The sequence below is a fragment of the Bacillus sp. SORGH_AS_0510 genome (assembly GCF_030818775.1).
GTDB lineage: Bacteria > Bacillota > Bacilli > Bacillales > Cytobacillaceae > Neobacillus.
In genome coordinates this window covers 1,983,861-2,041,376 of sequence record NZ_JAUTAU010000001.1, presented here as the reverse complement: position 1 = coordinate 2,041,376, position 57,516 = coordinate 1,983,861, and the positions used below count along the sequence as shown (strand labels likewise).

The window sequence follows — 57,516 nt, the reverse complement described above, 5'->3', positions numbered from 1 at the left end:
TTCAAATTTGAACATGCCTTCTATCTAAGACTATTTAGTTCCGAAAACAAAGGCAACTACCACAATAGCTACGATAATTCCAAATACATCGGCAATGAGGCCAACTTTTAACGCGTCCCCCATTTTTTTTATTCCAACGGCACCAAAGTATACAGTTAACACGTAGAAAGTCGTATCTGTACTTCCTTGCAAAATAGAGGCTAGTCTGCCTATAAACGAATCTGGCCCATAAACTGCAATTAAGTCACTGGTCATCCCAAGTGCCGCTGTTCCTGATATTGGTCTAATAATAAGCAACGGAACAATTTCAGCTGGTATCCCCATCATTTTCATGAATGGTCGAATCCAATCCATTAATGCATCCAATGCACCCGAAGCTCTAAAAATAGAAATTGCCACAAGCATCCCAACTAAAAAGGGAATGATGGAGAAGGCAATTTTTATCCCTTCTTTTCCCCCTTCAACAAAACTCTCATAAGTTGGAACACGTTTCATTGTGCCATATATAAGGATAAACCCGATAAGTAAAGGAATAAATGTTAACGAAATAACAGAGATTAGCTGCATACTTTTCATCCTTTTCGGCTTCTACGGTAATAAAAGTAACGATCAATCAGGATTGCACCAATAGCCGATATAATAGTTGCAATGATAGTTGGAACTACAATTTCTGTAGGGGACACAGAATGATAGTTAATGCGAATGGCGATAACGGTTGTCGGTATTATAGTGATGCTAGCTGTGTTAATCGCTAAAAAGGTAACCATCGACCTACTCGCTGAATTTTTACCGCCATTTAGTTTCTTTAATTCTTCCATTGCCTTAATCCCTAGAGGAGTAGCTGCATTACCTAATCCAAACATATTAGAGATCATATTTGATAATATATATCCCATTGCCGGGTGATTTGTAGGTACTTCTGGAAATAGAATTTTTACAATCGGACGAAAGAATTTTGAGAGGCGTTCTAGTAGTCCAGACTCTTCTGCAATTCGCATCATACCCAGCCAGAATACAAGGACACTGATAAGACCAATACACAAAGTTACAGCCTCTTTTGCTCCATCAAAGACAGCCTTATTGACTGCCTCCATAGTGCCATTAAATAACGCAAATACTATCCCAATAACAGTCATAAACACCCAAATATAATTAACCATAAGCCTTCACACCAATGATCGTCAGAAAGATTTCCTTGATAAAATCAAATAAACCTTTCTTCTTTTTAATAGAATTTTGATAATATATTGGTGTTTCTTGCACCACTTTCCCGTCTAAATAGACTGCAGCCTTTCCAACTATTACTTCCTTGTTCTTTGTTTTTATTCCACTCCCGGTCTTATTTAACTTATATTTTACAGAAAATAATTTCATTTCTTCGCTCGTTGCCGGATAGACTATGGACTTCTTAACGTACAGTTTTCCTTTATATGATTTAGATTTTTCTATGTCTATTTTTCCTTTTGAAATGACTTCGGCCATATCAAATCCCTTAAAACCATTCTCATACATCGAAATGTGATCATTCCAATCATCCGGTCCATTTAAGGTGACAGCAATGAGGTTCATATCCCCTTTGGTCGCAGTGGTTACAAGTGTTCTTTTTGCTCTTTTTGTATATCCTGTTTTTCCCCCGGTACAATATTCATATTTTGAAAGAAGGCGGTTTTTATTCTTCCATACTCTGTCCCACTTTTCAGTTGGATTCGGGGCACGATGTACCTTCGTACCTGAGATTTTTTTAAACGTTTTGTTCTGCATGGCGTATCGCATCAAAATGGCCATATCATAGGCAGAGGAATAATGCTCTTCATGGTCATCGAGACCATGTGGGTTTGAGAAATGAGTATCATACATCCCTATTTCCCTTGCCTTTTGATTCATCAAATAAGCAAAACCATCTACACTGCCCCCAACGTACTCCGCAATTGCTACGGCTGTGTCGTTCCCTGATCGAAGCATCAATCCATATACTAAGTCACTTAGTTTTATTTTCTCCCCAGGTTTTAAATATACGGATGAGCCCTCCGCCCGAGTTGCTTTTTCACTCACTTTGACGTATTGATTCATCTTACCAGATTCAATCGCGAGAATAGCGGTCATAATTTTGGTGATACTTGCAATTCTTCTTTTTGTGTGTGCATCTTTCTGGAATAGGATTCGACCCGTATTCTGTTCAATTAGCACAGCACTTGCGGCACTTACGGAAACGGAAGCATCCACCTTCTGAGGAATGTTTGTAATGAACAGTGTGACCAAGAGGGTAAAAATTACTAGCTTTAATATCATTCTCATTAGATCAACCTCGTCTCCTTCTTAACTTCTACATGTCGGCTTTGTACAAGTTTATGCAGGACAAGGACTGATATGACAATTATTAGTAAAGGAAAAGCATCCATTCGGATGCTTTTTATTCCCCATTAGAATGCAGGCCATTTAATATCAGCTGCTTTTTCAAATCGAATCTCTACGTCATGCCAATTCACAATATTCCACCAGTGTTCTACGTAATCGGCTCTGTTATTTTTATACTGGAGATAATACGAATGTTCCCATACGTCTAATACCAATAGTGGAATGGTATCCCATTGGGTTAACAGCATATGTCTTTCTGATTGTAGTATTTCCAAATGTCTTGCTCGTGGTGCCCAAACTAATAAGGCCCAGCCCACTCCCTCTACTTGTTTTGCAGCTTCAGTGAACTGTTTTTTAAAAGCAGCAAAACTACCAAAATAGCTTACAATTTCCTCCATTAGTATTCCTTGGGGACTACCTCCACCATTCGGACTCATATTCTTCCAAAAAATCGTGTGAAGGTAGTGGCCAGAACCATGAAAGGCCAACTCTCTTGACCAATGCTTTATTAATGAAAAATCATTCGTTTCTCTGGCTTTTTTTAGATTAAGTTCCGCTCGATTTAAACCATCGACATATGAACGATGGTGCTTATCATGGTGAAGTTTCATTATCTCCTCTGAAATATAGGGTTCTAAAGCATCGTAAGCATATGGTAGGTCAGGGAGCGAATGACCACCAGGTGCAAGTTTCTTTTCAACTATCCAAATGTTACCAACTTCCTGTTTTCTCTTAAAATAAGCTTCCATCTCATTATGAATGTGTTCTGCTTTCGTTTGGAGACCTAACAGCTCCTCATTTGACAACTCTCGATTAGTACTCTCAATCAATTCAGAAAATGTATCAAGTTGTTCCCATAATTCAGAGTCTTGCTCTACCTTTTCGGATTGAAGAAATTGTTTCATCTGTTCGTTCCACTTAAACAATTCGCTGACATATTGACTAAAACGATTCACTTTACCCCTCTTTTCTATCAGCCATTACATATATAAGCTGTCGGCTAGCAGTTGTAGTCTACCTTAAGGGTATGAGTAACCATTCTTATAAAGAACTATAAAAGGCTGCCCTTTATAAAAGGACAGCCTTCATTAATTTTTTTATTTTGATTGAATCATCTTTGTACGGTAATCTGTTTCATAGTATTCAAGTTCTTCTCTTACGCGCTGGAAGTCACCTTCTAAACTTTTGACAAGCTGTACGACCGTATCAGACACTGTACGGTAAAATTTTATTGAATTTCTGCCCGTATAGGCTGATCTGCTATCTTCATACCACGCATCATTCTTCGGCGAGAAAAACTCCTCGATGCATTGATGATAGATTTTATAAAGTGTTTTTTCTGCTGCCGCTTTTTGAAAAGGGTCGTTTTGTAGAATGATAGAACATGTTTCTAAGCTTTCTTCACTATAAACAAGTAACTTTCTCAAATTAGAAAAAATTAATTTATTATACTTTCGCTCTTCTTCATTATTTAAATTCATTTGTGAGATGGTAGTTTCATTTAAAAAATCTTCTAATATTGAAATGGAATTACTTAAAAATTCTTTCACATCATTAAGTTGCGATTTTACCAACGAGTTCCCCATAGTTACCTCCCTAGTTTTACTTCAATATTCTTTATTTTGGTTGCAAAATGAATTCAAGTGGTGATTGAAGATCGAAGCTCTTTTTTTGTTTTAGAGCATGAATAACTTCAGGTAACTTATCAAAATTAATATCCTGAAAATAGGAAGCAAACTCATTTTTCGAATTAATATATAGGCGTTTTCTGTTTCGCAACCCTGGATTTTTTATAAGACAGCAGAGAGCGACGATATCCCTAAAAAAGATTTCATTTTCATTCTGAACCATTATCGGGTCCTGTTTGTATGGAGTCAACTCTTGGAGAAACTCATCAAAATACCTAACATATAGAACATGCAGGGTTCTTTCTTCTCCGTTGTCAATAAAAGTTACTTCACTTCTGTTAAAAAAGTCCTCTGAAGTATTTGATTTTTCTTTTTCCAATTCAAAACCTTTACATTCTTTAATCTGCAAGATGATCCCGCCCCTTATTGAAATCCTCAGTTGCTATTAATCATGAACAGACAACTGATAAATCATTTTGAAAACGTATATTTATTTTAGCATAAATTGGTCATGAAGATATCACTTTTAAGAGTTAATCGTTTCTTGAAATTTCTCAAAAAATAAATCCGCTTCTTCTTGGATATATTCATCCTCCACTTTTTCTGGGAGCTGTGGCAGTTCATCTAGACTTTTAAGACCAAAGTAATCAAGGAATTCCTTTGTGGTACCATATAAATACGCTCTTCCAGCACCTTCTGCCCTGCCTACCTCTTTAATCAAGACCTTTGACATCAATGTATGCAATGGTCTTTCCGTTTTAACCCCACGAATTTCTTCAATTTCCGCACGAGTAATTGGCTGTTTATAAGCAACAATGGCTAAGGTTTCTAATGCTGCCTGTGATAAAGTAGAGGTGTGTGGAGAATCAACCAGCTTTTTTAAGTAAGTAGCGTTCTCTTTTTTTGTAGCCAGCTGGTATGTGCCCGCCAACTGTACAATCATAATGCCTCTATTTCCGTTTTGTTCATACTCTTTTCTTAGATCCTCAATAACCTCATTTGCTTTCAATTCATCCACATCTAATACTTCTGCCAGTTGTTTTAATGATAGTCCTTCATCACCTGCAGCAAATAAAAGACTTTCCAATATGCTTGTCCAATTTATAATATCCACTTTGATTGGCCCCTTCCTACACGGCTTCAACAAAGATTTCACCAAAGTTTTCTTGTTGTTCCACGTCAATCTCTTTTCTTTTTATAAGCTCTAAAACGGCTAAAAAGGTTACTACGATATGTTCTTTGGCTGGATATGGGAATAAATCATTAAAATTCTTTCTCCCTCTAAGTTGTTTTAATTCATCCATAATCTCTATCATTCGTGTCTCAATAGAAATTTCTTGCCGCGTAATTTTAGTTGCCAATGGTCTTTGCAGCTTCTTTCTCCGTAACAACTTTTGCAATGCAGCTAACATATCATATAAAGAAACATTTATTTCCGTCTTTTCTGGTTTTTCCTTTGCAAAATCAGAAAGATCACTTGGCGGCTTTGTATACATAAGCCCCCGTTCTTCCTCCATCGATTTAAGGTCCTGTGCTGCTTCTTTATATTTTCGATACTCAATTAAACGTTCTACAAGTTCGTCTCGGGGGTCCTCCTCATAAGACATGTCCGTGTCCTCATCGACTAGGACTTCCTCATGTTTTGGAAGTAGCATCTTACTCTTAATCGCAAGTAAGGTAGCAGCCATGACTAAAAACTCACTGGCAACATCCAATTTGAGCTCATTCATTGTTTGAATATACAAAAGGTATTGCTCAGTAATTTGAGCCACTGGAATATCATATATATCGATTTCGAGCCGGTTAATTAGATGGAGAAGTAAATCTAACGGCCCTTCAAATGCATCAATTTTCACCTGGTATGGCATTTATATTTCACCAAAATTCTATAAAGTAAAATTATTTATATGTCAATACGACTACTAATAGTATAGAGGATTCATTTGTGTTATCCAATAGAAAAATCCTTACTTATGTGCTTTATTACAAAATAGATGATTGCCCATAACAATGGACAAATATCCTACATATGATGACAAGGTAAAGTACAAAACTTTTTAGGAGGTATTTGAATATGTCTGATGGATGCTTTGGTAATGGTTTTGCATTAATCGTCGTTCTATTCATTTTGTTAATCATTGTTGGTGCTTCCTGGGTTTATTAAAAAATAAGCAGAGGTGCAGACCCGTCATTTTTGACGGGTTTTTTCTTTTTATACTAAAGGAACAGCATTGTATGATAAACTAATCGTAAAATTAGATGGAGGGAAATTTCTTGTATCCTGATGAATACATTCAATTTTTAGCCCACTTTCATGGTGATAGAGATTATTTCGAATGTCACGAAGTACTAGAAGAATATTGGAAAAAAACCGCCCCTAGAAAAAAAGATTCAATCTGGGTCGGTCTGATTCTAATGGCTGTTTCCACCTATCATCACCGTTTAAATAACTTTAATGGCGCAAAACGGACATTAGAAAAGGCAATAACCATATTTGAGAATCAAAACGAAACCTTAAAACAATTGGGCTTGGATCCACAGCCACTTCTTCAAATTTTATCTGAGCGGTTAGCCCTAATTACATCAGAACAAACTTACAAAAGTTTTCAATTACCAATTAGTGATCCCTTATTATTGGAACAGTGTATTGCAATCTGCAACCAATTAAATATACGATGGGGACAAGATAGTGATTTCGCCAATGTCACTATCATTCAACGGCACAAACTAAGAGATCGAACTGATGTGATCCAAGAACGAATTCAATCACTGAACATAAGAAGAAGAAGCAACGAATAATTTTATTCGTTGCTTCTTTGTTTAACATACATCACATTTTTCGATAAATGGAGCAGTATTTTCATTTGGGACAATGACTTTATCTGCATACATCTCTCTTAATGATTTGACCATCCTTTTACCGACACCTTGATACCGGTGGGATGGGTTTACAGAAATATGCTGAATCTCAATAGTATTTTCTTCGTTATGATATAGAACCCCGAGCAGCCCAATAATATCTTCTTCTTTCCATAAGAAAAGTTGCCAGTTCTCTTCTGTCTCATATTCCTTCATGGTTAACTGAAGCTTTTTTAAGTCCTTTTCATTAGGCATAAAAGACAGTAATCCCATTGCAATTTTTTCGAATGTTTTCTTATACCGAATTAACATTTTGATCCCTCATTATATTAAATAAACCATTGGTAACTTTGGTTTAACAATAGTATATTTTTACCAAACTAATTATTAATAAACCTTTATTTATTATATGTATTTTCATTTATAGTGTTTCACTAATGACCATCATACATAATTAATGGGCAATCAGCAATGACAAAAATTACATTTACTTTTGACTGGGCCCAATAAACAGCCAGTAAATTATTCCCCGAATGACAGAAATTCCAATAAGTATACTAAATAATACCCAGTTTCTTTTCATCATACTTCCTCCGAACGAGTTCATTCTTGACACTCATTCTACACCAAAAAACCGAAATAATCTATTTACTATTACAAGTTTTCCAAATGTAAAAAGCTAAAGTTTATAAACTATGAAACTTCTTTATCCTTTTATTCGTTTATATTAAAGGATTCGGTTATATTATAAAAGAGCAGGGTAATAATAAATTAGCTTTAAAACGTCAAGGAGGAAAATAATGAAAAAGTTTTTTATTTTATTACTGATAACGTTGATTTTCATTCAACCGATTAGAAGCTTTGCTGACATGGTTGAAGGCGATATGATTGTCACATTAGGTGAAAATCTCACAGAAGACCAGAAAAATAAACTTTTAGAGGAAATGAATGCCCCTAAGGATGTACAAATAGTCACTGTTTCCAATCAAGAGGAACATCAATATTTAGGAAAGTATGTAGCCAAGTCGCTTATTGGAACAAAAGCTATTTCATCCTCTGCTATCACCATTGCTCCAAAAGGTTCTGGTATTACAGTAAAGACGAATAATATCAATTGGGTAACTGATGAGATGTATGTTAATGCTCTAATTACCGCTGGTGTTAAGGATGCAAACATCTATATCACAGCACCTATTTCAGTTTCAGGAACTGCTGCCTTAACAGGAATTATAAAGGCTTATGAAATCTCAGCCGATAAAGCCATTCCAGAGGATGTAAAACAGGCAGCAAATCAGGAAATGGTTGAAACAGCAAAACTTGGAGATTCAATTGGCGAAAAAAATGCTGCTGCATTAATAGCAAAAGTAAAAGAGGAAATTGCCAAAAATAAACCACAAAATGACGAAGAATTACGTAAAATCATTGAACAGGCTGCCAAAGATTTAAACGTTAGTCTTACCGATGAGGAAATGCAGAGGTTAATGGACTTATTTAATAAGTTAAAAGATTTAAACATCGACTGGAACCAAGTGAGTGACCAGTTAAATAAGGCAAAAGATAGAATTTCTAAGTTTCTTTCTTCTGAAGAAGGACAAGGCTTTTTAGAAAAGATTAAGCAATTTTTCATTTGGCTGATTGATGCGATCAAATCCATCTTCTCGTAATTGAAAAAGCTGCCTCTTGTGGGCAGCTTTTTCGATTATTTTAATGGTAGGTCATGTTTAACAAGATCTTCATATGTTTCTCTTTTAACAACTAGTGTAGCTTTCCCATTTTCAACAAATACAACAGCTGGCCTAGGGATCCTGTTGTAGTTATTTGACATGGAATAGCCATATGCACCTGTACAAAATACAGCGAGGATATCTTCTTCTTCAGTTTCAGGAAGCGGTAAATCCCAAATTAACATATCACCAGACTCGCAACATTTTCCTGCAATGGAGACTGTCTCATTTGTTTTTGCTAAAGGTCTATTTGCAAGAACCGCCTCATATTTAGCACTATAAAGAGCTGGCCTGATGTTATCACTCATACCACCATCCACCGCCAAATATTTCCTTACACCTGGAACCTCCTTAGACGAACCTACTTTATAAAGTGTAATGCCCGCATCACCTACTAGTGAACGGCCAGGCTCAATCCAAATTTCAGGCATTTTTAATGTATAATGCTTCGTTAACTTCTTTACTTCTTTAATAATCTCACTTACATATTGTGCTGGAGGTATGGGCTCATCCTCTTTCGTATAGCGGATTCCAAAACCGCCTCCTAAATTTAACACTTTTGCTTCAAATAAATAGGTCTTCTTCCACTCTGCCATCTTTTCTACAATTTTCTTAGCCGCAAGTAAAAACCCTGTAGTTTCAAAAATCTGAGAACCGATGTGGCAGTGCAAACCAAGGACATCAAAATAATGGAAATCAAGTACCGTTTCTAACGCTTTTGCTGCCTGTCCGTTTTGAAGGTCAAATCCAAATTTCGAATCCTCCTGACCAGTTAAAATATAATCATGGGTATGTGCTTCAATTCCTGGTGTGATACGCAAAAGAATGCTTACCTTCGCATTTTTTTCCTGACAAATAGCTTTTAAAAGCTCAATTTCATGAAAATTGTCAACAACAATACAACCAATTTGATGATCCAAAGCCATTTCCAATTCTTCACGGCTTTTATTGTTTCCATGAAAGTGGATTCGTTCAACAGGGAATCCAGCAACAATTGCTGTATATAGTTCCCCTCCCGATACAACATCAAGTGATAGCCCTTCCTCTTCGGCTAACTGAATCATCGCTACGGTCGAAAACGCTTTACTTGCATACGCCACTTGTGCATTAATATTTTGGTCTTCAAAGGTCTTCTTGAAGCCTCTAGCTCTTTCTCTCATTAATGCCACATCATATACATAAAGAGGAGTACCAAATGTCTGCGCTAATTCAATAGCATCGACTCCTCCTATCTCTAAATTTCCACTTTTATTTATCCCTGTTGACCCGTAAAAATACATTTCCTTCCCCACTCTCCATACCATTCACTATAGTTTATGTAGACAGTGCTAAAAAATATAATAATAAATAGACAGAATCTACGTAAGATACTGCCTATTCACAATACTTTAACACTGTATTTAATTAAAATTACTTTAGCACACCTGAAATAAAACCGCAATTATTTCTCGTTTGCTTTTGGTGGCTGTCTGAAACGATTCCTTGGATGAACAATGCTTGGTCTAAGTAATGAACCAGGAATGGCTCTGCGAAAGACAATCTGCATAAATCCTTTTGGCTCAAAAGGGAGAAATGGCCACAAATATGGTGTATTAAGTGCGCGCATTTTAGCTAGATAAATAAACATTAAGGTGGTACCTATGATAAAACCCGGTGCGTGGAACAAAGCAACCAAAATAGTCAATGTTATCCGTAACATTTTATTAGCTACACCTAATTCATAGCTTGGAGTGGTAAAGGAACCAATACCTGCAACAGCTACATATAAAATGACCTCTGGCACAAACAAACCTACATCAATTGCAATTTGACCAATCAAGACCGCTGCAATTAAACCCATCGCTGTTGATAATGGGGTTGGTGTATGTATGGCGGCCATACGTAAAAACTCTATACCAAAATCCGCCAGAATTAATTGGACAACAACAGGAATATTAGTTTGTTCATTGGGTCCAATAAACGAAATTTTTTCAGGTAACATAGAAGGCTCTAGAACAAATAATAGCCACAAAGGTAGTAATAGAATAGATGTGAGTACACCTAAAAAACGGGTCCAACGGACAAATGTTCCTGCTGCAGGTGATTCACGGAATTCTTCAGCATGCTGTACATGATGAAAATAGGTTGTTGGTGAGATGATTACACTAGGAGAAGTATCACAATATATGATTACATGTCCCTCTAAAAGATGTGCAGCAGCTACATCTGCTCTCTCCGTATATCTTACCATTGGGAAGGGATTCCATCCTTGTTTTAAGATAAATTCTTCCAGTGTTTTATCAGCCAAAGGTATGCCGTCAACTTGAATGGCTTGGATTTCTTTTCTAAGAATATTGATTAAATCTCCATCGGCAACATCCTCTATGTAACCTAGTGCCACATCTGTTTTTGACCGTTCTCCTACCTTTAACATCTCAAAACGAAGGCGTTCATCACGAATTCTTCTTCTTGTTAAAGCGGTGTTCAATATAATATTTTCTACGAATCCATCACGGGAACCACGAACCACTTTTTCAGTATCAGGTTCTTGAGGGGAACGCCCGGGATAACTCCTAACATCTACCGCAAGAGCAATATCGACCCCATCGATTACTACTACTATTAATCCAGATAATACAAAGTCTACCAGTTCATTAAGTGTTTTTATCGGCTGAACAGATTGATTAAGAAGACGATTATAAATAAGTTTATATATGTCTGTTGATTGTTTTTCATGGTCGTTGAGTTGTACCAACTCTTCAATTAATTCAATAACGAAACGAGTATCACACAAACCATTACAGAAATAAATTTGTACATCTGTCTTGAGAACGTTTAATTTTCTAACTCCTAGATCAAAACTAATTCCCAGTCCTACTCGTTGTTTCATATAATTCTCTGTTTCATGGACCGATTCAGGGATTGGCCATTTTTGCTCGTTACTTCTTGCCATGGAAGCCGCTCCTTTCTAGTATTAGCTCTACTGCTTTCTTTGTAATAGGGGAACCCTGCTTATAGGAGTCATGCCTCGCCATTTTCCCCACATCACCTACACCTACAATAATTGGTACATCCAAATCATCAAGACAGTAAACTGTATCTCCGTTTATTCTTCCGACTTCAAGTTCAGCTATACCAAATTTATCAACACCATAGGGAGTTAACTCCCCATCACGGTCAATGCTCACATCTACCCTGGCCCATTCCTCATGTCTTGATTTTGCTGCAACTGCAATGATGCCCAACACTTCAATGTCTTTATGTTTAGCAACATATTTTAATGCTTTCTCGCCAGCACCTTCCCCAACGATGCCGCTATCATCAAACATAACTAATACAGGATCAAATGGCGCTTCTTTTATTAACCGGACGATCTCAGGCCCGGTTAATCTAGACGGATTTCCTTGTGAACGGGAAATACAGCGACCGCCAATTTCACGAGCAACATGCTCGATAGCTCTTTTTGCATATTCATCACCGTCAGTTACTAGAATGACTCGTCTCCGATTACTCATTCTTTGATGTCCTTTCATTAGAAAAGCGTATGCACCAGCTAATGAGTGAATCTGCTGTGCTTTGCTAGACAGTTATTTATTTAATGATCCACAAAATATAGCCATTGAAAAAGTGATCCAACAATTTTCCCGAGCACAATCGCCATAATTAATATGATAATTTCCCCATCCAATCGAATTCTTTTTACAAGTATAGGTAAAACATTTAGTACTTCTGTAAGTGCGGCAGCTAACATCCCAACGAAGATCCCACCTGTCACTCCTAAGAGAATTAAAGTGTACGGCCAAATATGTAATACTGGATCTCTAAGGCTTGCAACTACCCCTGTTAATGCCCCAATAACTACTGCCCATTCATACTGTTGGATCATCTTCATTGTCTTTGTAAGTTGAGTTAATCTTGGAATCACTCCCAGGACAGTAAGAAAAGCAACAAAGCCAGATCCTACTGCTAACCCACTTGCAATTCCCAGAAAGCTTACAGCGATAATTTTAATTGTTGTCATGGAGTTGCTTCATACTTTCTTTATTTTCATGAATGATTACGTAATTATCTAAATCCATTTGATAATTAAACATCTCAACTTCAAGAGGACTAGGCTCATCATTAATTCGTTTCTTAAAAACATGATTAAAAAACAGGATCATTCCAAGTCCTAAACCTATCGAGTAAGGAATTTGAAATAATAATGGTTTTGCTTCTTTACGACCTGTAATCATGGTATACAGCTTTTCTTGGACACTTCTCATACTGACATCATCATGAAAATTCATGATTGCCATGGCAGAACCAAAAAATAATAGAAACCAAATCAATAGAAAAAAGGGGATAGACACTCCCTTTTTCTTTACTATGACTTCAATAATTGTTTGAGCAGGACCAATCGTTTGTACCTCCAAATCTTCAAACTTATTTGTTATTAGTTGAATTACTTTCATTACATCAATAACAACAATATTACGGTCCTTTTCTGTAAGTTGATGAATCATCATAGATTTTAAATTGGGAAGAACCATTTCTGGGGCAATTATTTGAGCAACATCTTTTAAGCAAATCTTTCCATCAGGTTGGGCCTGAACACGATTCCGCATGCGGATGTAGATTGTTTTATCCAAAACACTCACTTCCCACACAATAATATCCTCGTATAAATAGTATGGTTTGGAACTAATCATTTCATGTATAAATGGATAAAAAGCACATTTTTTTCCAATAAAAAAACCGTTGGATCATAGATCCATACGGTCTTTCATTTGCTGTAATATCTTTTTCTCAAGCCTTGAAACTTGAACTTGTGAAATTCCAAGCCTCATAGCAACTTCTGATTGTGTTTGATCTTTGTAATAGCGTAAATAAACAATAAGTCTTTCTCGTTCATCCAATTCCCGAATTGCTTCTTTCAGGGCAATTTTATCAAACCATTTCCCCTCATTACCATCGTCAATCTGATCAAGTAATGTAATAGGGTCACCATCATTTTCATACACAGTTTCATGTATAGACGAAGGTGTTCTGCTTGCCTCTTGGGCAAGAATGACGTCTTCTGGCGAAAGCTCTAAATGGGCAGAAATTTCATTAACAGTTGGAATTCTTCCAAGTACTTTCGATAATTCATCCTTGGCTTTTCGGATTTTATTTCCCATTTCTTTGAGTGACCGGCTAACCTTAACTGTTCCATCATCGCGGATAAATCGTTGGATTTCACCAATGATCATTGGTACAGCATATGTGGAAAACTTAACATCGTAGGAAAGGTCAAACTTATCTACTGATTTTAATAAGCCGATACACCCAATCTGAAATAGATCGTCAGGGTCGTAGCCCCTATTAAGAAACCTTTGAACGACAGACCAGACAAGACGCATATTCTTTTCTACAATAAGATCTCGTGCCCCCTGGTCACCATCCTGGCTCTTTTTAATGAGCTCTTTCACTTCATGATCCTTTAAATACGTTTGACTTTTATCGTTCTTGACCTCCACATCCATCGGCAAGTCTCCTTAATTGCAAAGCATTTTGCGGGATTGTAAATGCTTTCGTAATCTGACTTCGGTTCCTCGACCCGGCTGTGAATGAACCTCTACCTCATCCATGAAATTCTCCATGATGGTAAAACCCATGCCGGAACGTTCTAAGTCCGGCTTTGTTGTAAATAATGGCTGACGAGCTTCTTCCACATCTACAATACCTAATCCATTATCTTTTATTGTCATATCAATCATGTTATCTTCAATAATTACTTGGATGAAAACCGTACCACTCGGATCATTTTCATATCCATGTATAATGGCATTTGTTACGGCTTCAGAGACAACTGTTTTTATTTCCGTTAATTCATCCATTGTTGGATCTAGTTGAGCAATAAAAGCAGCAACAGTTACACGGGCAAACGATTCATTTTGACTTAACGCACTGAATTGAAGATTCATTTCATTCTTCACTCAGGCCACCCCCAATCTTTGCAATGCAAATTCCTCAGTCGGTTCCATTTTGATAATTTTAAATAAACCAGACATGTCGAATAATCTTTGAATTGCAGGGGAAATTGCACAAACAACCATTTCACCGTGCACCTGTTTAATTTGTTTATATCTTCCTAAGATCACTCCTAATCCAGAGCTATCCATAAAGGAAAGGTGTTCTAAATTTAAGACAATATGACGAATTTCATTCTTTTCAATTACTGCAGTTGCTTTTTGCCGTAAATCATCAGCTGTATGGTGATCCAGTTCACCACTTAAGCGAATGCATAATACGTCATGTTTTGTTTCCATATTAATATTAAGACTCACTATCCCCGGCCTCCTTAATCTGGTATAGTGAGTCAATTCGCTTTTTGACAGCTAATATCCTTCTGTCATTACAAAACTAGTCGTTTTTCGCTAAAACTAGTTACATTATAGGTTGTTTCGACAACGGTTATTTACCCGCTTTGGTAAACATACCAAATGAACGCTTATATAATGTCCACCAACCTGCTTCCTTGACTGCTTTATTTGCTACTAAAGGACTTTCGAGAATGACTTTACCATTCTTAATCAATTGAATGGTCCCTACTTGATCCCCTTTGGCAATTGGTGCCTTCAGATTTTTGGCCATTACTATTTTTTGTTTAACATTTTCAGTCTTTTCACCTTTTTTTGTTAGTAAGGAAAGAGGTTCACTTGTCACCGCTTTAACTGTTTTTTCTTTCCCTTTACTAATTCTTGCTTCACCTATCGTTTGACTCCGTTTAAACATTGGGTGTGTTTTATATTGACTAAAGGCATAATCCAGCATTTTCGTTACTTGTGCATTTCTTTCCTTTGATGTCGGGGCGCCAAAAACCACTGCAATGACACGCATGCCATCTTTTTGTGCTGTTGCCGTTAAGCAATATTTTGCTTCAGCAGTAAAGCCAGTTTTCAATCCATCTACGCCAGGATAAAATCGAACTAATTTATTCGTATTAACCAGCCAAAACTTCTTATCTGTATTCTCACGGAGATAGGCTTCATACATTCCTGTGAATTTTGTGATGTCTTCATATTTGAGCAGTTCTTTTGCCATCATAGCCATGTCAGCTGCTGTACTATAATGTCCGCTCACTGGGAGCCCTGTAGTATTTTTAAAGAAAGTGTGCTTTAATCCTAGCTCTTTTGCTTTATCATTCATCATATCAACAAATGCTTCTTCTGAACCTGCTATTCTCTCAGCCATGGCCACCGAAGCATCATTACCGGAACCAATAGCAATTCCTCTTAACATTTCCTTTGTAGTCATTTCTTCACCAGGTTCAAGGAAAATCTGCGATCCTCCCATTGAAGCTGCGTATTCACTTGTCCGTATTTTTTCATTCCAGGTAAGCTTACCTTTATCAATTGCTTCCATTATTAAAAGCATTGTCATGATTTTTGTCATACTAGCAGGCGGCAGTTCATCATTACTATTTTTCTCATAAAGGACTGTACCCGTATCTCGTTCAATTAAAATGGCAGATTTCACATCACTGACAATGTCAGTACTCTTCTTTTCTTCAGCTGCAAAAGCAGCTGGCCCCCATAAACTTGTAAGTAATAAAGATGTCACTAATAAAGAGACCATTCTTTTCATTCGCATAACCCTCCATTCTTTATAGCCTCCATTTTTTCCAAAATAAATTACTTTATACAATTTTTACCTCTCTTGTATAAAAAAATAAAGGCTGACCCAAATGAGTCAGCCTTTGCTTACTGTCAAACATGTCTGTTGATTTCCGCTCCAGGCACGAGCGGTTCGTGGGTGTTTCGGCGAGCCTCCTCGGCGCTTGCGCCTGCGGGGTCTCCCCTGAACCATACTCCCACAGGAGTCTTCGTGCCTTCCACTCCAATCAACAGGTTATAAAAATCAACATTGTTCTTTATAACAGTCTTTTTATATTAATCAATTATTGAGTAATTTCTTCATGTACAAGAATTGGTGCTTCTACTTTTGAAGAGGAAATTTTGATGTTTTCATAAAGTTTCTCTTTGACTTCATTTACATCTTCAAAATTACTGTAGATAGTTACTAATGAGTCGCCTTTTTTCACTTGGTCGCCGATTTTCTTTCTTAAAACAAGTCCTACAGCTAGGTCGATGACTGATTCTTTTGTTGCTCTTCCTGCACCAAGAAGCATTGCAGCAGTTCCTACTTCATCGGCTACAATTTCTGAAACATATCCATCTTCTTTCGCTTCTAATTCAATAATATATTCTGCCTGTGGCATTTTAGACGGGTCATCAACTATGGAAGCATCTCCACCTTGAGAACTTAAGAATACTTTTAACTTTTCAAGTGCCGAACCATCTTTAATCACATTTTCAAGGAGAGTACGTGCTTCTTCTAATGAACTTGCTTTTTCAGCTAAGTACACCATATGGCTTCCGAGTGTTAAGCAAAGTTCTGTCAAGTCTTCTGGACCTTCACCTTTTAAAGTATCAATGGCTTCTTTAACTTCTAAAGCATTACCGATTGCATATCCAAGTGGCTGGCTCATATCCGAGATCACGGCCATAGTTCTTCTTCCAACATTGTTCCCGATGCGAACCATTGCTTTAGCCAGTTCCCTTGAGTCATCCAAAGTTTTCATAAATGCCCCAGCACCAGTTTTAACATCAAGAACGATTGCATCTGCACCAGCAGCAATTTTCTTACTCATAATCGAACTTGCAATGAGTGGAATGCTATCAACTGTTGCAGTTACATCTCTAAGCGCATATAGCTTTTTATCTGCAGGAGTTAAGTTACCACTTTGGCCGATAACCGCAATTTTATTTTTATTAACAAGATCCATAAATTCATCATTTTCGATTTCAACATGGAATCCTTTTACTGCTTCTAATTTATCAATTGTCCCGCCTGTATGCCCTAATCCACGCCCAGACATTTTCGCAACCGGTACACCTAATGCTGCAACAAGTGGTCCAAGAACAAGTGTAGTTGTATCACCTACACCACCAGTTGAGTGTTTATCAACCTTGATTCCTTCTATTTGAGATAAGTCAATTTGATCTCCTGATTCAACCATTGCCATAGTTAAATCCGCTCTTTCTTTTTCGGTCATACCTTGAAAGAAAATTGCCATGGTTAAGGCACTTACTTGATAATCAGGGATTGAACCATCTGTATATCCGTTAATAATGAACTTAATTTCTTCTGTTGATAATTCCTGTCCATCTCTTTTTTTCTCTATTAAGTCAACCATTCTCATGAATATCACCACTTCTTAGTATTTAATATTTTGGCTTTGTTACAATTTCCTGTTGATTTCCGCTCCAATCAACAGAGTATAATAGTCAACAATGTTCTATAACACATTATCCAATGTTTTTTACTATTTCTTTAATATAACGAAGGAAGTCTGCTTTTACTCTTTCTGTTGTTTCAATGACTTCATCATGTGTTAACGGCTGGTCAAGGATACCCGCTGCCATATTGGAAATACATGAAATCCCAAGAATCTTCATTCCACTGTGACGCGCAACAATTACTTCTGGAACTGTAGACATTCCAACTGCATCCCCGCCAAGTACTCTTGCCATGCGGATTTCAGCTGGTGTTTCATAAACCGGGCCTGGATTTCCAAGGTAAACCCCTTCTTGAACCTTAATATTTAGACGCTCGGCAATGCCTTTCGCTAATTGACGCAACTCTTTTGTATATGCCTCTGACATGTCAGGGAAGCGCACGCCAAGCTTCGAATCATTTGGTCCAATTAACGGGTTTGTTCCCATATTATTAATGTGATCAGTAATAATCATTAGATCTCCAGCTGAGAAGCTTTCATTTACCCCTCCTGCAGCATTGGTCACAATAAGAACTTCAACTCCTAGCTCCTTCATAACACGTACAGGAAATGTAACTTTATCCATACTATATCCTTCGTAGAAATGGAAGCGGCCCTGCATTGCTACAACCTCTACACCACTTAGCAAACCAAAGACTAATTGTCCAGCATGTCCTTCAACTGTTGAAATTGGAAAGTCCAGAATCTCGTTGTAAGGAATTTTTACTGGGTTTTCAATTTCATCTGCTAAAACTCCCAGACCAGATCCTAGTATTAAACCTATTTTTGGGGTATTTGCATATTTCCCCTTCAAAAAAGTAGCGGCAGTATTAATTGTTTCGAAGTTCATCATCTTACTCCTTTTTAGGCTATTAAATTTAACAGCATTCATTTTTGGCGACTCAATTTATTTCAATTCATTTAAGAAGCTCTTACCGTAGTTAGGCATCTTGACATTAAAGTTATCAGCAACCGTTGCTCCTAGATCAGCAAAGGTTTCACGCATTGAAATTTCTTTCCCTTCAGCCATTCCCTTTGAATATACAAGAAGTGGTACATATTCACGTGTATGGTCTGTACCTGGTGCAACAGGGTCATTTCCATGGTCAGCTGTAATCATTAGAAGATCATCTTCATTCATTTTTGCAAATACTTCAGGCAGACGTGCATCATATTCCTCCAATGCCTTTCCATAACCCTCAGGATCACGGCGGTGACCGTATAATGCATCAAAATCAACGAGGTTTAAAAAGCTAATGCCTGTGAAATCCATGTCAAAAGTTTCAACTAACTTATCCATTCCGTCCATATTAGAGACAGTTCTTAGTGACTTTGTCACACCTTCGCCATCATAAATATCAGAAATTTTTCCGATTGCTATAACATCTAAACCTGCATCCTTCAGTTCACTCATTACAGTCCGGTCAAATGGTTTTAATGCATAATCATGGCGATTTGCTGTACGTTTAAAGTTTCCTGGTTCCCCTAAGAAAGGACGAGCGATAACGCGACCAACCATATACTTTTCATCAAGTGTTAATTCACGAGCGATTTTACAGATTTTATACTGTTCTTCAATCGGAATAATTTCTTCATGTGCCGCAATTTGGAGGACAGAATCTGCAGAGGTATAGACAATCAATGCACCTGTCTTTATATGTTCTTCACCAAGTTCATCGAGAATTTCTGTCCCACTTGCAGGCTTATTTCCAATAATCTTTCTACCAGTGCGTTGTTCTAATTCGGAGATAAGTTCAGCAGGAAACCCATCAGGGAACACTCTGAACGGTGTTTGAATATTTAAACCCATAATTTCCCAATGCCCAGTCATGGTGTCTTTTCCGTTCGATGCTTCCATCATTTTTGTATAATAAGCTAACGGTTTTTCCGCCTTTTCTATTCCTTTAAGTTCACGGATATTACTTAAGCCTAATTTGCCCATGTTTGGCATGTTAAGTCCATTCATTCTTTCAGCAATATGCCCTAACGTATCTGCTCCTTTATCTCCAAAGCGTTCAGCATCTGGCGCCTCACCGATACCTACTGAATCCATAACAATAATGAAAATCCGTTTATATGTATTTATACCCATGCGATTCTTCCTCCTTTTATTCATAGAAACCGTTTGCAAATAGTAAAATTACAATACTATATTTCCCGCATTAATTTAGGATTATGAGACATAATAAATTTCTATTTGTCAGAAGTCTGACATCTCATCTCTATTTTACTAGATGTTTTTGAAAATACAAGAAAAAGCTGCTGAAATTTTCAGCAGCTTTTTGACACTTTTGTGACTTTACAGGTTATCTAGTAATCTCCTAAGCTCTAGGATGAAATTTACTATATACATCCTTCAGTCTTGTTTTTGTTACATGTGTGTATATTTGGGTTGTTGAGATATCGGCATGTCCCAACATTTCTTGAACTGCTCTCAAATCTGCCCCATTTTCTAAAAGATGGGTAGCAAAAGAATGTCTTAATGTATGCGGTGTTAAATCTTTTTCTATTCCCGCCTCTTTTGTTAATTTTTTCAATATTTTCCAAAATCCTTGCCTCGTTAAGCGCTTTCCCTGATGATTTAAAAACAATGCTTGCTCTCTTGTTTCCTTTGAAACAAAATGCGGTCTTCCTTGTTCTAGATAAATCTTCAATGCTTCGGAGGCTGTACGGCCTATTGGAATAATTCGCTCCTTATTTCCTTTTCCAATACAACGAACAAACCCCATAGTTAAGTGGACATTATCGAGATCCAAGCTAATTAACTCACTCACGCGGATTCCAGTTGCATATAAAAGCTCAAGCATCGCTTTATCCCTAATACCAAAGTGGTCATTTTGTTTTGGAGTATCTAGAAGGATTTCTACCTCTTGTAAACTTAGCACCTTTGGTAAGGTCTTCTCTAGTCTGGGTGTTTCAATCAAAACAGATGGATCTTGATCCGTTGCCTTATCCCGTAATAAAAATTGATGAAAGGCACGAACCGATGCAATATGTCTCGCTAAAGTCTTTGAGGATTTTCCTTGTTCTTTTAAAAATCCTAAAAAATGCACAATATGAATACGCTGCACTTCATTTAAATCTAAAATAGATTCAACATTTCTTAAATAATGAAGATAGCTTTTTAAATCCCGCTCATAAGATACAATCGTATTCTTTGCAAGCCCTTTTTCCACTATTAAAAAATGCATAAAATCTTTTAATTGATCTTCCATCACATTACTCCCCATTTAAGTAAAACAACATCAGCCGATCTAACAAGGAAGAATTCTCTTCATTGACTGCATTAGATACTTTTAATGCAGCTCCTTCCGGTTCATCATAGCGATGATAATTTTGATATTCTTCGGATACCCACATGATACCATAATAAAATAGAATCGTGCACCCAGTGAAAATGATAAAGACCTTTATCGTTTGAAATGCAATTTTAATAAATGACATCTCTCTTCCCCCAATTAATGATTACTAGTAAAAGCTATGCCAGAATGTACAAGTTTTATACCTAGTCTTCATTAATAGAGAGAATTATTTCATACTATTCTTTCCCCAAAAAAGAAAAAAGCCCTTTTCAGTTAAAGGACTCATTTTACTTTATTCAACTTCTTCTTCTTTTACTTTATCTTGACAACGATAGCAGATGCCATGGAAGGTAAGACGATGGTCTTTTATTTTAAAATTCCACCTACGTTCAACAACTGCTTCCACATCTTCTAATAAATCTTCCTGAATTTCATCAACAGCTCCGCATTCAATACAAACAAGATGATGGTGAAAATGTGCCGCACCTTCTTGACGCAGATCATAGCGGGAAACACCGTCACCAAAGTTAATTTTATCAACAATTTTTAATTCTGTTAGCAATTCGAGTGTACGATAAACAGTTGCTAAACCAATTTCAGGCGATTTTTCTTTTACGAGGAGGTACACATCTTCTGCACTTAAATGATCCTCTTCATTTTCTAGCAAAACACGAACGGTTGACTCACGCTGAGGAGTTAATTTATAACTCGCTGAATGCAACTGTTTCTTTATTCTCTCAATTCTAGTTTCCATCCTGAAGGCCCTCCCTCGCCACTGTTAATTCTCATTATAACAGATGAGAAAAGAGAGTCAAAATAAAATTATTATAAACAACAGTTTATACTAATTATTAAATAATATTTATTTTAAAATACCTGAACTTACCACTGTTTTCATTAACCAAGGAGATAAAAAGGCTTCAATACCTGAGGCTGCAGAAATAAAAATTACTGCGGCAATTAAAGCAAAAATGTAACGTTTAAAAAAAGGCATTATTGGCTGGGCATATTTTTTCATAAATTGTTTTTTTACCATTCTCAGTGAGAATATAACTGAGAATGCTGCCATCATTATAAATACTGGAATGATAATCAAATTCTGCGGTAAGATCGAGACAAAAGCTAGCATAAATCCATTCCAGCCCATTTGACTAACTAGAAAACCAACTGTAAACCCAACTACCATTCCCTTAATAAACAAAAGAATAAGAATGACAGGTAAACCAATAATTGAAATGCCCAACACCCACATTAGCCCAATGAACTTACTATTATGGAAGAAGCTCTGTAAAAACAATTCATTGTCCTCTGATACTTTTCCGTCAGAAACTTGGCCAAAAAATTGTGATAAATAATAGAATAAATCTTCCTTTTGTGTAATACTCATGCTATTTACAACAATAGCCCCAAAAATGACTCCCATCAAAAATAGAATCACTATAAATAAAAAAATTGAGGAGTTCTCACGGAAATAACTAGCGACATCGGACTGGTACAATCGTTTTTTCATCTGGGTTCCTCCTACTATTCTCAAATCGATTATTACATTCTATGCCAGTCTAGTATTTCTATGACCATATTTTAATAGAGTTTAAGCAAAAAACCCGTCAGTCTCTACTGACGGGTTTTCTCTGCATTAATCTGCAATTTTACCGTATTTTCCGCCTCCACCAGCAGCAAGGCTTATACTTCCTTCTCTCGCTTTCATAATCAACTCTGCAATTTTTGGCGATACGATTTCTTTTAATGCCTCATACGGCACTTCATGTAAAATCGCCATTTCACTTCCAAAATGATTCACCAGCTTTTCGAGTAAGCGCGGTCCGAGACCAGGAATGAACTCAAGCGGTACTTGGTGGATGTAAGGAGGCCTTTTCGCAGGACTTTCCTCGGCTGTTTTAAGTTCCAAAATTCTATCGGCCACACCTTTGATCATCTTATTGCTACCACATAGTGTGCAAAGCTGCTCGTTATTAGAAGCCGGGTTAAGGCACTCTGCACATACTGTTTTATGGTATTTTCCAAGTAGTGGATCAAGTCCATAGTTTGCAATAATCTTCCGACTATCAATCCCTTTTAATGCTTTTTGTAATTCTAAAAAGGTAGGCTCCTGCATTGCAACTACTTGGTATTCACGTGCAATTTTCGCTAGCGAATGTGCATCAGAATTGGTTACAAAAGTGAAATCATGTAATTCTTTTAATTGATCAGCCATGTTGGTATCAGAACTTAGCCCAAGTTCGATCCCATCAATCATTTCTGGATCTAACACCTCAGTTAGTGAGTGGTTCACACCTTTACCGTAGAGACTTTTGAATGGGGTAAAAACATGGGCAGGAATAAAGATGCCTCCCAATTCTTTTACCTTCTTTTGTAATACGATTCCGGTGACATAAATTCGTTGGGAGCTTAATTGTATATTTTTCAAATGACCAGAAAGCCATGATGAAAATTCTCTCATGACAGAAAGAGTGGGAAAATAACAGAGCAAGTGAATGGGCCCGTTACATTGCTCATCATAAATCTCTAATTCGGAACCTGGAATAACGGTTAAGTCCCCAAACACTAATCCGCCATCTGGATGTTCAACAACGTCACCACTTTGTATGAGACTTTCCATTTCAAGAATCACTTCTGGTGAATGGCTATCAATTATCCCGATCATATTTAGCCCTTTTTCATGTCGTGCATGTTCAATGATATTGCTGAAAGTAAGTGATTTAGCACCTGTAATTTTTACTGGCTTGCCCGTCCACGTTCGCCCAATATGAATATGTAGATCTACATAGTAGCGGTTCATTTACTTTTCAACGCCTCTTGTAATTGTAAGTACTGCACTGCATAAATCGTTTTGGCATCATATATCTTTTGTTCTTCTACATATCTTAGTGCTTCTTCAAGCGTCAGTTCTTCAAGATTAACAAACTCGTCTTCGTCAAGTGCAGCTGAATTTTCCTTTTTTGTTAAACCTGTTGCCAAATAGACATGTACAATTTCGTCAGCAAAGCCTGGGGATGTATAAAAGGAAGTAAGCAAATCTAGATTTTCACATTCATACCCTGTTTCTTCTTCTAATTCTCGTCGGGCACAAAGAGAAGGCTCTTCCCCCTTTTCGAGCTTTCCGGCAGGAATTTCTACAATTGTTCTTTCTAATGCTTTCCGAAATTGCTCAACCATAACTATTTTTTGGCCATCCGTAATAGCTAAAATAGCGACGGCCCCTGGATGTTTAATTATTTCTCTTTTACTCTGTTTACCGTTTGGAAGCTCCACATCCTGTAAATGAAGACTAATCACTTTACCTGAGAAAATTTCTTCACTATGGAGCGTCTTTTCTTCGAGATTACTCATTATGGTCACTCCTGTTCTATTCCTATTTTCTGCTCATACATTTTACCATACTTTAATTGGAGGAGTATGGAATGAAAGTCTATGTGTATGAAAAGGGAATCATTCTAGTTGGCAAGGGATGGGAGATTGTGCAAATGTTAAAAGAGTATAACAAGGAATACCACACCGTATCCGAGTGGTTGAAAAATGTTCCACAAAAATAAATCCTGTCGTTTGTAGTCTGTCCTGTTCTTTAATAAAATGATAGAAAAGGACGGGGTGATTTTTTGAAAAAAAGACAATTGGGAAAATCGGATTTATTTGTAACAGAGTTAGGTCTTGGCTGTATGTCTATTGGCACGGAGGAGAAGCCAGCAAGAGCAATTATTGAAGCGGCTCTTGAAGAAGGGATTAATTATTTTGATACGGCGGACTTGTACGATTTTGGCGAAAATGAACTATTAGTGGGTAACGCCTTAAAGAATGTCCGTGAACAGGTAATTATTGCTACAAAGGTTGGAAACCGCTGGAACAACGAGCGATCTGGTTGGTCTTGGGACCCTTCTAAGGCCTATATTAAAGAAGAAGTGAAACATAGCCTAAAGCGTCTAGGCACTGACTATATTGATCTTTATCAATTACATGGCGGGACTATCGATGACCCAATTGATGAAACCATCGAAGCATTTGAAGAATTGAAGGAAGAAGGTTACATTCGCTATTATGGCATATCATCGATACGACCTAATGTAATAAGGGAATATGTAAAAAAATCAAATATCGTGTCTGTGATGATGCAATATAGTATTCTTGATCGCAGGCCTGAAGAAACGGTTTTATCCCTTCTTGAAGAGAATGGAATTGGCGTCGTCACTCGCGGGCCTTTGGCAAAGGGAATTTTAAGCGATAAGTTAATGGAAAAGGCATCTGACAAAGGATACTTGGATTATAGTTTGGGCGATTTAAACAAAATCTTACCTTTATTAAAAGAAAAAGTGGCTTCATCCCGCTCATTTACAGAGATAGCACTCCATTATAATCTCGCAAATCCTGCAGTTACTTCAGTTATTGCTGGTGCCAGCAGCCCGGAACAGCTTAAAAGAAATGCCCATGCTGTCAGAAGTCAGGTTTTGACAGAAGAAGAATTAATGATAATAAGAGAACTAACGAAGGCAACTATTTATAGTGAACATCGATAAGTAAAAGGGAGAGCATATACTCTCCCTTTTACTTAAACTCCTTCCAATTCATCCCACTTTCATTTAAAAGCTCTTCAAACGATTTGTTCTTTTCCTTCAATCTCCGTTCTTCCCGTTTCCGCTGTTCTTCCGCTTCTTTTCTTTTTTCTTCCTCCGCCTTCAACTGATCCTGCTGCTCCTTTAACTGCTTCATTAAATTTGGATTAATAAGGTCTTTTAACGTTACCGCTGACTCATCTTTTTTTGGAGCAGCTTGTCTTGATTGCTTGGATTTCTTTTTCATTCCTACTTCCCCTTTATAATTTTTTAAGTATAGTATATCATCTCTTGTAAAATCCCGACAAAAAAGCAGGCTGTTCGTTTTAACAGCCTGCTTTCTAATTAATAAGCTTCTAGTTTTACATTTTCATCAACATGTAATGTAGCTTCTGTTGAATTAACAACATCTTCAACTGTAAAACCTTCGGCAACTTCAACAAGTCTTAGACCTGAGTCAGTTACGTCCATTACTGCACGCTCAGTAATAATCCGATTCACTACCCCTTTTCCTGTTAACGGAAGTGTACATTGTTTTAAAATTTTGGATTCACCTTTTTTATTTACATGCTCCATGATGACAATAATCTTTCGAGCACCGTGAACCAGATCCATCGCACCGCCCATACCTTTAATCATCTTTCCTGGAATCATCCAATTTGCCAGATCTCCGGTTTCCGATACTTCCATTCCACCAAGAATCGCAATATTAACATGACCACCACGGATCATCGCAAATGATTCAGCACTGTCAAAATAAGCTGCCCCGGCAATGGCTGTTACTGTCTCTTTACCTGCATTAATTAAATCAGGGTCCACTTCGGCCTTTGATGGATATGGACCAATTCCTAACAGACCGTTCTCTGATTGAAGAACTACCTGTTTATTGGCTGACATATAATTGGCAACAAGAGTTGGCATCCCGATGCCTAAATTTACATAAAAGCCATTTTCTATTTCTTTCTCTGCCCTAATCGCAATTCTCTCTCTGACAGAGATTTTTTCATTTGCCATTCAACTTCTCTCCCTTCACCGACTCTAGTTTTTAACAGTTAATCTCTCAATCCGTTTTTCTTGAGCCCCTTCAATAATGGTCTGAACATAGATGCTTGGAGTATGTATAAAATTAGCATCCAGTTCGCCAATTTCATAGAGTGTTTCGACTTCAGCAATCGTTACTTTTCCAGCTGCGGCAATCATTGGGTTAAAATTTCGAGCTGTCTTGTGATAAACAAGATTCCCCATTTTGTCCCCTTTCCACGCACGCACTAAACTAAAATCTGCTACCAGTGCTTCCTCTAAAAGGTACTCTCTTCCGTTAAATACTTTTTTTTCTTTTCCTTCTGCTATAGGTGTGCCTACCCCAGCAGGAGTATAGAAAGCTGGGATTCCAGCTCCACCCGCTCGAATTTTTTCAGCTAATGTTCCCTGCGGTGTTAACTCTACCTCAAGCTCCCCCGTTAACACTTGTCTCTCAAACTCTTTATTTTCCCCTACATATGATCCAATCATTTTTTTGATTTGTCTATTATTTAAGAGAAGTCCTAAGCCCCATTCATCAATCCCGCAGTTATTAGAAATGACCGTTAAATCCTTTACACCTTTTTCAGCTAAGGCTAGGATAAGATTTTCTGGGATTCCACACAGACCAAATCCACCAACCATTAATGTTGCACCATCATGAATATCTGCCACCGCATCCCGAAAGGATGTACAAATCTTCTTCATTTCACTATGTCCCCCTCAAGTTAAAGGTTTTAAGCAAGCTCTACAATTGTTGCAACACCTTGACCCCCGCCAATACACAGTGTGGCTAGGCCATTTTTCGCATTTCTTTTCTTCATTTCATGAATCAACGTGACTAGAATTCTTGCCCCACTTGCCCCAATTGGATGTCCAAGGGCAATAGCGCCGCCATTTACATTTAATATTTCTTTATTAAAATGAAGTTCACGATCAACGGCCAGCGATTGAGCAGCAAAGGCTTCGTTTGCCTCAATTAGGTTTAGATCTTCCATTGAAAGAGAAGCTTTTTCAAGTGCTTTTCTTACTGCAGGAACCGGTCCAATCCCCATAATACTAGGATCTACCCCTGCATTTGCATTGGCCTTTATCGTTACTAAAGGCTTAAGACCTAGCTCATCTGCCTTTTTCTTGCTCATGACCACTACAGCCGCAGCCCCATCATTGATTCCAGAAGCGTTTCCCGCTGTTACTGTGCCCTCTTTTTTAAATGCAGGACGTAATCCCGCCAATTTTTCTGCAGTTGTTCCTTTTTTCGGATACTCATCTGTATCAAAGACAATTGGGTCCCCTTTGCGCTGGGGAATGACAACTGGCACGATTTCATCTTTAAATCTGCCTGCTTCTATAGCCTCTACAGCTTTTCTTTGACTCCATGCCGAAAATTCATCCTGCTCATCTCGAGTAATGCTATATTTGCTCGCTAAATTCTCAGCAGTAATTCCCATGTGATAGTCATTAAACACGCATGTTAGGCCATCGGAGGTCAAGGTGTCTACTAATATCTGATCGCCCATTTTAAAGCCTTCGCGAGCATTTTTTAATAGATATGGTGCTTGGCTCATATTTTCCATTCCGCCTGCAACTACAATCTCAGCGTCTCCCGCCAAAATTGCCTGAGTTGCTAAGTGAACAGCCTTTAATCCAGAACCACAAACTTTATTAATCGTCATTGAGGAAACGCTTTCAGGAATTCCCGCTTGAATAGCCGCTTGTCTTGCTGGATTTTGTCCTAGCCCTGCTTGGAGCACATTCCCCATAATTACCTCATCTACTTGTTCCGGCTTTACGCCAGACTGTTCCAGCGCTCCTTTTATGGCTGCTGCTCCTAGTGCAGGTGCCGATACGCTTTTTAAACTGCCATTAAAATTCCCTAATGCCGTTCTAACAGCACTGATAATAACTACTTCTGTTTGGCTCATTTTCGATACTCCCTTCTAGCTTTTTACATTAACTATTTCTAGTTAAATATAGAAATTCCTCTTATTTTGTCAAAATTTCTATTATTCTTGATTTTTGTAATTTACCACCTCTACAATGAGAGTATGAATAGTTTGGAGGGAAAATGATGCTAAGTTTACCTAAAAAAGTGACGATAATTGAAGTTGGCCCACGAGATGGTCTGCAGAATGAAAAATTATTTGTACCTACTGATATAAAAAAACAATTCATTCATAGCTTAAGAAAAGCTGGTCTTCAGGAAATGGAATTGACGTCTTTTGTCTCCCCAAAATGGGTGCCACAAATGGGAGACGCTCCAGAAATTGTTGCGGAATGCCTTGATGGAAACGCGAGAAACTTTGTCCTTGCCCCAAACCGTAAGGGGATTGACCGGGTTTATTCTACTGATTGTAAGGCGGTGGCCGTATTTGTCGGTGTCAGCAACAGTTTTAATCTAAAAAACATCAATAAAACAACACAAGATAGTATGGCGGAGCTAAAACCCATCATCCAGGAACTAAAAGAAAAGAACTATTTTGTTCGTGCCTGTATCTCGACAGCCTTCTATTGTCCTTATGAAGGAAAAATAAATGAAACAGATACTGTAAAGCTTTGTTCTGAGTTTATCGAGGCTGGCGTGGATGAATTAAGTGTGGCTGATACCATTGGCATGGCTGCACCCAACGAAGCGTACTCCTTATTTTCACAGTTAAAAGAAAAGTTTTCAGACACCTTGTTAACCGCCCATTTCCACGACACACGAAAGCTTGCTCTTGCGAATATTTTTGCTTCCCTTCAGGCAGGTATTGACCGGTTTGATACGTCGGCTGGCGGTCTTGGCGGCTGCCCATTTGCTCCCGGGGCGGCAGGAAATGCAGCCACGGAGGATGTGGTGTATTTCCTTGAGAGGATGGGTATTGAGACTGGTGTGAGTTTGGAGAAACTTCTTGATGCGATTGAGATCGTTCGCCCACATCTTTCAAGACAAATTGAAAGCAGTTATTACCGTCTCCATGCGCAAACGGTCTAGATTATGTTTTTGTGAATAATCGGTCTTCCTGTAATGCATCTTAATAATTGAGACCATCTTGAAGGGAGACTTGGATTTATGAGCCAAAAGCGGGATAAAGGGAACAGCCAAAGCGGAAAAAACTACGCTGACACAGCTGGAGGCGGCAAACGAATGATTGCTGCCGAGGAACTAGAAAAAGCAATACATCCAACAAAAAGGCAAAATGCAGAGCAATAAAAAAAGCGGAAGCGCCTTGACCAGCCCCGACAGGCAAATGTTCTTCTGCAAGAAAAGTCGCTCTTTGACTTTACTTGCAGAAGGTTATTTGACCCGAGGGGCTAGGCGCTGAAGCTGGACAATTCTCAAAATCGAATTTTATTCTTCTTTTATTGATAGCAAAGCCGCTTTTTGGTATGAGCGGCTTTTTTTATGCTACAATTAAGATTGTCAATTTATGGGCGCTATAATGATAGCTTTCATATTCTATAGGAAATACTTCGGGAGGTGCCAATGGTGAGGAAGGCATTTCGAGCCCTGTTTATTGTGTTATTTTTCTGGTTATCTCTTGCTCTATACTTTACAAACCGTCTAATGTACATGAAGAAAAAAGATGAAGAGTTAATTTTAAGGCGGGAAAAGGAAGCTGGCAGGTATAAACCTGATGAGTTTGAGACTGTGCCGAAGCAGGAGGTGGATATTCCTTCTCCTTTTGGTTACATGATTAAAGGAGTCCTTTTAGAACCACATTCGACGAACCGGTATATCATTATCTCTCACGGCGTAACGGAGACAAAAATCAACTCGATTAAATATGCAAACCTGTTCCTAGAGAGAGGCTTTAATGCCTTTATTTATGATCATCGCCGCCACGGAGAATCCGGCGGAAAAACAACCAGCTTTGGCCACTATGAAAAATTCGACTTAAAAACGATTGTGGATTGGATGAAAAAAGAAAAAGGACCGAACCTAAAACTTGGTATTCATGGGGAATCAATGGGTGCTGCTACTATGCTGTTATATGCCGGACTTCTTGAGGACGGGGCAGATTTTTATATTGCTGATTGCCCATTTTCGGATTTTAAGGAGCAGCTGGCTTACCTTATAAAAAAAGACTTTAAGCTTCTCCCTGGACTCTTACTACCAATAGGAGATATTCTATTACGGTTTCGAGACAAATATTCTATCCAGAATGTATCACCCATTTCAGTTATTGAAAATATTAAACATCCTGTTCTGTTCATTCATAGTAAAAAAGATGACTTTATTCTCCCTACTATGACAAAGGATTTATTTGAGCAAAAAAAGGGGCCAAAAATGTTATACCTTGCTGAAAATGGACGCCATGCCCAGTCCTTTAACGAAAACCCCGCTGATTATGAACGCGTCATTGATGAATTCTTAGAAAAATACGTTCATCAGCCTTTATCAGTAAATTAAGAAAGGCGGAAGCGACTTGGTAGCCCCGACAGGCAAATGTTCTTCGGCAAGAAAAGTCCGCTTTTTGACTTTTTTTGCCGAAGGTTATTTGACCCGAGGGGCTAGGCGCTGGAGCTGGACAATTCTCAAAGTCGAATTTTATACATTTTTATCAAATTTAGAAAAAACAGACTGCCCATTTAGGATCAGTCTGTTTTTTCTTTCATAATAAGACTCATACGTCCATTTAAAATTTGCTGTGGACTTTTTAATTGAAAACAATTGGCTGTTGGAGAAAAATCAATTTTCATTTCATCGTCTAAAAAGACGGTTTTCGCTTTTTCCACATATACCGGTTGATCATTTGTTTCGATGGCTATGTCATCTTGTTCCAAGACAGGCACAAACCATAAAGCAATTACACCATTTACGGCACAACCGCAGCCATCTGTATCGTATTTTAATTTTAAAAACCCGTTGTGGTCTGCTGTTCTTTCATTAATTTTTTCGATTGCCGCTTCTGTAATATTAATCTGCATGTTTAAATCCCCTTTTTTAAGCATATCGTGATTGTAACATAGGTTTTATGTGATTTTTATTTTTTTGCTCGTCTTTTGTTGTTGCATTTTCCTTATATTCCAGTTATTCTCAAAGTTAATATGAAATTATAAAAGGGGTGCTTTCTTTGTCAAAAGTACAAATCAAAGTAAATGATAATGGTTCATTAAGAATTACAGGTGATGTAGAATTGATTGATGGCGAAGGTAACGTATATCCAGCGAAACCAGCCTTTTCCCTTTGCCGCTGTGGGTTATCAAACAATAAGCCATACTGTGACGGCTCGCATAAAGGGAAATTTGATTCGCAAGTACGTGTTCCTAAAGGGGAATAGAAAGCAAGTGGGCGGCCTTTCATTAGGACCGCTCTTTTTCTTTTATTTTGCTCTGTTAAACTTGTCTGTTGATTTCTACTCCAATCAACAGGATGTATAAATCAACACTGTTCTTTAACACAGCCTTTATTTCATAAATCCGTCAGTCTGATATCAGCGATATCCCTAACAGGAATACGATGTACTTCTCCAAATCGGTCAACGATATGAAGCCTTTGTTGCAGTTCATCCCAGTAATGGATTTTTCCAATGACGATTTCATAGTTACGATTCCGATAATGTGTAATGGTAACGAACTGATCAAACTCAACGGCTTCAGAGAGTACCTCGTTCATGAGCTCCAACTGCTGTTCATCCATTTCTCTTTTTTGTTCGTATCCGTCTTCCTTCACCCATTCCCTAAGCAATTTCACGTGCTCTGGAAGCATCATCGACGTCCATTTGATTTTCCCGCGGTCGCGAATCATGCGCTTCAACCTTCTTTCGTTACATTTTATGCCCTCCAACTAAGGTGGCCCGGTGCTTGGCGGTTCCTGCAGCTGTATAAGAAACTGCGCGCAGCAGAGAGCCTGCACCGAATCGTCTCCGGACAGCATCAACCACATAGCCCAGCTCTCTTCTCTTGTATGCACTCATATCAAAAAGATCAAGCTGCAGCTCGTGATCATCAATAATATTGCTAATAGCAATAGAAATTTGCCGTACCGTCTTTCCTGTATAATGCTCGTGAAACAATTCCAAACAAACACGGTAAAGCTCCATCGTCACATTTGTTGGCTGTGAAATGGTTCTTGAGCGATGAAAGCCGCCCCCAAATTCATCCTGACTGTACCCTATTCCAAGACTTATGGTTCTCCCCGCCTTTCGATGAGTTCTTGCTCTTCGTGCAACCTCTTCACATATTTCTAAGATGACGGCCTTAATCTCTTCTTCCTCTTTATAATCCCGTAAAAGAATTTGGCTTTTTCCAAAGCTAATTTGTCCCTGAATAATGGTTGCTCCCAAATCAGAAAGGTCCACTCCCCAGGCATGATAATAAAGTTGATTTCCCATAATCCCGAATTTCTTTTCTAGTTTTTCTAAGTCGTAGCGGGCCAGCTGCCCAACGGTAAAAATCCCCATACTATTTAAAGTTTTTTCCACACGCCTGCCAATTCCCCACATTTCTCTAAGCGGCGATACCTTCCAAAGCTTTGTCTGGACATCGTCATATGTCCACTCTGCCACTCCCTTTTTCTTTGCATCAAGATCCAGGCAAAGCTTTGCCATCAACATGTTGGGTCCAATCCCTACTGCACATGGCAACTGAAATTCCCGCTCAATATCATCCTTTATTTTTCGAGCAATCGTCTCAGCATCTCCCCACAAATGCTTAGCACCGTCCACTTTAATGAAACTTTCATCGACGCTATACGTATGAATGGCCTCTTTTGGTACATAGCGGTTAAACACACGCGAAATTTCTGTAGAAATACGTAAATACGTTGCCATCTTGGGCTCAACAATTTGAATCCTCGGATCTTCAGGAATTTCAAACATTCGTGACCCCGTTTTAATCCCAAATTCTTTTTTTAATCTTGGGGAAGCAGCAAGTACTATACTCCCTTGACGGTCCTTATTACCGCAAACAGCTAAATAGCAATTCAAGGGGTCAAGACCAAGCATGACAGCGGAGCAGCTTGCATAAAAGCTTTTCATATCCACACATAAGATTTTGTTTTGAGGCAGCGTACTGTAATCTACCATAGCGTTTCCCTCACATTTATTTTTTCGAACATTTGTTCCTTTTTATTATACTCATAATCATAAGCGAATATGCGTTCGTATTCAATGGGGATTTTTTGACAATTTTTCTTATAGTGATTAACTAAAAAAGCGTTATAATAATGGATGAGGTGTATGTTGGTGGAAAAAGAGCTGATAAAAAAAATGATTTTAAACTGTCTAAAGCAGTATTATTCAACTGAATCCATGCCTATTGGCGAAAAAGATTTAGAGGACCTAATCAATAGGATTTTGCTAGTAAAAGTAGAAGAACCAAAAGCAGATTTACACGAGATCATAAATGACACAGTTTATGAGTTTTTAACCGGGTGAAATTTAGACAAAATAAAAAGCCTCAAATCGAGGCTGGATTAATTACAATTATTTTGAGTTAAATGCTCTCTTGCCCAGACGCTCAAACAACCGAGGAAAGAGAACATAAACCACGCTTCCCATGTTCATCCAGCGCGGCAAATTGATTTCTCTTGTTTTCGTCAGCATGCTATTAACCACCTTACTTGCAACAAATTCAGGCTGAAGCATGTACCGCTGTACATTTTTTACATATGTGCCTTGTTCATCTGCAATGTCAAAAAAATTAGTAGCGATTGGTCCTGGATTAACGGCCGTTACTAGCACATTATAATCCGCAAGCTCCATTCTTAGCGCATTTGTATAACCAAGTACGGCATGCTTAGTAGCTGAGTATACACTTGATTTTGGCGTCGCAATCTTACCTGCCTGCGAGGCAATATTAATGATATGGCCAAAACGCCTCTCCCGCATCTTCGGCAGCACCATACTCGTGCATGCCATCAGCCCCACTACATTCACATCAAACATTCCCTTGATTTCATCCATTGATGCTTTATGTGCTTCACGAAAAATGCCGAAGCCTGCATTATTGACAAGAATATCAACCTGATCAGTCATTTCAAAAATCTGTTTAAATACCTTCTCTACCTGTGCCGTGTCAGATACATCAAGCAGAAAAACATTGACATTAACACGATAGGCTTCCTGAATTTCAGATTGAAGCTTCTCAAGCTTATCAATACTTCTTGCCAACAAAACAAGATTGGCACCGCTTGCTGCACATAGCTTAGCGATTTCTGCACCAATTCCTCCAGATGCACCGGTAATCACTATATTTTTTCCTTTTAATTGTTCCCTTCCCACTTAAACACCTCTACTCGCTTACTCCCGTTTCTCTATCTTTAAGTCGCCTTGTAGAGAACGGGCTGTTTATCATTACTACTAATTTCGCCGATAGAGGCTAAATAGTCAAGTTGAGCGACGGTTTCTGATATGGTAAGCATTAGTTCACGCTGATAGACGGTTGGAAACAGGCGCTTACAGATTTCAAATACAGTTAGTTCCTCCTCTTTCAGCCAATTTTTCACCGTCATCGCTCGTTCATGTTGTCGTGTGAGTCGTTTTTCTATTAGATCTTCCAACTCGTACACTTCTTCACCGTGACCCGTGTACACACAGCGGATCGGATACGCTAGCAGCTTCTTCATCGAATCATTGTGCTGAAGCTGTGGCTTTGGCCTTTCTTTTTCACCGGGTGCCGGCGGCTCAAGTAATGGGTTTGGTGAGATGTGAGCAAGAATCAAATCGCCACCAATTAGTACTCCATCCTTTTCTCGAAAAAGAGCAATTTGACTCTGAGCATGACCTGGGGTTTCAATTACCACCCAATCATTAAGCCCTTTAGGTCTCATCCCTTCAGAAAGATATCCGGTTAGTGACCGATTACAGGAATACTTCAGTGTTTTTCTGAGCTTAGAAAGGAAAGGAAAATACTCCTGCGGGAGACCAAACTCCTTAAAATACAACCGAAAAAACTCTTCTTGTTCTTGAAAAAAATCTTCAGTTGGATGTATCCAACGTTCATTCAATATATGACCATACACTTCTAACGAATCAGGAAAAAAGTCAAGCATTCCTGCATGATCCGGGTGATGGTGGGTAAGAATCACTTGTTCAATGTCCTTGGGGCTTAAATGTAAATTTGCCAGTTGCTCTTTTAATGAATTCCATGACTCTTCCGTCTTTACGCCTGCATCCACTAGTGTTAATCGATCACCTTTAATCAAATACCCATTGACATCGCCAACTGGAAAGGGTGTTGGTAATGTAATTTTAGCAATTCCATTTTTCCATTCTGTCATGATAAAAACCCCTTAATATTATTGTTAAATAAAGATATTCAAATATGTAGCTATGAACCGATTCCATCATATAATGTATAAATTAAAGTGTAGCGATTTATTCATAAATTGTCATTATTTCTGCATAACTTTTTAGAAAAAATAAAAAATTCTTACAATATTCTTCTTGACAGACAAGCCCTTTTTCTTGCATAATCACAATTAAAATTTGCTACGTTAAAGCGATGACTAAGGCCAGTAAATGAAAAATGGCAAAAGAGAGTGAAACCCATAGGCTGAAAGGTTTCTCTGCCCTCTTAATCATTGAACCTACCTTATGAGCACTTAGGAAAACCTAACGCACATCCGGCGTTATCGGAGTCAAGTGAATCCCTATTTACAATTATCTAAATAGGGATAAATGAAGGTGGTACCGCGGAAGCTAGACCTTTCGTCCTTTATGGATGAGAGGTCTATTTTATTTTACGGGAGAAAAAGGAGGAAACAAAATGAACAAAATGGCGATCATTGGTGCGGGCTCCATGGCTGAAGCATTCATATCGGGAATTCTTGATAATGATTTAATTGATAGGAAAAATATCTGGGTAACAAACAATTCAAATGAAGAAAGGCTTACAAGTCTTAGAGAACGATATGGTGTGAGCAGTACGTACGATTTGAATTCACTTTTCAACGGCGCAGATATTGTAATGTTAGCGATGAAGCCAAAAGATGTTGCAACAGCTATCCAGGCCATTCGTCAATATATAAATGAGAACATGTTAGTTGTATCCGTATTAGCAGGTGTATCCATGGACACAATTGAAACCTTAGCAAGAATACCGCTTGCAATTGTAAGATCTATGCCAAACACCTCAGCCGCTGTCGGCAAGTCAGCAACCGCAGTAGCAGTGAATCAGCGCGTTACTGAAGAGCAGCTAGAAGCAACCAGAAATCTTTTTAGTACGATAGGTTTAACTACATTTGTTGAAGAAGAACAATTAGATGCTGTCACAGGGCTATCAGGAAGCGGTCCAGCCTATATCTATTATTTGATTGAAGCAATGGAAAAGAGTGCGGTCGAAGTAGGTCTTGAAAAAGAAATGGCAAGCCAACTCATTGTTCAAACACTGATTGGAGCAGCAGAAATGGTTAAGAATTCATCTAAATCCTCCACACAGCTGCGCATGGATGTAACTAGCCCTGGTGGAACAACAGAAGCCGGCATGAAAGTACTCGAAGAAAACGGTGTGCAGCAAGCATTCATTTCTTGCATTAAGGCAGCCACTGCTCAATCAAAGAAAATGGGAGCGGCCTTACGTTCGCAACTTGAGACGGCGGACCAGACTTCCTAAATTGGATGTTTGGCCCCGTTTTCTATAAACTTATAAGAAAAAAGGCCAGGATGTGTGAGGCATGTTAACCGTAATATTTTCTTTAGGGATCCTTGTTTGGATTGTTTTTCTAGTTGATGCTTTTTTAGGTTTTCGTAAGCTAGATGCTCTTGAAAAGGAAGAGAGCCTAAAAGCAGGGCCACTATTGTCGGTTATAGTAGCAGCAAGAAATGAAGAAAAGCAAATAAAAGCAAGTATCATAAGCCAGTTGAATCAAAGTTATAGAAAGGTGGAATGGATTGTGGTAGACGATCGCTCCACCGATCAAACTGGAAGAATCTTGGACGATTTAAAAAAGGAAGATTCACGGATTAAGATTATTCATGTAAAAGAATTACCAGAAGGCTGGTTAGGAAAAAATCATGCATTATATAAAGGCTCTCAACTAGCCTCAGGAAAATGGCTATTGTTCACTGATGCCGATGTAAAGTACGAAAAAGAAGCATTCGCAAAGGCACTTCATTATGCTGAGAGACATAAACTTGACCATTTAACAGCAACGCCTAATTTACATGCAAACCATTTTTGGTTAAAGACCTTTGTAGCTTTTTTTCTATTTGGATTTTCCTATTTTAAACGTCCTTGGATGGCAAATAATCCAAAATCAAAGATTGGTACAGGAATTGGCGCATTCAATCTTATTTCAAAAGAGGCATATGAATCATTTGGAACACATGAAAAGTTAAAAATGCGGCCTGACGATGACTTGCAGCTAGGAATGAAAATCAAAAAGGCAGGCTATCGTCAAAGGATAGTCACTGCACTTCGGTTAATTGAAGTCGAATGGTATGGGAGTTTAAAGGAAGCATTTATTGGCCTCGAAAAAAATACGTTTGCTGGTTTAAATTATCAAGTAAGCATGGTATTTTTTTCGATATTTGGTGTATTTATCACCAATGTCCTTCCGTTCCTGACGATTTTTTCCGAAAACAAAACAGTCGCCCTATTAAGCTTAGGAAATATAGTTGCTAGTGGCATCCTATATGTGATGATTATAAGAAGAATGACGGTCTTTTCTCCTGTGCTGTTTCTGGTTTTCCCTATCACCGCTTTACTTTTTATTTATTCAATTATTCGAGCTAGCCTGCTGACCTTTAAACGCGGAGGGATCGTTTGGAGAGGGACTACTTACCGTTTGAGTGAGTTAAAGGACCACGACTGAAGCAGTATTGTACATTAAATTTATACCCTTTGCTATACTAAAGAAGGATTTAGTATGAAACAGGAGGGCTTTTGAGATGACAACCAAATTATTTTCTCCCCTTACTATAAAGGGAGTGACATTAAAAAATCGAATTGTTATGGCTCCAATGTGTATGTACTCCAGCCATAATGAAGATGGACTTCTTCAAAACTGGCACCGTACTCACTATACAAGTAGAGCAGTCGGACAGGTTGGTTTAATTATCGTTGAGGCAACTGCCGTTACTCCACAGGGCCGAATTTCTCCACAGGATTTAGGGATTTGGAGTGATGAGCACATTGATGGGTTCAAAGAGTTAAACACCCTAATGAAAGAACATGGCGCGAAAACAGGCATTCAGCTTGCCCATGCCGGCAGAAAAGCAGTATTAGAAGGTGAAATCATTGCACCCTCAGCGATTGCTTTCAATGAAAAATCGAAAGCTCCTAAAGAAATGACAGAAGCTGATATTAAAGATACAGTGGAAGCCTTTAAAACAGGGGCGGAACGAGCTGCCAAAGCTGGTTTCGATGTAATTGAAATTCACGGTGCCCATGGCTACTTAATTAATGAGTTTCTATCTCCGCTTTCCAACAAAAGGACGGATGAATATGGCGGCACTGCTGTGAACCGTTACCGCTTGCTGCGTGAAGTCATCGAAGCTGTGAAAACCGTTTGGGAAGGTCCTCTGTTCGTAAGGGTTTCTGCGAATGATTATCATGAAGAAGGATTAACTCCGGAAGATTACGTCTTATTTGCAAAGTGGATGAAGGAACAAGGTGTGGACTTGGTAGACGTAAGTTCTGGCGCAGTGGTACCAGCCCACATACATGTCTATCCAGGATATCAAGTGAAATATTCTGAAACGATTAAAAATGAAGCTGAAATCCCAACAGGTGCAGTCGGTCTCATTACCACAGGGATTCAGGCTGAGGAAATATTACAGAATGACCGAGCTGATTTAGTGTTCCTAGCACGCGAGTTGCTGCGTGACCCATATTGGCCACGAACAGCAGCCAAGGAACTTGGCGTCACCCTCGAAGGCCCTAAGCAGTACGAGCGAGGATGGGTATAAGAACAGAGAAGCACTTACCAAAATCGGTAAGTGCTTTTTTTTTAATGATAAGAAAGTATAAAATTCCTTCGAGAATTGTCCAGCTCCAACGCCTAGCCCCTCGGGTCAAATAACCTTCGGCAAGTAAAGTCAAAGAGCGACTTTTCTTGCCAAAGAACATTTGCCTGTCGGGGCTGACCAAGGCGCTTGCGCTTTTCTTACTTAAGCGGAATATGAATCTCTTTAAAATCTTCCGCGATATCTGTATTAGGAAAGGTTTCCATTGCTTCAGCCACTAACTCGCGCCACTCATTCCGGTCGTACCGTGAGCTGATATGAGTCAAACATAATTGCCTGCAGCCGGCCCTTCTAGCAATATCTGCTGCCTGATAGGTCGTTGAATGAAAGTATTCGAAGGCAAGTGTTTCCTCACCCTTTGAGAAGGTGGCTTCGTGGACTAATAAATCTGCTTCTTTAGCCAATTCCAATGCATTTTCGCAGTATCTTGTATCGCCTAGAATGGTGACCACTCTTCCCTTTTGCTCAGGACCCAGGAACTCATTTGGATGAATCACCCGTCCGTCTTCAAGAGTAATCGATTCCCCATTTTTTATTTGCCTAAAGATTGGTCCAGGCTTAACACCTGCTTCGATTAGCTTAACTGCAAGCAAGGTCCCCGGCCTGTCCTTCTCCGTGATGCGGTACCCATACGAAGGAATCCCATGTTCGAGCAGCCGAACTTCTACCACAAACTGCTCATCTTCAAAAATAACTCCCTCACTAATTTCAATAATGTCTAGCGGATATTTTAAGTAGGTCTGGCTTAAAGACAGACTCATCTCAATATATTGTTTAATCCCTTTTGGTCCATAAACAGTGACCTCTGACTCCCCACCTTGAAATGAACGGCTAGACAATAAACCGGGCAACCCATATATATGATCACCATGAAGGTGCGTAATAAAAATTTTTTCAATACGCCGTGGCTTAATAGATGTGTGTAAAATCTGATGCTGAGTTGCCTCCCCAACATCGAATAACCATATTGCCCCTCGCTCCTCAAGCAACTTCAAGGCTATAGATGTGACATTCCTTAGTTTCGCTGGCATTCCTGCTCCCGTACCTAGAAAAAATAAATCCAAATGGTATATCTCCTTTCTTACCGGTCCTGTAACTAATATTGATAATATATCATAAACTCACTTTGATTTCTCCCTCGCACCTTTAAAAACTTAAAGGCATATTTCTTACATGCAAATCAATTTATTTGCGAAACCTAATGAAAACCGCTAAATTAAATAATTGAATGAAAGAATTGTAATTAAAACTACATAAGCACACACATGCTATTAGGAAAGAGGTCTTTTAACCCGTGGAACAAAATATGAATTCATTAATTATGATCTTCGGAGCAACCGGTGATTTAGCACACAGAAAATTGTTTCCTTCTCTTTACCGATTGTTTAAGAAAGGAAGATTAGATAAATTTGCTGTCGTTGGGGTAGCAAGAAGATCATTATCTAATGATGATTTTCAGAAATCTGTAAAGGATTCAGTATTGTCCGCGTTAGGTGATCAGGACAATCTCGATGAATTTGCTTCTCATTTTTATTATCAATCACACGATGTAGCAGATTCAAACTCATACGCAGAATTAAATAAACTGGCACACCAGATTGATGAAAACTATCAGCTTGAAGGAAATCGGATATTTTACCTAGCGATGGCACCTGAATTTTTCGGTCCAATCGCGCTTCATTTAAAGTCTGATGGATTAACAGACGTAAAAGGCTACAAGCGTTTAGTCATTGAAAAGCCATTTGGTCATGATTTACCATCTGCCAAAGAGTTAAATGAACAAATTAGAACGGCATTTTCAGAAGATGAAGTGTATCGAATTGATCACTATCTAGGTAAAGAAATGGTGCGGAACATTGAAGTAATCCGTTTTGCCAATGCTATTTTCGAGCCACTATGGAATAACCGTTACATTTCTAATATCCAAATTACTTCTAGTGAAACACTTGGCGTAGAAGAGCGCGGACGTTACTATGAGACAAGCGGAGCTTTACGTGATATGCTACAAAACCATATGATGCAAATGGTAGCCTTGCTTGCGATGGAGCCTCCAATCAAATTAACAACCGATGAAATTCGATCCGAAAAAGTAAGAGTGTTCCGCTCCCTCAGAACAATTGCGGGTGAAGAAGTAAATGATTACTTTGTCCGCGGTCAATATGATGAGGGAACTATGGGTGACAAGAATGTTCCAGCCTATCGTGATGAACAAATGGTAGACAAGGAATCGAACACAGAGACATTTGTTGCAGGGAAAGTCATGATTGATAACTTCCGCTGGGCAGGCGTTCCTTTCTATATTCGAACTGGAAAAAGAATGGCAGCCAAATCAACAAAGATTGTCGTTCAGTTTAAAGACATTCCTATGAATTTATATTATCAAACTGAAAAGATGTTAAATCCAAACCTCCTTGTGATTCATATTCAACCTGAAGAGGGTATTACCCTTCATCTTAATGCCAAAAAGGCGGGCGGCCACCTAGACGCACAAGAAGTAAAGTTAAGCTTCGCTAACACAGGAATTAATGCTATGAACACTCCTGAAGGCTATGAGAAGTTGCTTTATGATTGCATGCGCGGCGATGCGACCAACTTTACACATTGGGACGAAGTAGCCTATTCTTGGGCCTTTGTAGATAAGATTTCAGAAATGTGGGAAGGAACAAAGGCAGAATTTCCAAATTACCCTTCAGGTTCAATGGGACCAAAAGCGGCAGATGAACTGTTAGAAAAGGATGGCTTCTTCTGGTGGCCTGTAACAGACCTTGACGTAGATATTTGTAAGTAGTTTAAATCATAAAAAGCTCCACTTTGTATATTGCAAAGTGGAGCTTTTTATTCATCCTCTATATTTTTCATTGGAAAGGATCGAAGAAAATCCTTATTGAAACTCGTTGCCGTTCCTACATTATGTGAAGGATCCGCTTTATGAGAGCCAGCGTTTTCAATAATCTCTTTCCCATATCTCTCTCGGAGGCTGGATAGCGTTTTAAGCAGGGGTTCTTTTTTTGCATCCTTTTCAAAGGAAAATAAATCCAACTGTTTATATGCATGGTCTTGATCCACTAAATCATTGCCGGTAATGCCCAGTAACCTTACTGGGTCACCATTCCATGATTTTAAAAAAAGCTGTTTTGCAAAAGCGGAAATATCCTCCTTATTATTGATCGGGTTAGAAAGTTTCTTGCTTCTAGTTATTGTCTTTCTGTCTTTATAACGAATGGTTATTCCGAGTGTTGTTGCAAGAACATTTTTTCTTTTTATCCGAACTGAAACGGTTTCTGCCAGAGATTCTAATACACGGAAAAGTTCATGCTGGTTGCTGACGTCCCGAGGTAATGTAGTTGAATTCCCAATACTCTTAAATTCTTCAATAGATCCCGGATCAACAGGCCGATGGTCAATTCCATTCGCTCTTTCTTTTATTCGGAGTCCATTTATGCCCAAAAGGGTTTTAAGCTGGATGTCATTCCCTTTTGCTAAATCACCTATCGTGTGGATTCCAATCGTCGTTAGTTTTTCTGCGGTCTTTTTGCCTACTCCATGCATTTCATTCGTATTTAAAGTCCACAGAACCTTTGGTATATCACGCTTACGAAGGATGGTAATACCCATTGGTTTTTTCATATCTGAGGCCATCTTAGCTAAAAACTTATTTGGCGCAATGCCAATACTACATGGCAAATCTAGCTGCTCTAGAACTCTTTTTTGAATACTTTTGGCAATATCAATGGGACTGCCAAATTCAAAGCTCTCAGTTATATCCAGATAGCCTTCATCAATCGATACGGGCTCAACCAGCTCGGTATATTGTCTAAGAATAGTAAACATTCCAATAGAGGCTGCACGATATCTCTCAAAATTGGGTTTCATCACAATTAACTGTGGACATAATTTTTTTGCTTCCCATAGCGGCATTGTGGTTTTTACACCAAATTTTCTAGCTTCATAACTGCAAGTAACAATAATACCGCGTCTCTCTTCCACATTTCCAGCAATCGCTAATGGCTTCCCCTTTAAGTTAGGGTCATACGCCATTTCCACTGAAGCGTAAAAGCTGTTCATATCAACATGTAAAATGACTCGTCCGTTCTTTGGATACATTTCCTTCATGTTAATCATCCTTAAACCATTTATAGGTCTAGTATAACAAAAAGGAGAGTCAAAGACTCTCCTTTAAACTTTTCTTATTGATTTGCAACTTCTTCAATAATCGCAAGCGTCATTTCTGCCAGTTTGTATAACTCCTCAAGCGGCATACGCTCATTTGTTGTATGGATTTCCTCATATCCTACAGCAAGATTGACGGTAGGAATTCCGAAACCTGCAATAACGTTAGCATCACTGCCACCACCGCTATGCTGAAGCTCACAGCTTCGACCAATTTTTGCAGCTGCTTTGCGAGCAATCTCAACCACAAGGTCACCCTCACCAAATTTGAAGCCAGGGTACATCACTTCTACTTCGACTTCCGCTCTACCACCCATATCAGCAGCAACTGTTTCAAATGCTTCCTTCATCTTGCTTACCTGTGATTGCATCTTTTCAGGTATAAGAGAACGAGCTTCCGCTAAGATATCCACGCGGTCACATACGATATTAGTTGCCTGACCACCTTCAAAACGGCCAATATTTGCAGTGGTTTCATGGTCAATTCTTCCTAAAGGCATTTTGGCAATGGATTTTGCCGCAATCGTAATAGCAGAAACCCCTTTTTCCGGAGCTACACCAGCATGTGCTGTTTTTCCGTATATAACTGCCTTCACTTTTGCTTGGGTTGGAGCAGCTACAACCACATTCCCAACTAAGCCATCGCTATCAAGAGCGTATCCATATTTTGCCTTCATTAAGGAAGGATCCATTGCTTTTGCCCCTACCAATCCAGACTCTTCCCCAACCGTAATGACAAATTGAATTAATCCATGCGGAAGATCTTGTTCTTTAAGAAGGCGGATCGTTTCAAGCATAACAGAAATACCCGTCTTATCATCTGCACCTAAGATGGTTGTGCCATCAGTAACAACATAACCATCTTTAATTGAAGGCTTAACCCCTTTTGCAGGCGTTACTGTGTCCATATGGCAAGTAAAATAAATAGGGTCTACACCCTCTTTTGTCGCAGGAAGCGTACATACTAAATTGCCTGCTCCATGGCCTGTGATAGAAGTAGTATCATCTTCAAACACTTCTAAACCTAAATCAGAAAATTTTTGCTTTAATACTTTTGCAATTTCAGTCTCAAATTTTGTTTCTGAGTCAATTTGCACAAGCTCTAAAAACTCATTCAAAAGACGTTCTTGATTTACCATTTGATTGACCCTCCAAATATATGTACTTACAATAACCAAGCTGAAAGCGCCTCAGAAAGGCGCTTTTTGCTTTTTCTATTTAAGTATACCTCTTTCTAACTATTATCATCAAATGAAAGAGCAGTCAGTTAATTTTAAAGCGGGATATTTCCATGTTTTTTATATGGTCGAGACTCTTTTTTGTTTCTAAGCATTTCTAATGCTTGAATAATTTTAATTCTTGTTTCGCGTGGGTCAATGACATCGTCCACCATTCCTCTGCTTGCAGCAACATATGGATTCGCAAACTTTTCACGATATTCATCAATTTTTTGTTGGCGGGTCAGTTCAGGGTTTTCACTATTATTAATTTCCTTGGCAAAAATAATATTAGCTGCACCTTGAGGACCCATTACCGCGATTTCAGCATTAGGCCATGCAAATACTAAGTCTGCACCAATCGACTTACTATTTAAAGCCACATATGCCCCGCCATATGCTTTTCTTAAGATAACAGTCAGCTTAGGAACGGTAGCTTCAGAATAGGCAAATAATATCTTTGCTCCGTGACGAATAATTCCTCCATGCTCCTGCTTAACTCCAGGGAAGAAACCAGTAACATCTTCGAAGGTAATAATCGGGATATTGAAAGAATCGCACGTTCTAATGAATCTTGCTGCTTTATCAGAAGAATCAATATCTAACCCGCCAGCCATTACCTTAGGTTGGTTGCAAACAAGGCCCACGGACTCTCCTTTAATTCGTGCAAAACCAACGACGATATTTTTAGCAAAATCCTTTTGAATTTCCATAAAGGAATCTGCATCTGTCACCTGTTCAATTACTTTTCGAACATCATAGGGGCGTACAGCATCAAATGGAATCACATCCGTTAGATCCGGGCGGTAATCATTCTCATGTTCTACTTCATGTCTTGGCGCTTTTTCCTCATTGTTCTGAGGGAGATAGCTTAATAGCTTACGAACATTTTGTAATACATCTTCCTCTGTCTTAGCTTGGAAGTGAGCATTACCGCTAATTGAGTTATGCACATTTGCCCCGCCAAGATCCTCCGGAGAAATTTTTTCACCAGTAACTGTTTCAATAACCTTCGGACCAGTTATGAACATTTGGCTTGTTTTTTCTACCATAAAAACGAAATCTGTAATCGCTGGAGAATAGACGGCGCCTCCTGCACATGGTCCCATAATTACGGAGATTTGCGGGATAACACCTGAGTAAATAGCGTTTCTATAAAAGATATGTCCATACCCATCAAGTGAAACGACCCCTTCTTGAATTCTTGCTCCACCCGAGTCATTTAGCCCAACAAAAGGCGTACCATTTTTGGCGGCTAAATCCATGACGTTCGCAATTTTTTTGGCATGCATTTCCCCTAATGCTCCGCCAAACACTGTGAAATCCTGTGAAAATAAATAGATAGGGCGGCCATTGACTTTTCCAAAGCCTGTTACTACGCCATCACCAGGTCCCTTTTGCTCATCTAACCCAAAATCATTCGTACGATGCTCAATAAATGGGTTCAATTCGACAAACGTGCCCTTATCCACTAAAAGCTCTATCCGTTCTCGAGCAGTTAATTTCCCCTTCTCATGCTGTTTATCGATCCGCTCATCCCCGCCACCAAGTTCAACTTCTCTTCGCTTATCGTATAATTCACTTATTTTTTCATAGATGTCTATCATTTTACCCATTCATCCCTTTCTTTTCGCATAACTCATACAAAACACCAGATGACGATTTTGGATGCATGAATGCTATATGCGCCCCTGCTGCCCCAAGCCTTGGCTGTTGATCAATCATTTGAATGCCTTTTTCTTTCATTTCTAGGATTCTCTCTTCAATTGATTCCACCCCTAATGCTACATGGTGGATACCCTCACCGCGTTTCTCAATAAATTTGGCTATCGAGCTTTCCTCAGATGTCGGTTCCAGTAGTTCGAGTTTTGTTTCACCTACTTGTAAAAAAGCGACTTTTACCTTTTGACTCTCAACCACTTCTATTCCTAATAAAGAGAGCTCTAACACATCCGTATAAAATGGTAGCGCATTTTCAAGAGATTTCACCGCAATTCCAATATGGTCGACTTTTTTAATCATATATACCCCTCTGTTCCACTATTAAAATAAATTCGACAATTACTCTTATTCGGTAAAAAGTTCATAAATCCTTCCTAAATTACTTAGTTGTTCCGTTGTTCAATCGAGCTTTTCCATGTAAAATAGAGATAAAGCTAATAGGAAACAAGGAGGTACTAAACTTGTCTAAGAAAAAAACAAGAAAAATTATTGTCTATTTAATGCTCTTTGCAATGCTTGCTTCCACCCTCCTTATAGGAATTGGTAGCTTCTTGTCATAACCATATAAAAGGGACTGTTCGAAAATGAACAGTCCCTTTCATCATTTAATTGCACCTTGTTCTTGAGCCAAAGCTTCAAATGATTTTTTTGATGACACCACTAATACTTTTGTTCCTATCGGAATTAACGGATATAAGGAGGAAACCACTTCATTTTGGGTACGAATACAACCTTGTGAGACATACTTGCCAATGGAAGCTGGCTGGTTGGTTCCATGTATCCCATAGGTCCTTCCATCAGTATCCTTTGCATCAAAACCAATCCATCTGGATCCCAGTGGGTTTTTAGGGTCTCCGCCCGGTATATTCTCTTTGCGAAAATACGGTTCTTTCGCCTTTACAGTAATCGTAAAAAGACCCTCAGGGGTTAACTCCTGTGTCTTTCCTGTTCCGACACTAACCACGGTTTGGACTTTATTCTCATTAATAAAGGCCAGTTCATTTTTGCTTTTGTTAACTATTACAAACGGATCTCCTGGCATCGGGTTCGTCCCTAATGGCCAAATAGGCGAAATGAAAAAAGCAATCAGGATCGGCGATAAGAGTTTAATCAACACAGCCACCTGCCTTTTTTTACCTAGTTTGCTTCGATTTTCTTTTTATCATGCATCTTAGTTTTCTTCTCTTTAAATGAACTTTTAATAATAAGATAATCATTCATCTCATTTACCAGTTGTAGCAGCGCTGCACGTGTTTCAAATTCTTCTCTAGTCTTAGGTAGCTCCATCTCTTCAAATTCCTTTTTCATTTCTCTTAGTTTCTGAATATAGATATAAGCCGTATTTCCAGGATGGATATTCAGTGAAAGTTCTTCAAGAAAGTCAGCAACCATTTTCCCTTGCTTTATGGTTTTAGTTAAAGAGGTTACCATCGGCAACACCCGTTCAATGATTTCAAACTGTTTTTCTCTCATTTTAAAATAGTGAAAATAAGTGGTGTCTTCTCGAAGAAAATGATTTTCCACATCCCTAAAAGCAAGAGTTTTTGCCTCATCTAGAAGAAGGGAACATTCAGTAATTTCCTTGCCATCCCATTTACTGTCACCGGTGCGTAAATAGCGAACCATTTCACAAAGAATCGTCTTAAAATTCTCCTCAACCTTTACCTGATAACGCTTCAACTTACTATCCACACTTGGCATATAAAGATTCATGAGAAGTGCCACGCCAATCCCAATAACAATAACTCCTAATTCATTTATAAAAATGTCCAAAGATATTTTTTGGGACATATAAATATGTAAGATAATGACACTACTCGTGACCACCCCATCCTTCGCCTTTAACATGACAATGGTAGGGATAAAGAAAATTAGCATCACCCCAATCACAATCGGATGATAGGCAATCCCCTCAAAGAAGATTGCTGAAAATGGCATAGCCAAAACACACGCCAAAAATCGATCCCACGCCGTTCGAAGCGAACTTCTTTTTGTCACTTGAATACAAAGAATCGTTAGAATGCCTGCAGAAGCAAAATTATGAAGACCCAACTGTTGGGCAATTAAAATAGAAATAGCAGTACCCACAGCCGTCTTAATCGTTCGATAACCAATACGAAATTTCATACATTTCTCCTTAAAAAAATAAGATGATCATTATGATCATCTTAAACATATCTCTATTTAAGCATTTTTTGCAAGTAATCGTATTTTTAAGCATAAGGCATTTTACAACACTTTTTCTAAAAAATCTTTCGCTCTGCTTGTACGTGGATTATTAAAGAACTCATCTGGAGAGCCTTCCTCTAATAGAACTCCTTCATCAAGGAACATGATTCGATCCGAAACCTCTCGAGCAAACCCCATTTCATGAGTGACGATTGCCATGGTCATTCCTGACTGTGCAAGGTCTTTCATTACATTTAGAACTTCTTTTACCATTTCTGGGTCAAGTGCTGACGTAGGCTCATCGAATAACATTAACTGCGGTTCCATTGCAAGCGCACGTGCGATCGCTACCCTCTGCTTCTGTCCCCCTGAGAGATTATTCGGGTATGCTGATTCTTTTTCACTAAGACCCACTTTAGATAGCAGTTCCCTTGCCTTCTTCTCTGCTACCTCTCGACTCTCTCCTTTTACTTTCATCGGAGCATAAGTCAAGTTCTCCAACACCGTCTTATGTGGAAACAAGTAAAAGTGTTGAAAAACCATTCCAATCTGTTCACGAACCTTCATGATATTGGTTTTTGGGTTGGTCATCTCTTGACCATTGATCCACACATTACCATGTGTTGGCGTCTCAAGTAAATTTAAACATCTAAGAAAAGTTGATTTTCCTGAACCGGATGGTCCAATAATGGAAACTACTTCCCCACTATTGATACTAGTAGAGATATTTTTTAACACTTCGTTTTCCCCGAATTTTTTATGGAGGTTTTCAACTTTAATCACTATATTTCATCCTCCTTTCAACCCGCTTACCAATTAACGTTAGCACCATAACTAATACCCAATAAATTAACCCAACAAAGATTAATGGTTCGAAGTTTCGATACGTATCCGCTCCCACCACTTGGGCACGTCGCATTAAATCTAAATAACCAATGGTTGAAACGATAGCTGATTCCTTTGTTAAAGTAATAAATTCATTCATAAGTGCCGGTAAGATATTTTTTAAGGCTTGTGGTAAAATAAGATCCTTCATCATCAGACTATATGGAACACCAAGTGCCTGGGCTGCTTCTGTTTGTCCTTTATCAACCGCTTGGATTCCTGCTCGAATGATTTCAGAGACATAGGCAGAAGAGTTTAATCCAAAGGCTAAGATTGATGATAAAAATGGTGAAATATCATAACCTGTTAATTGTGGGATTGCAAAATAAATTAACATTAATTGCAAAATCAAAGGCGTCCCACGAAAAATGGATGTATAAAAATCGCCGAACCAATTTAATACCTTTATACGCGAAATTTTAAGTAAAGCTATAATTGTCCCTAGGACAAATCCAAAAACAATCGATAAAACAACAAATTTTAATGTTACCCATATTCCTTCTAAGATAAAAGGAATATAAGGCACAATTTGGCTAAAATCCAAATTCATGCCTTACACCTCACTTCGATATTTTGTTTACAATTCACTTACTGCTGGTCTTTTAACCACTTATCTTTTAATTCTTGAAGCTTACCGTTTTCTTCTAATTTCTTAAGAGCTTTATTTACATCCTCTTTAAGGTCACTTCCTTTAGGGAAAGCAACTGCCATACCAGGAGAACTTGATGTTGGATCATCAAATCCAGCTAAGCCTTGTTCTTTAATATATCCAGTTGCTACTGATTTATCTAAATAAGCAACTTGCACACGATCTGATAATAGCTCTTGGATTAACGTAGTCGAGTTATCTAATGGCTTAAGAGTAAAATCTACCTTTTGTTGAAGCTTTTTTGCACCTTCTTCTTGAATTGTACCTAATTGAACTGCAACTGTTTTTCCTTTAAGGTCGTCAATTGTCTTAACAACAGAGTCTTTTTTAGTAATAAACATTTCACCAGAATGGTTATATGCAGTTGAGAAATCAACATTCTTTTGGCGTTTTTCTGTTGCTGACATACCAGCTAGAACCATATCTACTCGTTTTGCTTGTAATGCACCGATTAATCCATCGAACTTCATATCTTTAATTTCAAGCTTATAGCCCAATTCATCAGCAATAGCATTAGCTAAATCAATATCAAAACCGATTACTTTACCGGATTTATCTCTAGATTCAAATGGAGCAAAATCGGCAGAGGTTGCCATTGTTAATACTTTTTCACCTCCGCTTGTAGCCTCATCTTTCTTGCTCTGTCCGCAAGCAGATAATACAACTAATGTAAAAATGATAGATAAGAATAAAATAGACTTTTTCATGTTGTCTTCCTCCTATTAAAAATATATAGTTTTATAATTTTGCATCTGAATTTTTATTCAACAAAACGAATAATAACACATGAAAATGCATTTGAAAAGATATTATTTTAATATAAAAATATTCAAAAAATTCAATCTAATATAAAGAAAAAAAAGTACCCCACTCAATAAAGGGGTACTTTAAAAATATAATTAGCATCCTACATTCTGGCGAAACTCATTTTTCATTTTTTCAAGCTCTTCTTTATTGGTGATTAGATCAAATCCTGTCATCGCAAGTGCAAGAGCACCCCTTGAGAGGATCTGGTGAGAGTTATCAGTGATCGTTAAATCTGCAAATTCCCGTGTATGAGCGATTAGTCCAGGTGAATCCAAACCAATGTACGGATGGATGGCTGGAACCACATGACTTACATTTCCCATATCAATTGAACCATAGGAATTCTTCGCTTTCTTAATCTTCTCTACACCTGTAGATAAAAGATTATTAGAAAACAACTGAGATAGAGTTTGATTAGTGACCATATTATCATAGCTTAATTCATAGTTACTGATATGCACTTCTGCACCTGTCATAGATGATGCACCATTAGCGATACTGATTACCTTCTGAACAACCTCATTTAAATAACTACGGTTCTGCGCCCGAATATAAAATTGAGCAACAGCTTTATCTGGGACAATATTTGCTGCAACGCCACCTTCTTTAATAATTCCATGAATTCTTACATCTGATGTAACATGTTGTCTTAGAGCGTTTATTCCATTAAATAATTGAATAACAGCATCAAGTGCATTAATTCCCTTTTCTGGAGATGCTGCTGCATGACTTGTTCTGCCACGGAAATCAAATTGAATCGCATCCATTGCCAAAGAATCACCACTCTCATACGATTCATCAGCAGGGTGCAAGATCATAGCTGCATCAATGTCATCAAAAAGACCCTGTTCGGCCATCGGAACTTTAGCACCGTTGGTTTCTTCAGCTGGTGTTCCTAATACAACAACACGACCACCAATTTCATCTACGACTTTGCTTAAAAGTACTCCTGCTCCTGCGCTCATCGTCCCAATTAAATTATGACCGCAACCATGCCCAATCTCAGGCAAAGCATCATACTCTGAAAGGTAGGCAATCGTCGGTCCTTCCTTCTTACTATCATAAACTGCTTTAAAAGCTGTTGGCCGGTCAACAATTCCTTTTTCCACTGAAAAATGATTTTCTTCCAAAAACTCTACTAATAGTTTCATTGATTTAAATTCTTGATCGCCTAACTCTGGGTTATGATATAAATTGTCACTTATATCCCATAATTTACTTTGAACTGCTTCTAAATAATTTACTAATAAGTCCTTCATTGGCTATTCTCCTCTGATAAATGATTAAAGTTGCGAAATAATTAATAAATATACACTATAAATCATATTTCATCAATAAAAAAGAAGCTGAATTCAGCTCCTTTTTTAAATCCATTTATTATAGTTCTTCACAATACTTTTCAAATTCATCTTGAAGCTTAGCAACTACTGTAGCAGGATCAAATCCTTCAATTTGATGTCTTTCAACCATAGTAAGAATCTCTCCATCCTTTAATAAAGCAAAAGATGGTGAGGATGGTGGATAGCCAGTGAAATAGCTTCTTGCCTTCTCAGTTGCTTCCTTATCTTGGCCAGCAAACACCGTAACTAAATGATCTGGGCGTTTGTCGTAGTGAAGGGAATGTGCTGCTGCCGGACGGGCAATTCCTCCTGCACAGCCACATACAGAATTAATCATTACTAAGGTTGTTCCTTTTTGTGCAAAAGCTTCTTCTACTTCAGCAGGTGTTTTTAGTTCTTTATATCCAGCTGACACGATTTCTTGACGTGCCTGGTTAACGACATCATTCATGAAAAAATTAAAATTCATGCTCATTAGATTCACTCCTTCTTGTTGTTCATAACTACATAATAACAGTTAAAATGTGGTTTTTCCAAGTAAACTGCTATTTACTTTATCAATCAATAAAAAATGATTCAGGAAAAGAAGTCATTGAATAAGCTTTCTACAACGGACGCCGCTGTTTTTGTTCCTGCCATTACTTCATTCTCTAACTGTGGAAGTTTTTGCTTTATTACTGGATGGTGAAAGAAGGTGTAATGAAGCTGGTCAGAAATCAGGGAATAAATCCAGTCTCTTTGTTGCCCCTTTCTTCTTTCTGTGAATACTCCCGTCGCCTTTCCTCTTTCTTCGAATTTCTGAACCATCACCCAAATTTCATCGATGCCCTCTCCGTTTAAAGATGAACAAGTATAAGCTTTTGTTGTCCACCCTTTTGTAGCAGGCTGTAAAAAATGCAGAATCCGATTATATTCATGTTTTGTTTGTTGAGCTCTAGGTTTATTGTCGCCATCTGCTTTATGAACAATAACCGCATCCGCAAGTTCCATAATTCCTTTCTTCATTCCTTGAAGTTCATCCCCAGCCCCAGTCAGGACGAGCAACATGAAAAAATCCACCATATCCCTAATAATCACTTCACTTTGACCCACCCCGACTGTTTCAATTAGGATCACATCAAAACCGGCCGCCTCACAAAGCAACATGGCTTCTCTTGTTTTGCGATGGACTCCTCCCAGCTTTCCGGATGTGGGCGATGGGCGAATAAAGGCCTTAGGGTTTCTGGATAAATGCTCCATTCTCGTTTTATCACCGAGGATACTACCACCGCTTAATTTCGAACTAGGATCGATGGCTAACACGGCCACTCGATGACCTAAACTACAAAGGTACATACCGAAAGCCTCTATAAACGTACTTTTACCTGCACCTGGAACACCTGTGATGCCAATTCGAATCGACTTTCCGCTTTTCGGCAGCAGCTTTTGCAGGAGCTCCTGTGCTTTTTCAAAATGCTGATCTGCATTGCTTTCTACTAGCGTAATGGCTCTAGCTAACTGACTTCTATCTCCCTTAGTAACACCTTCAAAAAGATCATTCACCGTTGGTTCAGTAGCTTTACGCTTTTGAAACCGGCTATTTTTCTGATCAGAAGTCATTAGGACGACACTTCCTCATAACCGAGCTGTTTATATATTTCTTTAATCACCTTTTGAGCAGCTACTGGAATAATAGTTCCTGGTCCGAAAATGGCAACAGCACCGTGGTCATATAAGAATTGATAATCCTGGTATGGAATGACTCCACCAATAACCACTAGAATATCTTCCCTTCCAAGTCTCTTTAATTCCTCCACCAATTGTGGAAGCAATGTTTTATGCCCTGCAGCAAGGGAGCTCATCCCTACTACATGTACATCATTTTCGACAGCTTGCATAGCTGTTTCTTCTGGGGTTTGAAATAAAGGGCCAATATCAACATCAAAGCCAAGGTCCGCGAAGGCGGTAGCAATTACTTTCGCGCCGCGATCATGTCCATCCTGACCCATTTTCGCAATTAGGATCCTTGGTCTTCTTCCTTCATTTTCAAGGAACTCATCGGTCATTGTTTTCACTTCTACAATTTCTTCCTCATTGCTAAATGCAGTACTATAAACACCACTTATTGAGCGAATGACAGCTTTGTGTCTGCTAGCAACCTTTTCAATAGCATCGGAGATTTCGCCTAAGGTAGCCCGTACTCTTGCTGCTTGAACAGCCAACTCCAATAAGTTTTGTTCCCCTGTTTCTGATGCATTTGTTAAAGACGCTAATGCTTCTCTCACTTTCTGATCATCACGACTCGCTTTTAATCCCTGTAATTTTTCTATTTGCTTTAGGCGCACAGCCGTATTATCAATATCTAGGATTTCAATCGATTCTTCCGTCTCAACTCGGTAACGATTCACCCCAATAATCGTTTCCTTACCTGAATCAATTTGAGCCTGTCTTCTGGCAGCTGCTTCTTCAATTTTCATCTTTGGAAGTCCGGTTTCAATTGCTTTAGCCATACCTCCTAGCTGCTCAATTTCTTCGATATGTGTCCAAGCACGTTGAACTAATTCATCTGTCAGCTTTTCAACATAATAAGAGCCTGCCCACGGATCAATTACCTTTGTAATTCCTGTTTCTTCTTGTAAAAACAATTGAGTATTCCGGGCAATTCGAGCCGAAAAGTCCGTCGGCAGGGCAATTGCTTCATCCAGGGCGTTTGTATGAAGTGATTGTGTATGCCCCATAGCTGCAGCATGCGCTTCAATCAGCGTCCGAGTAACATTATTAAACGGATCCTGCTCTGTTAAACTCCATCCAGATGTTTGTGAATGTGTCCTTAAGGCTAACGATTTTTCATTCTTTGGATTAAAAGACTTCATCATTTTTGCCCAGATTAATCTGGCTGCCCGCATTTTGGCCACTTCCATGAAATAATTCATCCCGATTGCCCAGAAAAAGGAAAGCCTTGGCGCAAACGAATCAATCTCTATTCCAGCTTTAAGACCCGTCCGTACATATTCCAATCCATCTGCGAGCGTATAAGCTAACTCTAAGTCTGCAGGTGCTCCTGCTTCCTGCATATGATAACCTGAAATACTGATACTATTAAACTTCGGCATGTATTTAGACGTATATTCAAAAATATCAGCTATTATTTTCATGGACATTTCTGGTGGATAAATATATGTATTACGAACCATATACTCTTTTAAAATGTCATTTTGAATGGTTCCAGCGAGCTTCTCCTGACTTACCCCTTGTTCCTCAGCAGTGACAATAAAAAAAGCAAGAATAGGTAAAACAGCCCCGTTCATTGTCATCGATACTGACATTTGGTCTAGAGGAATTCCTTCAAAAAGGGTTTTCATATCAAGGACTGAATCAATGGCTACCCCAGCTTTTCCAACATCTCCAACCACACGTGGATGATCAGAATCATATCCGCGGTGTGTAGCTAAATCAAAAGCAACCGATAGTCCTTTTTGACCCATTGCTAGATTTCGGCGATAAAAAGCATTACTTTCTTCGGCAGTTGAAAATCCAGCATACTGTCTCACTGTCCATGGACGATTTACATACATCGTTGGATATGGACCTCTGGTGTAAGGAGGCAGACCTGGAAGATGGCCGATATGCTCAAGGCCTTCTCGATCTTCCTTTGTATAGAGTGGCTTTAATCTTATTTGTTCATTTGTTTCAAAAAGTAAATCCTCGATCGAGTTGTCAAGTTCCTTTTTAACCCTCTCCTGCCATTCTTCCTTAGTCATTTTTTTTTGACCGTTAAATAATGATAGATTTTGAAAATCAGGCTTTTGTTTCTTCAATCTTGCCCACCTCCAACTCTTTAAAAATAGCTTCGAGTGTCTCGTAACAATTACTCTTTATATGAATAAACTGCTGGATTCCTTCAGCTACCCACTGTTGCTGTGTTTCTTTTTCTGGAAGACCTGCGAGGTAAAAGGTTCGATTTGGAAATTCCTCTTTCAAGCTGTTTAAAATATCATGGCCAACTTCCTCATACTGCTCATTTGTTCCACAGATACAAAAACATTTAACAGCAGGCAGATGAGAAATAAACTGTCTGGCAGTCTCTAAATCAGCAATCGGATTACTATCATCAGCTTTTATTCCCCCTGCAGCTAGAAACCCCTTCATAAAATCAAGTCTTGTTTTATGTTCTTTTATCTCTCCAAGACAAATTAACCCAACAGATGGTCTATTGCCAGTTGACTCTTCGTATTTCCATGCTTTATTTCGCAAACTTTCAAATGGCTCCGCTAATCTTCTTTGTTGGATAGCCTTAATTTTTATGAATTGGTCTTTCTTATCTATTTGGTAGGATTCTTGAATTTCAATACTAGCATCAGGAACAGTTTCATCAAGATTGGCATAGACATTCGTACCAACTATGCTTTGTTTCCTTGTATGGACATCCTTATTCTTATCATCATAAACAGAAGCAATTTCTTTTTGTAGCAAACCAGATTTTAATCCCTCTAGGATGCCACCATTTGCTTCAATCCGTTGGAAGAATTCCCATGCATTCTGAGCCAGTTCATTAGTTAGTTGTTCTATATACCAGGAACCTCCAGAAGGGTCAATCACGTGTTTTAAGTGAGCTTCTTCTTTTAATAAAAGTTGTGTGTTTCTTGCAATTCTTTCAGAAAACAAGGAGCTTCCCGTAAGAGCATTAAAGGGGTCTACATGTAAATATTGTACGCCCCCCATCACTGCTGCAAATGCTTCATTTCCAGAACGAAGCAGATTCACATGCGGGTCATATACGGTTTTGGTGAAAGTAGAAGTTTCTGCAGAAATCTGCATCCCACGATGGTCCTCTCCGGCACCATAGACCTCAGCCACTCGATTCCAAAGTACTCTAGCAGCACGAAGTTTAGCAATTTCCATAAAGAAGTTGCTTCCAATAGAAAATTGAAAGACCATTTTTGATAAAATTC

At 38.5% G+C, this 57,516-nt stretch carries 66 protein-coding genes (1 of these 66 cut by a window edge); 15 read left to right on the top strand and 51 right to left on the bottom strand.

The window, feature by feature from the left end; genetic code table 11:
• Positions 1-30 precede the first annotated feature (30 nt).
• The 8 genes from QE429_RS10405 to QE429_RS10370 form a co-directional block, all read right to left on the bottom strand.
• Positions 31-567, bottom strand: coding sequence for a spore maturation protein (locus QE429_RS10405; RefSeq protein WP_307286935.1), 537 nt, complete (start codon positions 565-567; stop codon positions 31-33).
• 5 nt (positions 568-572) lie between these two features.
• Positions 573-1,160, bottom strand: coding sequence for a nucleoside recognition domain-containing protein (locus tag QE429_RS10400; protein ID WP_307286934.1), 588 nt, complete (start codon positions 1,158-1,160; stop codon positions 573-575).
• Positions 1,153-2,295: a D-alanyl-D-alanine carboxypeptidase family protein gene (locus QE429_RS10395; RefSeq protein ID WP_307286933.1), complete on the bottom strand. Its 1,143-nt coding sequence runs from the start codon at positions 2,293-2,295 to the stop codon at positions 1,153-1,155. Before QE429_RS10395 ends, QE429_RS10400 begins: the two co-directional genes overlap by 8 nt.
• 125 nt (positions 2,296-2,420) lie before the next feature.
• Positions 2,421-3,311: a superoxide dismutase gene (locus QE429_RS10390; protein ID WP_307286932.1), complete on the bottom strand. Its 891-nt coding sequence runs from the start codon at positions 3,309-3,311 to the stop codon at positions 2,421-2,423.
• A 141-nt stretch (positions 3,312-3,452) separates the two neighbouring features.
• Positions 3,453-3,941, bottom strand: a complete 489-nt coding sequence (locus QE429_RS10385; protein WP_307286931.1) for a YpuI family protein — start codon at positions 3,939-3,941, stop codon at positions 3,453-3,455.
• Between the two features lie 31 nt (positions 3,942-3,972).
• A complete protein-coding gene (locus QE429_RS10380) occupies positions 3,973-4,392 on the bottom strand; it encodes a hypothetical protein (RefSeq protein WP_307286930.1) in 420 nt (139 codons plus the stop codon).
• A 117-nt stretch (positions 4,393-4,509) separates the two neighbouring features.
• Entirely contained in the window at positions 4,510-5,097 is a 588-nt protein-coding gene (scpB, locus tag QE429_RS10375; protein WP_307286929.1) for an SMC-Scp complex subunit ScpB, read from the bottom strand.
• A gap of 16 nt (positions 5,098-5,113) precedes the next feature.
• Positions 5,114-5,851, bottom strand: a complete 738-nt coding sequence (locus QE429_RS10370) for a segregation/condensation protein A (protein ID WP_307286928.1) — start codon at positions 5,849-5,851, stop codon at positions 5,114-5,116.
• Positions 5,852-6,057: 206 nt separating this feature from the next.
• On the opposite strand from QE429_RS10370, the gene QE429_RS10365 reads away from it, so the two are divergent.
• Both QE429_RS10365 and QE429_RS10360 read left to right on the top strand, forming a co-directional pair.
• Positions 6,058-6,147 carry a YjcZ family sporulation protein gene (locus QE429_RS10365; protein ID WP_307286927.1) on the top strand — a complete coding sequence of 30 codons (90 nt, stop codon included), beginning with the start codon at positions 6,058-6,060 and terminating at the stop codon, positions 6,145-6,147.
• 110 nt (positions 6,148-6,257) lie between these two features.
• Complete coding sequence (locus QE429_RS10360) at positions 6,258-6,782, top strand: DUF309 domain-containing protein (protein ID WP_307286926.1); 525 nt, start codon at positions 6,258-6,260, stop codon at positions 6,780-6,782.
• A gap of 21 nt (positions 6,783-6,803) precedes the next feature.
• Here QE429_RS10360 and QE429_RS10355 read toward each other — a convergent pair whose 3' ends face one another.
• A complete protein-coding gene (locus QE429_RS10355; protein ID WP_307286925.1) occupies positions 6,804-7,154 on the bottom strand; it encodes a GNAT family N-acetyltransferase in 351 nt (116 codons plus the stop codon).
• 485 nt (positions 7,155-7,639) lie between these two features.
• Between QE429_RS10355 and QE429_RS10350 the strand changes: the two genes are divergently transcribed.
• Positions 7,640-8,506, top strand: a complete 867-nt coding sequence (locus QE429_RS10350) for a DUF1002 domain-containing protein (protein ID WP_373463246.1) — start codon at positions 7,640-7,642, stop codon at positions 8,504-8,506.
• 35 nt (positions 8,507-8,541) lie between these two features.
• Here QE429_RS10350 and lysA read toward each other — a convergent pair whose 3' ends face one another.
• From lysA to QE429_RS10260, 18 genes are all read right to left on the bottom strand, one after another.
• Positions 8,542-9,846 (bottom strand): diaminopimelate decarboxylase, encoded by a 1,305-nt coding sequence (gene lysA / locus QE429_RS10345; RefSeq protein WP_307286923.1) that lies wholly within the window; start codon positions 9,844-9,846, stop codon positions 8,542-8,544.
• 161 nt (positions 9,847-10,007) lie between these two features.
• Positions 10,008-11,498 (bottom strand): spore germination protein, encoded by a 1,491-nt coding sequence (locus QE429_RS10340; RefSeq protein WP_307286922.1) that lies wholly within the window; start codon positions 11,496-11,498, stop codon positions 10,008-10,010.
• Positions 11,485-12,060, bottom strand: coding sequence for a stage V sporulation protein SpoVABEA (gene spoVAEA / locus QE429_RS10335; protein WP_307286921.1), 576 nt, complete (start codon positions 12,058-12,060; stop codon positions 11,485-11,487). The genes QE429_RS10340 and spoVAEA overlap by 14 nt, the downstream gene beginning before the upstream one ends.
• 80 nt (positions 12,061-12,140) lie before the next feature.
• Complete coding sequence (locus tag QE429_RS10330; protein WP_307286920.1) at positions 12,141-12,566, bottom strand: stage V sporulation protein AB; 426 nt, start codon at positions 12,564-12,566, stop codon at positions 12,141-12,143.
• Positions 12,553-13,176: a stage V sporulation protein AA gene (locus QE429_RS10325; RefSeq protein ID WP_307286919.1), complete on the bottom strand. Its 624-nt coding sequence runs from the start codon at positions 13,174-13,176 to the stop codon at positions 12,553-12,555. Before QE429_RS10325 ends, QE429_RS10330 begins: the two co-directional genes overlap by 14 nt.
• Positions 13,177-13,290: 114 nt before the next feature.
• A complete protein-coding gene (gene sigF, locus QE429_RS10320; RefSeq protein ID WP_307286918.1) occupies positions 13,291-14,049 on the bottom strand; it encodes an RNA polymerase sporulation sigma factor SigF in 759 nt (252 codons plus the stop codon).
• A 12-nt stretch (positions 14,050-14,061) separates the two neighbouring features.
• Positions 14,062-14,502, bottom strand: a complete 441-nt coding sequence (gene spoIIAB / locus QE429_RS10315) for an anti-sigma F factor (protein WP_307286917.1) — start codon at positions 14,500-14,502, stop codon at positions 14,062-14,064.
• Positions 14,503-14,853 carry an anti-sigma F factor antagonist gene (spoIIAA, locus tag QE429_RS10310; protein ID WP_307286916.1) on the bottom strand — a complete coding sequence of 117 codons (351 nt, stop codon included), beginning with the start codon at positions 14,851-14,853 and terminating at the stop codon, positions 14,503-14,505.
• A gap of 127 nt (positions 14,854-14,980) precedes the next feature.
• A complete protein-coding gene (locus QE429_RS10305) occupies positions 14,981-16,153 on the bottom strand; it encodes a D-alanyl-D-alanine carboxypeptidase family protein (RefSeq protein WP_307286915.1) in 1,173 nt (390 codons plus the stop codon).
• A 313-nt stretch (positions 16,154-16,466) separates the two neighbouring features.
• Positions 16,467-17,771, bottom strand: a complete 1,305-nt coding sequence (locus QE429_RS10300) for a pyrimidine-nucleoside phosphorylase (protein WP_307286914.1) — start codon at positions 17,769-17,771, stop codon at positions 16,467-16,469.
• Between the two features lie 106 nt (positions 17,772-17,877).
• The gene (locus QE429_RS10295) at positions 17,878-18,696 is read right to left on the bottom strand and encodes a purine-nucleoside phosphorylase (protein WP_307286913.1); all 819 of its coding nucleotides are present in this window, start codon (positions 18,694-18,696) and stop codon (positions 17,878-17,880) included.
• Positions 18,697-18,753: 57 nt separating this feature from the next.
• Positions 18,754-19,938, bottom strand: a complete 1,185-nt coding sequence (gene deoB / locus QE429_RS10290) for a phosphopentomutase (RefSeq protein WP_307286912.1) — start codon at positions 19,936-19,938, stop codon at positions 18,754-18,756.
• A 229-nt stretch (positions 19,939-20,167) separates the two neighbouring features.
• Complete coding sequence (xerD, locus tag QE429_RS10285) at positions 20,168-21,061, bottom strand: site-specific tyrosine recombinase XerD (protein WP_307286911.1); 894 nt, start codon at positions 21,059-21,061, stop codon at positions 20,168-20,170.
• 4 nt (positions 21,062-21,065) lie between these two features.
• On the bottom strand, positions 21,066-21,290 hold the full coding sequence (locus QE429_RS10280; RefSeq protein ID WP_307286910.1) for a YqzK family protein: 225 nt from the start codon (positions 21,288-21,290) through the stop codon (positions 21,066-21,068).
• 150 nt (positions 21,291-21,440) lie between these two features.
• On the bottom strand, positions 21,441-21,902 hold the full coding sequence (gene fur / locus QE429_RS10275) for a ferric iron uptake transcriptional regulator (protein ID WP_307286909.1): 462 nt from the start codon (positions 21,900-21,902) through the stop codon (positions 21,441-21,443).
• A 108-nt stretch (positions 21,903-22,010) separates the two neighbouring features.
• Positions 22,011-22,658, bottom strand: a complete 648-nt coding sequence (gene spoIIM / locus QE429_RS10270; RefSeq protein ID WP_307286908.1) for a stage II sporulation protein M — start codon at positions 22,656-22,658, stop codon at positions 22,011-22,013.
• A 126-nt stretch (positions 22,659-22,784) separates the two neighbouring features.
• Positions 22,785-23,948, bottom strand: a complete 1,164-nt coding sequence (locus QE429_RS10265; protein WP_307286907.1) for an endonuclease Q family protein — start codon at positions 23,946-23,948, stop codon at positions 22,785-22,787.
• On the bottom strand, positions 23,945-24,499 hold the full coding sequence (locus QE429_RS10260) for an NUDIX domain-containing protein (protein WP_307286906.1): 555 nt from the start codon (positions 24,497-24,499) through the stop codon (positions 23,945-23,947). Before QE429_RS10260 ends, QE429_RS10265 begins: the two co-directional genes overlap by 4 nt.
• A 71-nt stretch (positions 24,500-24,570) precedes the next feature.
• Here QE429_RS10260 and mciZ point away from each other — a divergent pair, with 71 nt between their 5' ends.
• A complete protein-coding gene (mciZ, locus tag QE429_RS10255; RefSeq protein ID WP_307286905.1) occupies positions 24,571-24,702 on the top strand; it encodes a Z-ring formation inhibitor MciZ in 132 nt (43 codons plus the stop codon).
• A gap of 63 nt (positions 24,703-24,765) precedes the next feature.
• Positions 24,766-25,677: an aldo/keto reductase gene (locus tag QE429_RS10250; protein WP_307286904.1), complete on the top strand. Its 912-nt coding sequence runs from the start codon at positions 24,766-24,768 to the stop codon at positions 25,675-25,677.
• 28 nt (positions 25,678-25,705) lie between these two features.
• Here the strand turns inward: QE429_RS10250 and QE429_RS10245 are convergent, their stop codons facing one another.
• From QE429_RS10245 to QE429_RS10230, 4 genes are all read right to left on the bottom strand, one after another.
• On the bottom strand, positions 25,706-25,960 hold the full coding sequence (locus QE429_RS10245; RefSeq protein ID WP_307286903.1) for a YqkE family protein: 255 nt from the start codon (positions 25,958-25,960) through the stop codon (positions 25,706-25,708).
• A gap of 98 nt (positions 25,961-26,058) precedes the next feature.
• Complete coding sequence (locus QE429_RS10240) at positions 26,059-26,727, bottom strand: 3-oxoacid CoA-transferase subunit B (RefSeq protein WP_307286902.1); 669 nt, start codon at positions 26,725-26,727, stop codon at positions 26,059-26,061.
• Positions 26,728-26,751: 24 nt separating this feature from the next.
• Positions 26,752-27,441 (bottom strand): CoA transferase subunit A, encoded by a 690-nt coding sequence (locus tag QE429_RS10235; protein WP_307286901.1) that lies wholly within the window; start codon positions 27,439-27,441, stop codon positions 26,752-26,754.
• Between the two features lie 29 nt (positions 27,442-27,470).
• A complete protein-coding gene (locus QE429_RS10230) occupies positions 27,471-28,658 on the bottom strand; it encodes an acetyl-CoA C-acetyltransferase (RefSeq protein ID WP_307286900.1) in 1,188 nt (395 codons plus the stop codon).
• A gap of 143 nt (positions 28,659-28,801) precedes the next feature.
• Between QE429_RS10230 and QE429_RS10225 the strand changes: the two genes are divergently transcribed.
• The 3 genes from QE429_RS10225 (at position 28,802) to QE429_RS10215 (ending at position 31,126) form a co-directional block, all read left to right on the top strand.
• Positions 28,802-29,707, top strand: coding sequence for a hydroxymethylglutaryl-CoA lyase (locus QE429_RS10225; RefSeq protein ID WP_307286899.1), 906 nt, complete (start codon positions 28,802-28,804; stop codon positions 29,705-29,707).
• A 78-nt stretch (positions 29,708-29,785) separates the two neighbouring features.
• Complete coding sequence (locus QE429_RS10220) at positions 29,786-29,926, top strand: hypothetical protein (protein WP_307286898.1); 141 nt, start codon at positions 29,786-29,788, stop codon at positions 29,924-29,926.
• 276 nt (positions 29,927-30,202) lie between these two features.
• Positions 30,203-31,126 carry an alpha/beta hydrolase gene (locus tag QE429_RS10215; RefSeq protein ID WP_307290761.1) on the top strand — a complete coding sequence of 308 codons (924 nt, stop codon included), beginning with the start codon at positions 30,203-30,205 and terminating at the stop codon, positions 31,124-31,126.
• Between the two features lie 185 nt (positions 31,127-31,311).
• Here QE429_RS10215 and QE429_RS10210 read toward each other — a convergent pair whose 3' ends face one another.
• On the bottom strand, positions 31,312-31,644 hold the full coding sequence (locus QE429_RS10210) for an iron-sulfur cluster biosynthesis family protein (RefSeq protein ID WP_307286897.1): 333 nt from the start codon (positions 31,642-31,644) through the stop codon (positions 31,312-31,314).
• A 146-nt stretch (positions 31,645-31,790) separates the two neighbouring features.
• Between QE429_RS10210 and QE429_RS10205 the strand changes: the two genes are divergently transcribed.
• A complete protein-coding gene (locus QE429_RS10205) occupies positions 31,791-31,997 on the top strand; it encodes a CDGSH iron-sulfur domain-containing protein (RefSeq protein WP_307286896.1) in 207 nt (68 codons plus the stop codon).
• A gap of 131 nt (positions 31,998-32,128) precedes the next feature.
• On the opposite strand, the gene QE429_RS10200 is transcribed toward QE429_RS10205, so the two are convergent.
• Both QE429_RS10200 and QE429_RS10195 read right to left on the bottom strand, forming a co-directional pair.
• A complete protein-coding gene (locus QE429_RS10200; protein WP_307286895.1) occupies positions 32,129-32,464 on the bottom strand; it encodes a YolD-like family protein in 336 nt (111 codons plus the stop codon).
• Positions 32,465-32,483: 19 nt separating this feature from the next.
• Complete coding sequence (locus tag QE429_RS10195; protein ID WP_307286894.1) at positions 32,484-33,743, bottom strand: Y-family DNA polymerase; 1,260 nt, start codon at positions 33,741-33,743, stop codon at positions 32,484-32,486.
• A gap of 159 nt (positions 33,744-33,902) precedes the next feature.
• Between QE429_RS10195 and QE429_RS10190 the strand changes: the two genes are divergently transcribed.
• A complete protein-coding gene (locus QE429_RS10190; protein WP_307286893.1) occupies positions 33,903-34,094 on the top strand; it encodes a YqzH family protein in 192 nt (63 codons plus the stop codon).
• Between the two features lie 48 nt (positions 34,095-34,142).
• Here QE429_RS10190 and QE429_RS10185 read toward each other — a convergent pair whose 3' ends face one another.
• Positions 34,143-34,940 (bottom strand): SDR family NAD(P)-dependent oxidoreductase, encoded by a 798-nt coding sequence (locus tag QE429_RS10185; protein WP_307286892.1) that lies wholly within the window; start codon positions 34,938-34,940, stop codon positions 34,143-34,145.
• Positions 34,941-34,978: 38 nt separating this feature from the next.
• Positions 34,979-35,938 carry an MBL fold metallo-hydrolase gene (locus QE429_RS10180; RefSeq protein WP_307286891.1) on the bottom strand — a complete coding sequence of 320 codons (960 nt, stop codon included), beginning with the start codon at positions 35,936-35,938 and terminating at the stop codon, positions 34,979-34,981.
• A gap of 488 nt (positions 35,939-36,426) precedes the next feature.
• On the opposite strand from QE429_RS10180, the gene proC reads away from it, so the two are divergent.
• The 3 genes from proC to namA all read left to right on the top strand — a co-directional run bounded on the left by proC (position 36,427) and on the right by namA (position 39,569).
• The gene (gene proC, locus QE429_RS10175; protein ID WP_307286890.1) at positions 36,427-37,272 is read left to right on the top strand and encodes a pyrroline-5-carboxylate reductase; all 846 of its coding nucleotides are present in this window, start codon (positions 36,427-36,429) and stop codon (positions 37,270-37,272) included.
• 61 nt (positions 37,273-37,333) lie between these two features.
• Positions 37,334-38,473, top strand: coding sequence for a glycosyltransferase family 2 protein (locus QE429_RS10170; RefSeq protein ID WP_307286889.1), 1,140 nt, complete (start codon positions 37,334-37,336; stop codon positions 38,471-38,473).
• A 76-nt stretch (positions 38,474-38,549) separates the two neighbouring features.
• A complete protein-coding gene (namA, locus tag QE429_RS10165; protein WP_307286888.1) occupies positions 38,550-39,569 on the top strand; it encodes an NADPH dehydrogenase NamA in 1,020 nt (339 codons plus the stop codon).
• A 197-nt stretch (positions 39,570-39,766) separates the two neighbouring features.
• Here the strand turns inward: namA and rnz are convergent, their stop codons facing one another.
• Positions 39,767-40,690 carry a ribonuclease Z gene (gene rnz / locus QE429_RS10160; protein ID WP_307286887.1) on the bottom strand — a complete coding sequence of 308 codons (924 nt, stop codon included), beginning with the start codon at positions 40,688-40,690 and terminating at the stop codon, positions 39,767-39,769.
• A gap of 242 nt (positions 40,691-40,932) precedes the next feature.
• Here rnz and zwf point away from each other — a divergent pair, with 242 nt between their 5' ends.
• On the top strand, positions 40,933-42,414 hold the full coding sequence (gene zwf / locus QE429_RS10155; RefSeq protein ID WP_373463245.1) for a glucose-6-phosphate dehydrogenase: 1,482 nt from the start codon (positions 40,933-40,935) through the stop codon (positions 42,412-42,414).
• Between the two features lie 47 nt (positions 42,415-42,461).
• Here zwf and QE429_RS10150 read toward each other — a convergent pair whose 3' ends face one another.
• From QE429_RS10150 to mce, 4 genes are all read right to left on the bottom strand, one after another.
• Positions 42,462-43,739, bottom strand: coding sequence for a DNA polymerase IV (locus tag QE429_RS10150; RefSeq protein ID WP_307286885.1), 1,278 nt, complete (start codon positions 43,737-43,739; stop codon positions 42,462-42,464).
• Positions 43,740-43,813: 74 nt separating this feature from the next.
• Positions 43,814-44,935, bottom strand: coding sequence for a tripeptidase T (locus tag QE429_RS10145; RefSeq protein ID WP_307286884.1), 1,122 nt, complete (start codon positions 44,933-44,935; stop codon positions 43,814-43,816).
• A gap of 134 nt (positions 44,936-45,069) precedes the next feature.
• The gene (locus QE429_RS10140; RefSeq protein ID WP_307290760.1) at positions 45,070-46,620 is read right to left on the bottom strand and encodes an acyl-CoA carboxylase subunit beta; all 1,551 of its coding nucleotides are present in this window, start codon (positions 46,618-46,620) and stop codon (positions 45,070-45,072) included.
• Position 46,621: 1 nt separating this feature from the next.
• Positions 46,622-47,035, bottom strand: coding sequence for a methylmalonyl-CoA epimerase (gene mce, locus QE429_RS10135; protein WP_307286883.1), 414 nt, complete (start codon positions 47,033-47,035; stop codon positions 46,622-46,624).
• Between the two features lie 161 nt (positions 47,036-47,196).
• Between mce and prli42 the strand changes: the two genes are divergently transcribed.
• Complete coding sequence (prli42, locus tag QE429_RS10130; RefSeq protein WP_307286882.1) at positions 47,197-47,295, top strand: stressosome-associated protein Prli42; 99 nt, start codon at positions 47,197-47,199, stop codon at positions 47,293-47,295.
• Between the two features lie 41 nt (positions 47,296-47,336).
• Here the strand turns inward: prli42 and QE429_RS10125 are convergent, their stop codons facing one another.
• From QE429_RS10125 to QE429_RS10080, 10 genes are all read right to left on the bottom strand, one after another.
• Entirely contained in the window at positions 47,337-47,849 is a 513-nt protein-coding gene (locus QE429_RS10125; RefSeq protein ID WP_307286881.1) for a L,D-transpeptidase, read from the bottom strand.
• A gap of 23 nt (positions 47,850-47,872) precedes the next feature.
• Positions 47,873-48,862 carry an aromatic acid exporter family protein gene (locus tag QE429_RS10120; protein WP_307286880.1) on the bottom strand — a complete coding sequence of 330 codons (990 nt, stop codon included), beginning with the start codon at positions 48,860-48,862 and terminating at the stop codon, positions 47,873-47,875.
• 102 nt (positions 48,863-48,964) lie between these two features.
• Positions 48,965-49,687, bottom strand: a complete 723-nt coding sequence (locus tag QE429_RS10115) for an amino acid ABC transporter ATP-binding protein (RefSeq protein WP_307286879.1) — start codon at positions 49,685-49,687, stop codon at positions 48,965-48,967.
• Complete coding sequence (locus QE429_RS10110; RefSeq protein WP_307286878.1) at positions 49,680-50,339, bottom strand: amino acid ABC transporter permease; 660 nt, start codon at positions 50,337-50,339, stop codon at positions 49,680-49,682. Before QE429_RS10110 ends, QE429_RS10115 begins: the two co-directional genes overlap by 8 nt.
• 38 nt (positions 50,340-50,377) lie before the next feature.
• A complete protein-coding gene (locus QE429_RS10105; RefSeq protein ID WP_307286877.1) occupies positions 50,378-51,145 on the bottom strand; it encodes an ABC transporter substrate-binding protein in 768 nt (255 codons plus the stop codon).
• 192 nt (positions 51,146-51,337) lie between these two features.
• Complete coding sequence (locus QE429_RS10100; protein WP_307286876.1) at positions 51,338-52,504, bottom strand: M20 family metallopeptidase; 1,167 nt, start codon at positions 52,502-52,504, stop codon at positions 51,338-51,340.
• 118 nt (positions 52,505-52,622) lie between these two features.
• Entirely contained in the window at positions 52,623-53,060 is a 438-nt protein-coding gene (locus QE429_RS10095) for a BrxA/BrxB family bacilliredoxin (protein ID WP_307286875.1), read from the bottom strand.
• Between the two features lie 101 nt (positions 53,061-53,161).
• Entirely contained in the window at positions 53,162-54,184 is a 1,023-nt protein-coding gene (meaB, locus tag QE429_RS10090; protein WP_307286874.1) for a methylmalonyl Co-A mutase-associated GTPase MeaB, read from the bottom strand.
• The gene (gene scpA / locus QE429_RS10085; protein ID WP_307290759.1) at positions 54,184-56,325 is read right to left on the bottom strand and encodes a methylmalonyl-CoA mutase; all 2,142 of its coding nucleotides are present in this window, start codon (positions 56,323-56,325) and stop codon (positions 54,184-54,186) included. Before scpA ends, meaB begins: the two co-directional genes overlap by 1 nt.
• 37 nt (positions 56,326-56,362) lie before the next feature.
• Positions 56,363-57,516, bottom strand: the 3' portion of a protein-coding gene (locus QE429_RS10080) for a methylmalonyl-CoA mutase subunit beta (protein WP_307286873.1). The gene runs 739 nt beyond the window's last position; only the last 1,154 of its 1,893 coding nucleotides appear in the window; its start codon lies beyond the right edge, outside the window — the gene reads right to left on this strand; the stop codon is at positions 56,363-56,365.

Excerpts from the sequence above, each read along its gene's own strand:
- QE429_RS10095 (WP_307286875.1), bottom strand. The coding sequence starts at position 53,060 with ATGAGCATGAATTTTAATTTTTTCATGAATGATGTCGTTAACCAGGCA.
- QE429_RS10100 (WP_307286876.1), bottom strand. The coding sequence starts at position 52,504 with ATGAAGGACTTATTAGTAAATTATTTAGAAGCAGTTCAAAGTAAATTA.
- namA (WP_307286888.1), top strand. The coding sequence starts at position 38,550 with ATGACAACCAAATTATTTTCTCCCCTTACTATAAAGGGAGTGACATTA.
- QE429_RS10180 (WP_307286891.1), bottom strand. The coding sequence starts at position 35,938 with ATGACAGAATGGAAAAATGGAATTGCTAAAATTACATTACCAACACCC.
- QE429_RS10200 (WP_307286895.1), bottom strand. The coding sequence starts at position 32,464 with ATGATTCGCGACCGCGGGAAAATCAAATGGACGTCGATGATGCTTCCA.
- QE429_RS10240 (WP_307286902.1), bottom strand. The coding sequence starts at position 26,727 with ATGGCAAATGAAAAAATCTCTGTCAGAGAGAGAATTGCGATTAGGGCA.
- QE429_RS10300 (WP_307286914.1), bottom strand. The coding sequence starts at position 17,771 with ATGAGAATGGTTGACTTAATAGAGAAAAAAAGAGATGGACAGGAATTA.
- QE429_RS10305 (WP_307286915.1), bottom strand. The coding sequence starts at position 16,153 with ATGAAAAGAATGGTCTCTTTATTAGTGACATCTTTATTACTTACAAGT.
- QE429_RS10405 (WP_307286935.1), bottom strand. The coding sequence starts at position 567 with ATGCAGCTAATCTCTGTTATTTCGTTAACATTTATTCCTTTACTTATC.
- QE429_RS10260 (WP_307286906.1), bottom strand. The coding sequence starts at position 24,499 with ATGAGTAATCTCGAAGAAAAGACGCTCCATAGTGAAGAAATTTTCTCA.
- QE429_RS10235 (WP_307286901.1), bottom strand. The coding sequence starts at position 27,441 with ATGAAGAAGATTTGTACATCCTTTCGGGATGCGGTGGCAGATATTCAT.
- QE429_RS10105 (WP_307286877.1), bottom strand. The coding sequence starts at position 51,145 with ATGAAAAAGTCTATTTTATTCTTATCTATCATTTTTACATTAGTTGTA.
- deoB (WP_307286912.1), bottom strand. The coding sequence starts at position 19,938 with ATGGGTATAAATACATATAAACGGATTTTCATTATTGTTATGGATTCA.
- QE429_RS10265 (WP_307286907.1), bottom strand. The coding sequence starts at position 23,948 with ATGAACCGCTACTATGTAGATCTACATATTCATATTGGGCGAACGTGG.
- QE429_RS10170 (WP_307286889.1), top strand. The coding sequence starts at position 37,334 with ATGTTAACCGTAATATTTTCTTTAGGGATCCTTGTTTGGATTGTTTTT.
- QE429_RS10395 (WP_307286933.1), bottom strand. The coding sequence starts at position 2,295 with ATGAGAATGATATTAAAGCTAGTAATTTTTACCCTCTTGGTCACACTG.
- QE429_RS10365 (WP_307286927.1), top strand. The coding sequence starts at position 6,058 with ATGTCTGATGGATGCTTTGGTAATGGTTTTGCATTAATCGTCGTTCTA.
- QE429_RS10245 (WP_307286903.1), bottom strand. The coding sequence starts at position 25,960 with ATGAAAAAGAAATCCAAGCAATCAAGACAAGCTGCTCCAAAAAAAGAT.
- spoIIM (WP_307286908.1), bottom strand. The coding sequence starts at position 22,658 with ATGAAAAAACGATTGTACCAGTCCGATGTCGCTAGTTATTTCCGTGAG.
- proC (WP_307286890.1), top strand. The coding sequence starts at position 36,427 with ATGAACAAAATGGCGATCATTGGTGCGGGCTCCATGGCTGAAGCATTC.
- QE429_RS10210 (WP_307286897.1), bottom strand. The coding sequence starts at position 31,644 with ATGCAGATTAATATTACAGAAGCGGCAATCGAAAAAATTAATGAAAGA.
- zwf (WP_373463245.1), top strand. The coding sequence starts at position 40,933 with ATGAATTCATTAATTATGATCTTCGGAGCAACCGGTGATTTAGCACAC.
- QE429_RS10140 (WP_307290760.1), bottom strand. The coding sequence starts at position 46,620 with ATGATAGACATCTATGAAAAAATAAGTGAATTATACGATAAGCGAAGA.
- QE429_RS10230 (WP_307286900.1), bottom strand. The coding sequence starts at position 28,658 with ATGAGCCAAACAGAAGTAGTTATTATCAGTGCTGTTAGAACGGCATTA.
- QE429_RS10385 (WP_307286931.1), bottom strand. The coding sequence starts at position 3,941 with ATGGGGAACTCGTTGGTAAAATCGCAACTTAATGATGTGAAAGAATTT.
- QE429_RS10145 (WP_307286884.1), bottom strand. The coding sequence starts at position 44,935 with ATGGTAAATCAAGAACGTCTTTTGAATGAGTTTTTAGAGCTTGTGCAA.
- QE429_RS10340 (WP_307286922.1), bottom strand. The coding sequence starts at position 11,498 with ATGGCAAGAAGTAACGAGCAAAAATGGCCAATCCCTGAATCGGTCCAT.
- QE429_RS10400 (WP_307286934.1), bottom strand. The coding sequence starts at position 1,160 with ATGGTTAATTATATTTGGGTGTTTATGACTGTTATTGGGATAGTATTT.
- QE429_RS10120 (WP_307286880.1), bottom strand. The coding sequence starts at position 48,862 with ATGAAATTTCGTATTGGTTATCGAACGATTAAGACGGCTGTGGGTACT.
- lysA (WP_307286923.1), bottom strand. The coding sequence starts at position 9,846 with ATGTATTTTTACGGGTCAACAGGGATAAATAAAAGTGGAAATTTAGAG.
- QE429_RS10295 (WP_307286913.1), bottom strand. The coding sequence starts at position 18,696 with ATGAACTTCGAAACAATTAATACTGCCGCTACTTTTTTGAAGGGGAAA.
- QE429_RS10225 (WP_307286899.1), top strand. The coding sequence starts at position 28,802 with ATGATGCTAAGTTTACCTAAAAAAGTGACGATAATTGAAGTTGGCCCA.
- mciZ (WP_307286905.1), top strand. The coding sequence starts at position 24,571 with ATGAAAGTCTATGTGTATGAAAAGGGAATCATTCTAGTTGGCAAGGGA.
- QE429_RS10195 (WP_307286894.1), bottom strand. The coding sequence starts at position 33,743 with ATGGTAGATTACAGTACGCTGCCTCAAAACAAAATCTTATGTGTGGAT.
- QE429_RS10220 (WP_307286898.1), top strand. The coding sequence starts at position 29,786 with ATGAGCCAAAAGCGGGATAAAGGGAACAGCCAAAGCGGAAAAAACTAC.
- QE429_RS10370 (WP_307286928.1), bottom strand. The coding sequence starts at position 5,851 with ATGCCATACCAGGTGAAAATTGATGCATTTGAAGGGCCGTTAGATTTA.
- QE429_RS10355 (WP_307286925.1), bottom strand. The coding sequence starts at position 7,154 with ATGTTAATTCGGTATAAGAAAACATTCGAAAAAATTGCAATGGGATTA.
- xerD (WP_307286911.1), bottom strand. The coding sequence starts at position 21,061 with ATGGAAGATCAATTAAAAGATTTTATGCATTTTTTAATAGTGGAAAAA.
- QE429_RS10110 (WP_307286878.1), bottom strand. The coding sequence starts at position 50,339 with ATGAATTTGGATTTTAGCCAAATTGTGCCTTATATTCCTTTTATCTTA.
- mce (WP_307286883.1), bottom strand. The coding sequence starts at position 47,035 with ATGATTAAAAAAGTCGACCATATTGGAATTGCGGTGAAATCTCTTGAA.
- meaB (WP_307286874.1), bottom strand. The coding sequence starts at position 54,184 with ATGACTTCTGATCAGAAAAATAGCCGGTTTCAAAAGCGTAAAGCTACT.
- QE429_RS10280 (WP_307286910.1), bottom strand. The coding sequence starts at position 21,290 with ATGTCATTTATTAAAATTGCATTTCAAACGATAAAGGTCTTTATCATT.
- spoVAEA (WP_307286921.1), bottom strand. The coding sequence starts at position 12,060 with ATGAGTAATCGGAGACGAGTCATTCTAGTAACTGACGGTGATGAATAT.
- scpA (WP_307290759.1), bottom strand. The coding sequence starts at position 56,325 with ATGACTAAGGAAGAATGGCAGGAGAGGGTTAAAAAGGAACTTGACAAC.
- QE429_RS10330 (WP_307286920.1), bottom strand. The coding sequence starts at position 12,566 with ATGACAACAATTAAAATTATCGCTGTAAGCTTTCTGGGAATTGCAAGT.
- QE429_RS10150 (WP_307286885.1), bottom strand. The coding sequence starts at position 43,739 with ATGAAGGAAATGTATCCAAAGAACGGACGAGTCATTTTACATGTTGAT.
- fur (WP_307286909.1), bottom strand. The coding sequence starts at position 21,902 with ATGGAAACTAGAATTGAGAGAATAAAGAAACAGTTGCATTCAGCGAGT.
- sigF (WP_307286918.1), bottom strand. The coding sequence starts at position 14,049 with ATGGATGTGGAGGTCAAGAACGATAAAAGTCAAACGTATTTAAAGGAT.